Here is a 55,583-nt window from a genome sequence, read left to right as displayed (position 1 = left end):
GGCTCCAGGAGAAGGGCGCGGCCGCCTTCACCGCTACCGGCGCGACCGGCACCGCACCTTCGGGCACGGCGGAGTACGCCGACTACAAGGCGGTCGACGGCAAGCTGCTCGGCTTCGAGAAGTGGGGCAGCAACTGGGAGCCGTCCCTCGGCGAGGTGCTGCAACCGTTCGAGCTGACCGTCTACCCCTCCACCGACCGGCCCGCCACCCTGGACGACGAGTGACGCTCCTCGACGTCCCGTTCGCGGACGTCCGCGGCGACACCCTGCGCTGGACGCTCGCGCCGGTGCGGTGCACTCCCCTGGCCTCTCGAACGGTGAACCTCGGGACCGGGCTCACGGTCACGTTGAGCGTCCTGGGCGCCAGCCACCAGGTGGTCGTACGCCACGGAGAGCATCCGCTCCTGCACGAGACCGTCGCGTGCGGGATCGCCGAGGCCGCTCCCCTTCCCGGGGCGCACTCGGGCGACGGCTACCGGCTCCGGTCGCACGTCTCCCAGGTGGGGCCCGACGAGCTCGCCGAGCGAGCCTCCGCGCTCGTGACGCGGCTGGGCGGGCGTACGGATGCGGTGGTCGCCCACTTCCCGGGTGACCCGCACGCGGTGACCGCGCTGAGCCTCGACAGGGCCGAACCCGCGGAGCTCACCTGGCGCACCTGGCACACCTACCCACAGACCGGCGAGATCGTCGCCACCACCACCAGCTACCGGCCCAAGGAGGTCGTCAGTGCCTGACCCGAACCGCAAGCTGATCGGCTGGGCGGTGGTCGCCGTGTGCGTCGTGATCGTCATCGTCATCGCCAGCGCGATCGGCGGTGGCAACGGAGGCGGCAGCAGCCCCGAGAAGTATCTGCGCAAGCACTTCGACCACGTGCGCGGCAGCGACCCCGACAGCGACTCCGGCATCGTCTTCAAGGACAGCGCCTCGCCGGCCCCGGTCGCCGACAAGATCGCCGGCGGCACCGACGCCGACGAGAACCGCGCGGACGGGTCGAGCCACTACCTGCGCTACGACGACGACTGGCTGGTCGTGGTCGAGCCGGGTAACCCCTCGGGCTCGACGATCACGCTCTACGAGTACGACCGCGGCTACAACCACCACGTCGGCGTGATCGGGCTGTGGGGCTGGAGCAGCTACTACGGCCGCAACAGCGGCGGACGCGACGGCGGCGGATCCTTCCGCGGCGGTGGCAGCGGATTCGGCAAATGACGACCTCAGACCTGGAGATGAACCGATGACCGACCTGTTGAGCGGACTGCTGTCCACCGTCGCCTTCGCCGCCCTCGGGCTGGTCCTGCTGGTGCTCGGCTTCTATGTGATCGACCTGCTCACACCGGGCAAGCTGGGGCAGCTGATCTTCGTGGAGCATCGGCGTGACCCCGCGCTGCTGCTCGGCTCGTCGGTCATCGCGATCGCCACCATCGTGGCCACCTCGATCTACACCGCGGAGACGGACACGCTCGCCGGGTTCGCCGCGACCGCTGCGTACGGGATCGCCGGGATCATCCTGCTCGCGGTCGCGTTCGTGGTGCTCGACCTGATCACCCCGGGGCGGCTCGGTGAGCTGATGACCGACGACAAGGACGACCCGGCGATCTGGGTGACGGTCGCGGTGCAGCTCGCCGTGGGCGTGATCGTGGCGGCCTCGATCACGTGAGTCTCTCGCTGTCGTCGTCGCCGTCGCTGGACTCGATGCCGGCGGGGCGAGCGGCGCGGTTGCTCGTGCTCGCCGCCGTGTTCGTCTGCGCGGCGTGCGGGCTTGTCTACGAGCTCGCCCTGGTGACGCTGGGCAGCTATCTGCTCGGCAACTCCATCGCGCAGACCTCGCTGGTGATCGCGGTGTCTATGTTCGCGATGGGCATCGGCGCGGTGCTCGCCAAGCCGCTCACCGCGCGGCCGTTGCGAGCGTTCGTCGGGGTGGAGGTCGCGCTGGCGGCGGTCGGTGGCGCCTCGGTGCCGGCGCTGTACGCCTCGTTCGCGTGGCTGCACCTCTACACGCCGATGATGCTGCTGGTGACCTTCCTGATCGGCGCCCTGGTCGGCGCCGAGATCCCGCTGCTGATGGAGCTGCTGCAGCGGCTGCGGCGTCAGCAGGCCTCGCTCGCGGTCGCCGACATCAACGCGGTCGACTACGTGGGCGCGCTGGTCGGTGGCCTCGCGTTCCCCTTCGTGCTGCTGCCGACGCTGGGGCTGCTGGTCGGCACCGTGGCGACGGCCGCCCTGAACGTGCTGGCCGCCTGGACGGTCGGCGTCGCGCTGGCCGGGTCGCGGCGCGGACGCCTCGCCGTCTCGGCGGTCTGTGGCGTGCTCGCGATCGCGCTCGGCACGACCGCGGTGATGGCCGACTCCTTCGAGCTCAACGCCCGGCAGGCGCTCTTCCGCGACCCGATCATCCACGCCGAGCGCTCGGACTACCAGGAGATCGTGGTGACCCGGGGCGCCCCGTTCGGACCGGAGTTCGACGACGTACGCCTCTTCCTCGACGGCGACCTGCAGTATTCGTCCCTCGACGAATATCGCTACCACGAGATGCTCGTCCATCCGGCGATGAACGGGCCGCACCAGCGGGTGCTGATCCTCGGCGGCGGCGACGGGCTCGCCGCGCGGGAGGTGCTGCGCTACCAGTCGGCCTCGTCGGTGACGCTGGTCGATCTCGACCCGGCCGTGGTGTCGCTGGCACGCTCCTTCGAGCCGTTGAAGAAGCAGACGCACGGATCGCTGGAGGACCCCCGCCTGACGTACGTCGCCGACGACGCGTTCTCCTGGGTGCGCGACTACTCGGGCGCGCCGTTCGACGTGGTCATCGCCGACTTCCCCGACCCCGACTCGACCGCGCTGGCCAAGCTCTACTCGGTCGAGAACTACACCATGATCGCGCGGCTGCTCGCTCCCGCCGGGCGGATGGTCGTGCAGTCGGGCAGCCCGTTCTTCGCGCCCGACGCGTTCTGGTCGGTGCGCCACACCCTGACCGAAGCCGGCTACCGGACGACCCCCTACCAGGCCGACGTGCCGTCGTTCGGCAACTGGGGCTACGTGCTCGCCTCGCGCGGCCGCACGGCCCCCCGGCTCGGGCTCGCCGACGACGCTCCCGGCGGACTGCGCTACGCCAGCGACGCCGTGCTCGCCTCCGCCGGGACGTTCCCGCCCGACCGCGCCGAGCGCCCCACCTCGATCACCACGCTCCTCGACCCGGCGATCCTCGACTACGCCAGCAAGGGCTGGGTCGGCTACTGAGACGGACAGAACCCCGCCATGGCGGGGTTCTGTCACGAGACGGTCGCGCTGCGGGAACAGCCGCAGCGGCGTACGGGCTAGGCCTTCTTCGCCGCAGCCTTCTTGGTCGTCTTCTTGGCGGTCGACTTCTTCGCCGCGGTCTTCTTCGTCGTCGTCTTCTTGGCGGTCGACTTCTTGGCTGTCTTCTTCGTCGTGCGCTTGGTCGACTTCTTCGCCGGACCCTTGGCGCGCTTGTCGGCGAGCAGCTCGGCGGCGCGCTCGGCGGTCAGGGTCTCGAGGTCGTCGGCGGCGCGGAGGGTGGCGTTGTACTCACCGTCGGTGACGTAGGCGCCGAAGCGTCCGTCCTTGACCACCATCGGCTGGCCGGAGACCGGGTCGGGGCCGAACTCCTTGAGCGGCGGCTTCGCGGCGGCCCGGCCACGCTGCTTCGGCTGGGAGTAGATCTGCTCGGCCTCTTCGAGGGTGATGGTGAGCAGCTGGTCCTCCGAGCTCAGCGTGCGTGAGTCGGTGCCCTTCTTCAGGTAGGGCCCGTAGCGACCGTTCTGGGCGGTGATGTCCTCACCCTCGGCGGTGGTGCCGACGACCCGGGGCAGGGTGAGCAGCTTGACCGCGTCGTCGAGCGCGATCGTCTGCAACGACATGGACTTGAAGAGGCTGGCGGTGCGCGGCTTGGTGCCCTTCTTGGCGTCCTCGGGAAGCTGCTCGGTGACGTACGGACCGAAGCGGCCGCTCTTGGCGACGATGGTCAGACCGGTGTCGGGGTGGACGCCGAGGTTGATCTCCTCGCCGGCCGGGTTGGCGAAGAGCTCCTTCGACTTCTCCAGGGTGAGCTCGTCGGGCGGCAGGTCGTCGGGCACGTTGGCACGCACCGCGAACGGGGTGCCGTCGTCGCCGGGACCCTCGATGTAGGGACCGTAGCGGCCCACCCGCAGGTGGACGCCGGAGTCGGCCTCGCCGACCGGGAAGGTCGCCAGCTCGCGGGCGTCGATGTCGCCGAGACCGTCGACCAGCGGCTTGAGGCCCTTGACCCGCTCGGAGCCGAAGTAGAACTCGCCGAGCTCGGTGGTCATGTCCTTCGAGCCGTTGGCGATCTCGTCGAGGATCTCCTCCATGCTCGCGGTGAACCGGTAGTCGATCTGCCGCGGGAAGTGCTCCTCGAGCAGCCTGACCACGGAGAACGCGACCCAGGCCGGCACCAGCGCGGTGCCCTTCTTGAAGACGTAGCCGCGGTTGATGATCGTCTGGATGATGCTCGCGTAGGTCGACGGGCGGCCGATCTCGCGCTCTTCCAGCTCACGCACCAGGGTCGCCTCGGTGTAGCGCGCCGGTGGCTTCGTCTCGTGGCCGTCGGCGGTGAGGCTGGCGGCGTTGACGGTGTCGCCCTCGGCCAGGTCCGGGAGCCGGGTCTGCTGGTCGTCGGAGGTCTGCTCGGCGGAGTCGGTGCCCTCGACGTACGCCTTCAGGAAGCCGTGGAAGGTGATCACACGTCCGGTCGCGGAGAAGACGACGTCCTCACCGGTGGTGGCGGTGGCGCCCAGACGGATCGCGACCGAGCGGCCGACGGCGTCCTTCATCTGCGAGGCGACGGTGCGCATCCAGATGAGCTCGTAGAGGCGGAACTGCTCGCCGGTCAGGCCGGTCTGCGCAGGGGTGCGGAACGAGTCACCGGCCGGCCGGATCGCCTCGTGAGCCTCCTGGGCGTTCTTGACCTTCGAGGCGTACGTCCGGGGCGAGTCGGGCAGGTATTCGGCACCGTAGAGCTCGCGGACCTGGGCACGGGCGGCGCCGATGGCGTCACCGCTCAGCGTCGTCGAGTCCGTACGCATGTAGGTGATGAAGCCGTTCTCGTAGAGACGCTGCGCGACCGACATGGTCGTCGACGCGCTCATCCCGAGCTTGCGGCTGGCCTCCTGCTGCATCGTGGTGGTGCGGAAGGGGGCGTAGGGGCTGCGCTTGTAGGGCTTCGACTCGACGCTGCGGACCTCGTAGGTCCGCTCCTCGAGACCGGCGACGAGCGCCTCTGCCCGGAGGCGGTCGAGGTGGACGACCTTGTCACTCTTCAGCAGACCGTCGGGGCCGAAGTCGGAGCCGCGGGCCACCCGGTCGCCGTCGATCGAGGTGATCTTGGCCGGGAACATCCGCGGGTCGTGGTCGGAGCCGGCGTCGAAGGTGCCGGCGAGATCCCAGTAGGAGGCGGTGCGGAAGGCGATCCGCTCGCGCTCACGGTCGACGACGAGCCTGGTCGCAACCGACTGGACGCGCCCCGCGCTCAGCCGCGGCATGACCTTCTTCCACAGCACCGGCGAGATCTCGTAGCCGTAGAGCCGGTCGAGGATGCGGCGCGACTCCTGGGCCTCGACGAGGTCCATGTCGAGCTCGCGGGGGTTCTCGGCGGCGGCGAGGATCGCAGGCTTGGTGATCTCGTGGAAGACCATCCGCTTGACCGGGATGCCCTTCTTGGGCTTCAGCTCGTCGAGGAGGTGCCAGGCGATCGCCTCGCCCTCCCGGTCCTCATCGGTGGCGAGGTAGAGCTCGTCGGCGTCCTTGAGGAGCGACTTGAGCTTGGAGATCTGCTTCTTCTTGTCGCTGGGAACGACGTAGTAAGGAGTGAAGCCGTTGTCGACATCGACGCCGAAGCGTCCCCACGGCTTGTCCTTGATCTTCGCGGGGGTGTCTGCCGCGCTCTGCGGAAGGTCGCGGATATGCCCCACGGAGGCTTCGACGACATACCCCGATCCGAGGTAGCCACCGATCTTCTGTGCCTTCGCCGGGGACTCGACGATCACCAACTTGTGTGCCACTGACGTCCTTATCTCACTGCAGCAGAGCCTGGCACCTCTGACAAGCCCTGGCGAGACACGTTAGCGCGTATCTCCAGCCGGCATGGGGTCCAGTCACCGCGGATGATGCGGCACCGGCCGCTCGGCAACATGGCGTGTTGCCTTGGGCGCCGCGAGGACAATACCTAGCACGCTCCGGAGCATGAGCGTGAAATCGGTGTCTCACGAAGAGGTCGCGGAGGTGGCCTCTTCGTGTCGCTCGGGACAACCGTGCGGGCCGCCGACGGTCGCAACCGGAAATGTCGGTGCACGTCCCTAAGGTGTGGTGCGAGGACGGCGAGACCAATCCCCATCGAGAGGTCTTGCTGATGACTGACACCGAATACATCGACTACCTGGAGAGCGTCGCCACCCCGCCGGAGCATCTGGTGTGCTCGGAGTGTGCCCAGCTGCTCACCCGCACCAACACGATCCTGGAGCGGTTGGAGGCCGAGCTGACCCGACCCCGGGCCGACGCGCGGCCGACCCCACCGCCGCGCCCCGACCACGAGGTCGCGCTCGACTGGCTGGCCGCGCTGTGCGGCGGGCACGAGGCGACCGCGACGCTGAGCGTCGCACCGCTGGACGGGGCCGGGCTCGACCTGCCTCCGGTGGCGGACGAGGCGGGGCGTACGCAGCTCGCGGCTGTGGCCGCGCTGCTGCACGAGGTCGCCGCCGACTTCCCGGTCGCGGAGGTCGGGTTCGCCCTACGACGCGCGCTGCTGCGGCTGTGGGAGATCGACCCGCTGCTCGTCGACCGGCCCGCACGGCCGACCCAGGTGGCAGCAGGGATCGTGTGGACGGTCCTGGGGGCCAACGGGCTCGCCGGGCCCGGCGGCCTGGTCACCGCGACCGAGCTCAAGGAGCGGCTGGGCGTGACGAAGATGCCGTCGGCCTACGGCAAGCAGCTCGCGGCCGCGATCCGTGGCTTCTGGCCGTGGCAGACCCAGCGGCCGTGGGCGCTGCGCGACCTTCCCGACCTGGAGCCGCTGGGCTATCCCGACCTGCTCGTCTCGAGCGTGCGCAAGCGCCTGGTCAGGCTCCGGGACCAGGCGTGCCTTTCGCGGGACCAGGACGGAGGAAGCCCTCGCTGACGAGCTCCTGGGCGATCGGCAGATAGCTGCTGCGCACCACATCGGGGTCGCGCTCGAGGATCTGCGCGAGCGCATCGAGGATCTGGCCGACGCTCAGCTCGCCGTCGCACGCGCCCGCGAACGCCGCCTCGATCGTGTCGGCCTGGCGGGCGCGGCGCAGGCCACGTTGCTGACGGAGGATGACGGTGCTGGGGTCCTCGGCGCCGGGCTGGCCGAGGGTCTCCTGCTGCACGTCCTCGGCGAGCACGAGCGTGGAGTCCGCGGTGACCTCGACCCGGGCGGTCTCGCCCCAGGCCTTCAGCGCCGGGGCGATCGGCTGCTCGACGTCGTACGGCCACTCGAGGAGCTCGCGCGTCGGGTTGGCGGTGTCGGTGCGGTGCAGGTTGATCCAGCCGAACCCGACCCCCTCGATCTTCTGCTCCTCGAACCACGAGAGCCAGGTGTCGTAGCGGGTCAGGTAGTTCTCGGCGCCGTGATGGCCGGAGTCCTTGAGCCAGAGCTCGACGTACGCCGCCGGGTCGAGCACTTCGCGCTGCACGACGAACGCGTCGACCTCGTCGCCGAGCCAGCCTTCGAGACGGTCGTCCCAGGGCTGGTCCTCGGAGATGATCCAGTTGCCCAGGATCTGACACCAGCCGCCCTCGGTCAGCATGTCGGGCGCGGCCCTGACGATGTCCTCGACGACGCGGTCGCCGGGCAGGCCGGAGTCGCGGTAGACGAGTCGCTCGCCGGTCGCCGGGCTGATCACGAAGGGCGGGTTGGTCGCGATGAGGTCGAAGCGCTCACCTGCGACGGGCTCGAAGAACGATCCGTCGCGCACCTCGACCCGCTCCTCCACGCCGTTGAGGGCGGCGTTGAACCTGGTGATCCACAGGGCACGCTGGTTGACGTCGGTGGCGACCACCCGTTCGCTGTGGGCGGCGAGGTGGAGCGCCTGCACGCCGCAGCCGGTGCCGAGGTCGAGGGCCGTGCCGACCTGGTCGCGGATGGTCAGCTGCGCCAAGGAGGTGGAGGCCGGGCTGATGCCCAGGACGTGCTCGGGGCCGACGCGCTGCGGACCACCGTCGAGGCCCGGGGTGAGATCGGAGACGACCCAGAGCGAGGTCAGGTCGGTGGCGTAGGGACGTACGTCGAGGCGGGCCGCGACCTCGCCGACCGACTGCTCCAGGATCCCCTCGACGGCGAGCCTGTCGACGAGCCCGGGAAGAGCGGCCTCGGCTTGGTCGAGGGGCACCGTCGACTGCAGCAGGAAGAGCCGGATGAGGGTCTCCAGCGGGGTGATGCCGTGGGTGCGGCGTCGGCCCGGCAGCGTCTCGTTGCGGCTCAGTGCACTGTGCGCCGTCGCGCCGAGCACCTCGGCGACGGAGTCGTAGGAGAAGTCGGCCTGCTGGAGGGCGTCGCGGAGGCGGTGCGGAAGGTCACTCACCCCTCGAGCCTAATGGGGTGCTCGGGTCAGCGCGTCGCTGCGCCCTCGGCGCTGGCGTGGATGTCGAAGACCTTGGCGAGACCGGTGATGCGGAAGATCTTGAGCAGACGCTCCTGAGTGCAGACGAGGCGAAGCATGCCCTGGTTGGCACGCACCTTCTTCAGACCGCCGACCAGCACACCGAGGCCGGTGGAGTCGAGGAACTCGACGGCTTCTAGGTCGACGACGATGTCGTAGCGGCCCTGCGCGACGAGCTCGGTGATCTTGTCTCTCAGCTTCGGCGCGGTGTAGACGTCGATCTCGCCGCCCACGGCCACAACGGTGGCCGAGTCGAGCTCGCGAGTCGCAAGCGTCAGATCCACTTCGAAGTTCTCCTGCCAAGGAACGTGAGACAACCGAATCCGGCATCGGTCATCAGGCGTGTCCGACACTCTGGGTCGATCGTAATGTAACCACGGCTCACCAGGATGCGCGCACGAAACTCGCAACGTGATGCGCAGATGCGGGGCCGCCAGCGTAGCGATCGTCACGATTCTGGGAGAATCATGCGGGTGTTGACGACGACGACCGGTGACCTCGTGCGCCGGCTCGCCGCCGTCCCGGGTCGGGAGGACCGGCTCGCCCATCTCGAGAAGGTGCCCGCGCGGGAGGCCGTCTTCGCCGACTGGCCGGAGTGGGCCGCCCCGGAGGTGGTCGGCGCCTTCACCGCCCGCGGGATCGAGCGGCCCTGGCAGCATCAGGCGGTTGCCGCCGAGGCTGCCCATGACGGCAGCCATGTCATCGTCTCGACCGGCACCGCGTCGGGAAAGTCGCTGGCCTACCAGCTCCCTGCACTGACCGCGATCCGCGACGGCCGGGGGCGGCGTGGCGAGCGTGGGGCGAGCGTGCTCTATCTCGCCCCGACCAAGGCGCTCGCCCAGGACCAGCTGACCGGGCTGCGGGATCTGGGCGTCGACGTACGCGCGGTGACGCACGACGGCGACAGCACCCGCGAGCAGCGCGACTGGGCTCGCGACTTCGGCGAGTACGTCCTGACCAACCCCGACATGCTGCACCGTTCGCTGCTTCCCGGGCATCAGCGGTGGGCGTCCTACTTCAAGTCGCTGCGCTACGTCGTGATCGACGAGTGCCATCACTACCGCGGTGTCTTCGGCGCCCACGTGTCACACGTGCTGCGTCGCCTGCGCCGCATCTGCGCGCTCTACGGCTCCTCCCCTACGTTCGTCCTGGCCTCGGCGACGGTCGCCGAGCCGGCCGTGGCCGGGGAGCGACTCGTCGGGCTCCCGGTGCTCCCGGTGACCGCCGACCGCTCTCCTCGTGGCGAGCTCTCGATCGCACTGTGGCAGCCGCCGCTGACGACGTACGCCGGTGAGAACGGTGCTCCGGTGCGCCGCGCGGCTTCCGCCGAGACTGCCGATCTGCTCGCCGACCTGGTCTCCTCCGACGTACGCACGCTGGCGTTCGTACGCTCCCGGGTCGGTGCCGAGCAGGTCGCGCTGACCGCGGCGGGCGAGCTGGCCGAGGTCGACCCGTCGCTGCCGGGCCGGGTCGCCTCCTACCGCGGCGGCTACTTGCCCGAGGAGCGCCGGGCCATCGAGGCCTCGCTGCGCTCGGGTGACCTGTTGGGGTTGGCGGCGACCAACGCCCTCGAGCTCGGCATCGACATCAGCGGCCTCGACGCGGTCGTGCTGGCCGGCTATCCCGGCAGACGCTCGGCGTTCTGGCAGCAGATCGGTCGCGCGGGACGAGATGCGGGAGACGCGCTGAGCATCATGGTCGCGCGCGACGACCCGCTCGACACCTATCTCGTCACCCATCCGGACGCGCTTCTCGGGCAGCCTGTCGAAGCCACCGTCTTCGACCCGGCGAACCCGTATGTCGTCGGGCCGCATCTGTGCGCCGCCGCGCAGGAGATTCCGCTGACCGAGCCCGACCTTCCGCTGTTCGGGCCCGGCGCCCAGGACATCCTGGACAACCTGGTCGCCTCGGGGCTGCTGCGAAAGCGTCCGCGTGGTTGGTACTGGACCGACCGGCGGCGGGCCGCGGACCTCGCCGACATCCGCTCGTCGGGCGGGTCTCAGGTGCAGCTGGTGGAGTCGGAGACCGGTCGGGTCGTGGGCACCGTCGACGCGGCGAGCTCACACTCGAGCGCACACCCTGGCGCGGTCTACGTGCATCGTGGCGAGACCTATCTCGTGCACGACCTCGACCTGGACGAGCACATCGCGGTCATCTCCCGCGACGACCCCGGCTACTCGACCTCGGCTCGTGAGATCACGGAGATCTCGATCGTCGCCGAGCGCGAGCACGCTGCGTGGGGCGAGTGCCGGCTGGCCTACGGCGACGTCGACGTCACCCACCAGGTCGTCTCGTTCCTGCGCCGACGCCAGCCCAGCGGCGAGGTGATGGGCGAGGAGCTCCTCGATCTTCCAGAACGTACGCTGCGCACCGCCGCCGTGTGGTGGACCGTGCCCGCCTCGGCCCTCGAGGCAGCCGGGTTGTCGAGCGCCGACATCCCGGGTGCCGCCCACGCCGCCGAGCACTGCTCGATCGGGCTCCTCCCGCTGATCGCGACCTGCGACCGGTGGGACATCGGCGGGGTCAGCACCGCATCCCACGCGGACACCGGAATGCTCACCGTCTTCGTCTACGACGGCCACCCGGGCGGGGCCGGATTCTCCGAGCGCGGTTTCCATGCCGCCAAGGAGTGGCTGGGGGCCACCTTGGAGACCATCGAGACCTGCGAGTGCGACGACGGCTGCCCCTCCTGCGTGCAGTCGCCCAAGTGCGGAAACCAGAACAACCCCCTCGATAAGCAGGGCGCGATCGTGTTGTTGCGTCTGCTGCTGGCCGAATAGGCCTACTCTGGGCAAATGCTGATCTTGGGTATTGTCCTGATCGTCGTCGCCGCGGCTCTCATCGTCCTCGGCCTCTTCACCACCGGCAACGGCGACCTCGAGGACCCGATTGCGACCATGCTCGGTCTGCCCGTCGGCGCAACCACGCTCTTCGTCATCGGCCTGGTTGCCGGTGTGCTCCTCCTTCTCGGCCTCTCCCTCACCAAGTGGGGCGGCAAGCGCCAGGCGAAGAGCATGAAGGAGAGGCGCGAGATGAGGAAGATCGTCCAGTCCGTGCACGACGCCGACCCCAAGACGACCGACGAGAACTAGCCACGAGAGCTAGTCCGTCGGGCCCGCTCTCGCCTCGGCGACCGGGTCACCGGGCTGCCCCAACCAGCGCGGACCTTCGACCTGCACGGTGACGGTGACGTCTTCGTCGACGATCTCGCACGACTCGAGCCTCGCACCGTTGCGGTCGGCGATCGCCCGGGCCGTCGCACACGCGTCTTCCGAGACCTGGAGCGCGTTGGCTCCGGCCAGCGCCGCCAGATCAGCGGCCGACTGGGCGGTGCGGTGGGCCACGAAGACCGCGCCCACCACGCCGAGCGCCGCACCCACGAAGATCAGCAGACCGATCACTCCGACGGCGAACGGAGCCGCAGAGCCTCGTTCGTCACGGGCCGACCTGACCGCACTCACTGCTCCCCCTGGGTCGCCTCGGTCGCAGCGACCGCCTCGCCGTGCACCGTCACCCCCGGCATCCAGGTGAAGATCCCACCGGGGCCCTCGACGCGCGCTCGAGCCGACGCCACGACCTCCTCGGACCCAGCGCTGACGCTCACCTGCGTGCCGGCGGGGCCGACCCGACGTCCGCGGGCTGCCGCGGAGCCGCTGTCGTCGCCTCGCGCAACGGCCCGGGCGGTCTCCCGCGCCGCGTCGACCACCTGGATCTGAGCGGCACCGACCGACAGCAACCACACCAGCCCGATCGTGACGGCCACCAGGAGCGGGATGACCATCACCAGCTCCGCCGTGGCGGCGCCACGCTCATCCCGCTCGGCCACGGCTCAGACTCCGAGGAGGCTGAGAACGTGCTGGAACAACCGGTTGAGCAGGTCGTTGCCGAGACCGCCGGTCAGCAGCTTGTAGAGCAGGCCGGCAAGGCCGGCGCCGGCAGCCGTGCCGACGGCATACTCCGCCGTGGTGATCCCCTTCTCGTTCTTCTGAAGATGTGCCTTGGTCATGAGTTGATCCCCTCTGGTCGTTGGCCGTCCTTACGGCCGCTCGGCACGACAATGACCCTCATCGCCGACGTCCGCGACCCCCAGTCGACGCCCTGTGGATAACCCGGTCCCGAACCACGCCTGTGGACGCCGATCGGCCTACTGACCTGGGAGAACACTCACGTCGAGAGGTCACTTCTGCAGGTCGAGTGGGCAATGCATTGCCCACTCGACCTGCAGAAGTGACCTCTCGACCCCGTGGGGGTGACGTCTCGACGTGCGGGGGTGACCTCTCGGCAGCGGGTCCGGTCAGATACCGAGGTTGGAGAGGAGGCCGCCGACGACGGGGACCACACCGAGAAGCAGGAAGGCGGGGAGGAGGCAGAGGCCGAGGGGCACGGCGGCCTTGACGCCGACGGCACGGGCGCGGTCCTCGACCTCCGCGCGCGCGTTTCTGGTGAGGTCGTCGGCGAGGCGCTCGACGGTCGTCGCGACCGGAGCACCGCTCGCCTGCGCCCGGGCCAGCGCGCGCCCCAGCGGGGCCAGCGCGGGGTCGTCGACCAGCCCGCGCCACGTCTTCTCCGGGTCAGCACCCAGACGTAGTCGAGATGCCGCCGGGAGCAGGCGCTCGGCGGCAGGCCCGGGCAGTGCGGCGGCTACTGCCACCAGCGCCTCGGCGGGCGCGGCGCCCGAGGCGAGCGCGGCGGAGAGCAGGCGGACGAGAGCAGGCAGGTCAGCCTTCGCCGCCTCTCGCTCGTGACGGACGTCGGCAGGCTCGACCCGTCCGATGACCAGCCAGCAGGTGATCCCCGCCGGGGCAGCGAGCACTGCGCCGGCGACGCCGCCCACGAAGGAGTAGACGGCCCCGGCAGCAAGAAGACCCAGCAGCAGCCGCCACCGCATCATCCAGCCGCCAGGACGGCTCGGATCCTGGGCAGCAGCGACGGCCGCGCCAGGCAGCTGCATGGTCGGCGCAGGCAGCAACGCCGCGGCCAAGCCGAGCGTGACGGCGGCGACCCATAAGCTCATCGGGCCTCCACCCCGCGCGCGATGCCCTCGATCCACCACAGCCCCATCCACCCGAGCAGCAGCCCCAGACCGAGGCAGGCGAGACCCACAGGCGACCCGAACAGGAACGCCACCGGGTCACCGCCGACTCCGCTGCCCATCGCCAGGGCCGCCACCGGCAACGCCGCGATCAGGCGGGCCGTCGAGCGGGCCGAGCCGAGCTCGCCGTCGACCACGCGCTGGGTGGCGGCCGCCGCGCGCAGGTCCAACGCCACCCGGTCGAGTGCGTCCGCGAGACCGCTGCCGGTCTGATGAGCGATCTGCCAGGCGGCCGCGACCACCCGCAGCGAACCCGCTCCCGGCGCCTGGGCAACCTCCCGCCAGGCAGCCGGGACGTCGGCCCCCATCCGCTGCGCCTCCGCGACCGGCTCGACCACCGGCCACTCCTCGGCGAGCTGCGACAGCGCCGGCCCGGGCGGGTGGCCGGCGGCGAGCTCGGCCGCCATCTGCTCGCAGGCCTCCACGACTCGGGTGGCCGTACGCCCCGCCTCGATCCGCTCGCAACGGCGTCGCCACAGGGCGACCCCGCCGAACGTGGCGATCCCGAGCAAGACAGCCGCGACGACCGTCTTGCCCGGGAAGACGATGGGGATCAGGGCGGCGAGGAGCAGGGACCATCGCGGCAGCCGCCATGCGCGCGCCTGCCGGCCGACCGGGGCCAGCGTACGAAGCATCAGCGCCACCGCCGCACCTGCCAGGCAGGCGACCAGCCCGAGGCTCAGGCCGCTCATCGGCCCGCTCCCAGCAGCGCCTCGAGCCGGTCGGCGGCCGGACCTGCGACGACCCGCCCGTCGACATCGACCGAGCAGGCGGTCTCCATCCGCACGAACCCGTCGGCGTCACGGCGTGGCACGGCGACCTCGGTCAGCACCCGCCGCCCGTCTCGTCTGCGCAGGTGCACCACCACGTCCACCCCGGAGGCGAACTGGCTGTGGGCCGCGTCGCGCCCGAGACCGGCCGCCAGCGCCAGCGCCTCGACCCGCGCCGGGACGTCGGCCGCGGAGTTGGCATGCAGCGTGCCGCAGCCGCCCTCGTGGCCGGTGTTCAACGCCGCCAGGAGATCGACCACCTCGGCGCCACGCACCTCGCCCACGACCAGCCGGTCGGGGCGCATCCGGAGCGCTTGTCGCACCAGCGTGTGAAGCTCGACGGCGCCGGCCGCCTCGATATTTGCCGGGCGCGCCTCGAGGCCGACCACGTGGGGATGGTCCGGACGCAGCTCGGAGGCGTCCTCCACCAGCACCAGCCGCTCCTCGGGCGGCACCAACGAGAGCAGCGACGCCAGCAGCGTCGTCTTGCCGGACCCGGTGCCCCCGGAGACCAGAAACGCCGACCTCGCCCGCACCAGTCGGCGCAGCAGATCGGCCACCTCGGGGACGACCATCTCGGAGGACTCCAGCTCGTCGAGCGTGAACGCACGCGCCGAGGGCACCCGCAGCGAGATCACCGTGCCCGGCCGCGCCAACGGCGCCAGCACCGCGTGGAACCGGCTGCCGTCGCCCAACCGCAGGTCGACGTAGGGCGAGGCATCGTCGAGGCGGCGGCCGGCTCCGGCGGCGAGCCGCTGGGCCAGCCTCCGCACCGCGTCGTCGTCGGGGAACGTGACCGGAACAGGCTCCAGCCCCGAGCCACGGTCGACGAAGACCTGGTCTGGCCCGTTGACGAGCACATCGGTCACGCCGGGCAGCCGCAGCAACGGCTCGAGCGGGCCCGCTCCGACCACATCTCGGCGAAGCATCTCGAAGACCGCGAGCACGGTCGCGTCGCCGACGATCCGGCCCTCGGCCCGCAGCGCCTGCTGCACGCGGTGCGGGGTGAGCTCGCCCGGCGTACGCGCCAGGTGGTCGCGGACCAGGTCGACGACCTGCGGCGCGACATCGACCCGCTCGCTCATGCCGCCATCGCCCCCGCGCGCACCCGGCAGCGGGTGAGCACCTCGGCGGCGGCACGCGCGAGCGGCGCTCGTCGGGAGCGGATCGGGCCCAGGCCCAGGTCGATCGCCTCGGAGAGGCCGCGCTGGTCACCCATCGAGGCAGCGACGGGGAGCCCCAGGGCGCGTCCGACGGCCTCGGGCTCGGCCGCACGACCACGGACGACCACGCTGAGGCGGTCGCGCTCGGGCAGGCGCGCGACCAACCGCGCGGCCGACGCGGTGCCGGTGACGTTGGCGCGGACGACGATGAGCACCAGGTCGCACCCCGTCACGAGCGCCTCGGTGGCGGAGTCCGACTCACGGGGCAGATCGACGACGACGAGGTCGTGACCCCGTCGCGCGGCAGCGAGCACCTCGCGCACGACCTCCGGCTGCGGCGCCGACGCATCGCCGACGGGCCAGCCCAGCAGCCCCAGCGAGCCGACGTGCGGCACCGCCTCGCGCAGCGCCCGGGCCCCCAGCCGCCCGGCCGTCTGCCCGAGATCGCCCCAGGTCACACCGGGCAGATCCTCGAGCCCGAGCACACGACCCGCGCCGGGCCCGAGCCGGTCGGCATCGACCAGCAGGGTCGACCCACGCTCGGCGCCCAGACTGGCCAGCGCCGCGGCGTACGTCGTCGCGCCCGCTCCTCCCGAGCCGGCCAGCACTCCGATGACGAGCCCGTCACCGCCTTCGCCGTCGCTCACGTCGGCGAGCAGCCCGGAGACCACCGACTCCGCGGACGGCAGCTCCAACATCGTCTCGGCACCCACCTCGAGGGCGGCCCGAAGCGCGGGCTCGCCCGCCTGGCCCCAGCCCACGACGTAGACACCGTCTCGTCGTGGAGGTCGCAACGAGGCCAGCTCGACCAGCAGATCGGTGCCGACGAGGATCAGCGGCGATCTCTGCCAGCGCCGCAACGCGTCGACGGCGGCGGGGCATTCCTCGACGGTGACACCGGATGCGGCGGCGAGCCGGGCGGCCTCCGCGGCGAGCAGCGAGTCTGAGGTGATGACGAGCGGTTCTGAGGTCATGCCAGCAGCATCCGCCGCGGCACCGACAATTCCACCCGCAAATCCGGAGGCTGTGGATAACGCTGTCCCGAACCCACCCTGTGGACGGTGAACGGCCTGCCCAGCGGGCGTCTACGATGTCCGCATGACACGCGTCGCTGCGTTCTTCGACCTCGACAAGACGATCATCGCGAAGTCGAGCACGCTTGCGTTCTCCAAGCACTTCCAGGCCGGCGGTCTGATCACCCGCGCGGCCATGATCCGCTCGGCCTACTCCCAGTTCGTCTACACCGTCGGCGGGGCCGACCACGACCAGATGGAGAAGATGCGCAAGGCGCTCTCCGAGATGGTCACCGGCTGGGACGTCGCCACCGTGAAGGCGATCGTCAAGGACACCCTCCACAACGTCGTCGACCCCCTCGTCTACGAGGAGGCCGTGCAGCTCATCGAGGAGCACCACGCCCAGGGCCACGACGTCATCATCGTCTCGGCCTCGGGCACCGAGCTCGTCGAGCCGATCGGTGCGATGCTCGGCGCCGACCGCGTCGTCGCCACCCAGATGGAGATCGCCGACGGTCGCTACACCGGCGAGATCGCGCTCTACGCCTACCGCGAGGAGAAGGCGCGCGCGGTCCAAGAGCTCGCCGAGCGCTTCGGCTACGACCTCGACGAGTCCTACGCCTACTCCGACTCCGTCACCGACACCCCCATGCTGGAGGAGGTCGGTCACGCGTTCGCGGTCAACCCCGACAAGGATCTCCGCAAGGTCGCCAAGGAGCGCGGCTGGGAGATCCTGGTCTTCGACAAGCCGGTCGCGCTGCGCAGCCGGGTGCTCACCCCGTCGACCCCGACGCTGGCCGCGCTGGCCGTCGGCGGTGCCGTCGCGATCGCCGGCGGCGTCATCTGGGCCGGCACGAAGCGCCGTCGCCTCGGCGCCTGAACGACCGCGCCGACCGATCCCGAGCCGTTCTGCAGGGGCGCCATCATCCTCTTCATCCTGCAGAAATTCCAGCCTTGAATCCGGTCGCTAACCGGCGTACAAACAGAGGTGTAACAAGACGTATACGAATGCCAGGCACCCACGCGGCGATCCACCCATCTGATGGGGTGCTGTAGCCGGGGAGACATCCCGACGCAGTGACCAGACCTTGCACGCTTGGTAACCGAAAGGCACCTCGTGTACGCGGTGGCATCCGGTGATCACAACCCACCGGGTGCCACCTTCTTGTGTGCCTACTCGGCGGCGTCCAGCCGCAACGGCGAGGCCTCGGCCCCGGCAGCGTACGCCTCGGCCGCATAGAGCAGCCACGAGTGCGCGCCCGCCTGCCTGCCCTCACGGAAGCCACGCAGGTTCGACTCGTAGGCCGCGCGCAGGGCCAGGTGGCCGGCCTCCGGCACGACCAGCGACTTCTCGTCGACACCGCGCGCGACCAGCACCAGCCGCTCGGCGGCCCGCGCGACCAGCCCGTTGTGGGACGCGAACGGAGCAGCCGTGGCCAGGTCGGCGTGCACGAACGCAGCCACCACCAGCGCCGGCGCCGAGGTCGGGGCCAACAGCAGATCGGCGAGCCGCCGGAGCCGGGCAGAGGCCTCGGCAGACCGCGGCCGACCGAGCTCCTCGGGCGACAACGAGCCACCCGCCGCGAGCGCGTGCATCCGCGCGAACGCCTGCAACGGCGTCTGCTTCACGACCGGCGCGAGCGAGAGCAGCTCGGTCGAGAGCCGCACCGCGTCCTGAGCGATCTCGTCGCCGCCGGACTCGCGCACCTCACCCAGCGACGACCCGGAACCCTCCAGCACTGCGGAGGCGTGCGCGCCACGCAGCAGCGACTCGGCCGTGGTCTCCGGCGACGTACGCCGCAGACCTCGGTCACGCAGCATGACATCGATGCCGTCACGGGCTGCGGCGAAGCCAGAGGCCACACCTTCGAGCGACACCAACCGGGCCAGCGGATCGTCCTTCACGTGTCAACCTTAAGCGCGCGTTACCCTGACCGAGATGACCGACCCAGCCAGCCCCGATCCGGCACGCTCCTTCGGCAGCGTGGCGGACAGCTATGACCGCGGCCGACCGTCCTACCCGAAGGACGCGGTCACGTGGCTGGTCGGCGCGGAGCCGTGCTCCGTGCTGGAGCTCGGCGCGGGCACCGGCAAGCTGACCGAGGTGCTGGTCGAGCTCGGCCACGACGTCTTCGCGACCGACCCCGACGACGCGATGCTCGACATCCTCTCGGGCAAGCTGCCCGACGTGCGCGCCACCAGCGGCACGGCCGAGCAGATCCCGACCGGCGACGGTCTCTACGACGTCGTCATCGTCGGTCAGGCCTTCCACTGGTTCGACCACGCCAAGGCTCTCTCCGAGATCGGGCGGGTGTTGCGTACGGACGGACGGCTCGCCGTGATCCAGAACGAGCGCGACGAGCGCATCCCGTGGGTGCGCAAGCTCGGCAGGCTGATCGGCAAGCAGGAGGGCGACTTCGACCCGACCGGGATCCTCGACGACTCCGGGATGTTCTCGGCCGTCGAGACGCAGACGTTCCGTCACTGGCAGGTCGTCGACCGCCAGTCGATCCAGGATCTGGTGCTCTCGCGCTCCAACATCGCCACGCTCGCGCCGGAGGCCCAGGACCAGAAGCGGCGTGAGGTGCTCGCCTTCTACGACGACTACGGCCGGGGCATGGACGGCATGCAGCTGCCCTACAACTGCCGCGCCTGGCGCAGCCAGGTCCTGCCCCACGCCCAGCTCACGCACCAGCACTCCGCGGAGACCGACGAGACCGCCGGCGCCCACGAGACCACCGGCACCGCCAGCAGCACCACCAGCGCCGACGACCGGGGTCAGGAGCCGAGCCCGGAGGTGCCGCTCGCCAAGCGCACCGACACCGCCGTACGCCTCCCCCGGGTCGTCACCGACCCGGACAACGGCGACGACGACCTGCTCATCGACTTCCGGTGACCGGGTCTCCCGGGCGCGTGGTCATCCGGTCGCGCTCCGGGTCCATCAGGTCGAAGCTCTGCACGACCCAGAAGATCGTGAAGCAGGCCAGCAGCGAGACCTCGGTCGCCAGCAGCCAGTAGTCCCAGCCGACGACGCCGAGCAGCAGTCCGGCGACGAGCAGCACGGCCATCGCGCCGACCAGCGTCCAGTAGGTCTTGTCCAGCCGCGTACGCGCCTTGTCGGCCTCCCGCGCGATCTTGCGGACGCCCCAGTCGGTGTTGAGCACGACGGCGAGCGCGAACGGGGCGAAGGTGAACACGGCCGCGAGCCCGTGCGCCTTCGAGGCGAAGCTGTCCTGGTCGATCAGCAGCCAGGCCACGCCGACGGCCCAGGCTCCGGCGATCGACACCAGGCCGATCACCACCCAGCGCGAGGGCCAGGACCCGCCGCCACCACGCCTGCGCATCCCGAAGACGAGCACGACCGCCCACCCGATCGCCATCACCGCGAGATAGCTCCAGGCGTTGTTGACGATCGCCGCCTTGTCGACCGCCTCACCGACCTCCGGCGTGGGCACGAAGCCCACCATCGGAGCCGAGAGGCCGGCCAGGTTGAGCGCGGTGTCCTCCGCGTCGGTGTAGCCGCGCAGCACCACCAGGCACACGCCCATCGCGCACAGTCCGGCGGTGAAGACCGGGCCCGCGGCGGTGTAGTAGTAGGACGAGATCGACGTCTGCCACTCACCGCTGGTGATCGTCTCGGCCGCCACCGAGATCGCCAGCCCCGCGAGCAGGCAGCACAGGGCGAATCGGACATAACGGTACGTCGTGACCTCGGTCGTCATGGTTGACGAAGGTATCGGGATCCGACGCCCGTCGCTCCAGAATCCGCCAGCGAGTCCGAGACCCGCGCCACCCGATCATCGCCTCCATCGCCGGCTCGGTCGGCCGCGGATACCGCGAAGATGACGATCACGTGAAATCCCCCGCCGGAGCAGGAAGATCCCTTGGGAGAGGCCCGTCACGCGGGTTAGCGTCCAGCAGAGCCGCATATCTCTGCCGTAGCCCCACCACCATCACCGCTCGGGCCGACGCTCCCGCGGAAAAGTGAGGTCGACATGTCGAACGTGGCATACCTCGAGGACGGCCCGTCCGTCCTCTCCCTCTACGAAGGTTTCTTCGCCGGCGGCGCCCGGATCCTGCACACCGCAGTGGTGCGCGCGCTCGACGCCACCACGCCTCAGCACCACACGGTGCTGAGCCTGAGCGACCGCGTGCAGCGCGAGTTCACCGCCCAGCGGATCTCGTCCGACAGCTCCTATCGCCGCCTGACCGCGGCCGGCGTGCCCGTCAGAGCCTTGAGGCGTACGCCGAGCGGGCCCATCACCACCAGCCAGCTCAAGCGGGTGGCGCAGTCGGTGGCGAAGGCCGACGTCGTCCTCTCCCTCAAGGAGCAGCCGCTCACCGTGCTCGGGAGGGTCGGCACCTCGGGCACCCCGCTGATCACCTGCCTGCACCGCTCCGACCCCGAGCACCAGGGCGCCGGCGTACAGGAGCTGATCGACCTCGACCGCGCCGGCCTGCTGACGGCTGCGGTCTGCTGCGCGGAGTCGACGCAGCTGGCCTACCACCAGGCCACCGGGATCCCGCTCGAGCGGCTGCCCGTCTTCCCGAACGGCGTCGACCTCGACAGGTTCCGCACCGACCCCGAGCTGCGTGCGGGCAAGCGGGCCGAGCTCGGCGTGGGCGGCGACGAGCCGGTCGTGATGATCGCCGCGCGCTTCGACGAGATGAAGAACGTGCCGCTCTTCGTGCGCGCCGCACGCCGGTTCGTGCAGGAGCATCCCGACGCCCATCTGGTCATGTGCGGAGCCGGGATGACCCGCGACAACCCCGCGTTCGCCGAGCTGGTCACCGGTGAGCTCGGCAGCTGGTCGGCCTTGGAGACCAACCTGCACGCCCTCGGGATCCAGAGCCAGATGGCGGCGCTCTACAACGCGGCCGACCTGATCACGCTCACCTCGGCGTTCGGCGAGGCCGCTCCGCTGTGCCTGCTCGAGGGCATGGCCTGCGGCGCGGTGCCGGTGACCACGCCGGTCGGCGACGCCCCCGCGATGGTCGGCGACGCCCGCCTGGTCTCGAGCTTCGACCCCGCCGAGACGGCCGAGTCGTGGAAGGCCGCCTTCGCGCAGCGCGAGGAGCACTTCGAACGCATCTTCCGCGAGCGCCGACGCCTCTCCGAGCAGCGGCTCTTCGACGCCTACGCGCAGCTGGTCCAGGTCTGCGCCGGGTCGGCCTCCGTGCCGCTCGCCGTCTGAGGGCCGCGGCGGCTCAGTAGATGTTCACGCCGTAGGCGTCGAGCGCCTCGCGCACGGGCTGGAAGAAGGTGGTGCCGCCGGAGGAGCAGTCGCCGGACCCGCCCGAGGTGATGCCGAGCGCGGTCGAGCCGTCGTAGAGCGGTCCGCCGGAGTCGCCCGACTCGGCGCAGATGTTGGTCTGGATCATGCCGCGCACGGTGCCGGACCCCTTGTACTTGACCGAGACGTTGAGCGCCTTGACGGTGCCGGAGTGGGTGCCGGACGACGAGCCGTCGCGGGTGACGTGCTGACCCACGTGGGCATCGCCCGCGGAGTAGCCGCCGGAGTGGGTCAGCGAGGTGTTGTCGTAGCGCACCAGCGCGTAGTCGTTGCCGGGGAAGCTCGACTTCGCGGTCGGCCCGATCCGCGTGGTCTGGCCGGAGTTGGTGTACCAGTTCTCCGCCCGGTCTCCACAGTGACCGGCGGTCAGGAAGTAGTACGTGCCGCCGCTGCGTACGTTGAAGCCCAGCGAGCACCGGTAGCCGGCGCCGTAGATCGCGTCGCCGGCACCCATCAGCGGCCTGAACTCGCCCTTGACGTGCTTCACGCTGAGCAGCGCCGGGTCGACGCCGACGGCCCGGGTGACCTTGCCGAGCAGAGACTCGGTGACGGTGGAGTCGGCGGTCACGACGACCTTGCCGGTGGCCTGGTCGGTATACCAGGCGATGCCGGAGACGGCCGACCCGTTGATCGCGGAGTCGACGGCCGAGTGCACCGCGGCGAGCGCCCTGGGGCTGACCTTCGACCGATCCGGCTCGTCGGCGGCGGGCGCGGGCGCGGCGATCGCCGGCGTGGCACCGGCGACGATCAGACCGAGCCCGAAGGCTGCCGCGGCGATGCGGGCGCGAAATCGGGTGGACCTCATGTGCTCCTCCTGGAACGAAACCAGGCGCGCGCCCCGGTAGCGCACGCCAAGAGTGCACGACCACCGTGATGTGCCCGAACACAACCTCCCGTGGAGTATGTCGTTGCCGACACCTCCACGGCCAGTCGTATGAAGGAAATATTCGCAACCCGACGAAATTACGTACGCCGCGAGGCAAAGTGGTCCAGACCACCTCGCCCCACGGCGTACGCGCTGTCGATCAGTCTGTGGGGGTCAGATCAGCAGCTGGTGATCAGTAGATCGTGGCGCCGTAGGCGCTGAGCGCCTCGGTGACCGGCTGGAAGAAGGTCTGGCCACCGGAGGTGCAGTCGCCGCTGCCGCCCGAGGTCAGGCCCAGCGCGGTGGAGCCGGAGTAGAGGGCGCCGCCGGAGTCACCGGGCTCGGCGCACACGTCGGTCTGGATCAGGCCGCTGACGGTGCCCTCGGCGTAACGGACGGTCGCGTCGAGAGCGGTCACGGTGCCGGTGTGGACGCCGGTGGTGGAGCCGTCGCGGGTGACGCTCTGGCCGACGGAGGCCTCGCCGGCGGTGAAGCCGCCCTCCTTGGAGACGCTGGAGTCGTAGCGGACGAGTGCGTAGTCGTCACCCGGGAAGCTCGAGCCGTCGGTGGAGCCGAGGAACTCGCTGTTACCGGAGTCGGCGTACCAGTCCGAGACGGCGTTGCCGCAGTGGCCGGCGGTCAGGAAGGCGTCGGCGCCGCCGACCTTGACGTTGAAGCCGAGCGAGCAGCGCGAGCCGCCGCCGTAGATCGCGTCGCCGGCACCGATGAGCGGGGTGAACTCGCCCTTGACGTGCTTGACGGTCACGGCCTGGTCGCCCTGGCTGGTCTTCTCGGCGGCAGCACCCTTGACCCGGGAGATCTCCGAGTCGGAGACGGTCTCGTCGACGGTCATGACCACCTTGTTGGTGGCCGGGTCGGTGTACCAGGACGAGCCGACGGGTGCGGACTCGGCCACGGCCGACTTGACCGAAGCGACCTCCGACTTGCTGAACTCGGCGTCGGCGGCGGCAGCAGGCAGGGCGATGGCTGCGGATGCGGCCAGACCGAGACCGGCCGCGGCGGCAGCAACGGCGCGGGGACGGAGGATGGAGCTGTTGAACTTCATGGCGTCTCCTCTTTCGTGGGGAACACCCGCTGGGTTGCGGGCCTGGCGCCGAAGCCACGGGTCTCGTGGCGTTACCGGTGCCGGGTAACTGAGTTTCGTGTTCTTTCCTCGCGACCGCACCTCATTCCCCACCCCAAGAATCTGCATTGCAGAGACACGTTCTTCGGGTCTGTGCAATGCAGCAACACGCGAGACAGGCGTCGGAACAGGACCGGAACAAGCTGCGTCGCCCGCTGCGGCACACCGAACGCATTCCATCGAGATTGGGCAAGTTGTGGAGCACGAGCTCGGGGGCCGCGTACCCTAGGTATGAGCGTTCGTCCGTCTCGGACGGGCCGCCAGAACTGCTGACACGCGCCGCTCGATCAGGGGGATTCGAGCGCGAACTCCTCCGTCTTCCACGCCTTCGGCGTGGCGACCTCCGATAGGTGGTAGACAAACCCCATGCCGTATCCGCCGCCCTCAGGCGCCCCCGGTCCGGGCGCGCCTGACGAGGAGCCGCAGAAGCAGCCTGCGCCGTTCGACTACAACGAGCGCTTGATCGGGCTGTCCGCGGAGAGCGGCAACCGGCCGGAGTTCAACGCACGCAAGGAGCGCGGGCGGATCGGCCCGCTGCGCCAAGCACTCACCATCGCGATCTCGCTCGGTCTCGTCGCCGCGTGCGGCGTGATCGTCTTCGCCCTCTTCAAGGACAACCTCTCCGACAGGGACGCCACCAACACCGCCGGCGTGCCGACCACCAGCGACTCCTCGTCGCCGAGCCAGGCCCCGTCCTCCGACGCCGCCTCCCCGGGCAGCGGGAGCTCCGACGTACGCAGCGAGTCCAGCGGCATGCCCGGCTGGCCCGGCACGGCCGCCCCCGACGGCAGCGAGGGCCCCAGCAGCCCGCCCGCCCAGTCGACGGTCGGCCCCGAGCGCGTCTCCGAGGCCGACGCTCCCCGCCCCTGGGAGTTCACCTACGGCGAGGTGACCCTGAAGGCGCGCTATCTCGACGGCAAGGACTACGCCGGCTGCAAGGCGACCCTGAAGGCACCGATCCGGAAGATGGGCTGCCACTACGCGGTCCGGGTCTCCTACAAGGCTCAGCACGCCAACCTGCGGATGACCCACTTCGTCTACGACTTCGGCAGCGTCGAGAAGGCCGGGAAGGCCGCCAAGAAGATGGAGCCGGCCGACGTGACTCCGCCCCCGGAGGCCTCGCTGCCGGGTTACACCCAGGGCTGGTTCAAGGTGAAGGACTACGGCAAGTACGTCGTCTACACGATGGTCACCGCCAACGACCAGATCGCCGTCGACACCGGCAAGGAGTACACCTCCTACGGCAACACCGACCTCGGCGCGGAGATCCTCTTCCGGATGTGAGCCCGGCCTGGTGGTGCCGGCCTAGTGGTGCCCGGCCAGGTCGCGCTCCATGGCCGAGGCGGCAGAGGTCAGGCTGGCGACCAGGGCCGGCAGCGACTCCTTGTCGAAACGCACGCTGGGCATGGAGACCGACATCCCGGCGACGACGTCTCCCCCGGCGCCGTGGACGGGCACACCGATGGCGAAGACACCGCGCTCGGAGCGGCCGTCGTTGAAGGCGAAGCCGTTGCGGCGTACTCGATCCAGCTCGGTGCGCAGCGTGTCGAGGTCCGGGCGGTCGCCGGGGTGGTCGGCGTACCGCTCCTTGCTGTAGATCGAGGCGATCTCGGGCTCGGAGATCTGGGCGAGGAGCAGGAGACCGGCGGTGGTGCGGTGGGCCGGGAAGACCATGCCCTCCCGGGAGCCGACCTTGAGCGACTGCGGCGACTCGATGGAGGCGATGAACCGGCAGGTGTCGCCCGTGCGCACGGCGACGTTGGCCGACTCACCGAGCAGGTCGACCAGTCGTTGCAGGTGGGGCAGCGCGACCTGGCGCAGCCGGGCGGCGGTCGAACGCGAGTGGGCGGCGAGCTCCAGCACCGGCCCGGCTCGATAGCCCTTGTCGTCGTCCTGCACCGCGAAGTCGCGGTAGACGAGCATCGCGAGCAGGCGATGGGCGGTCGAGCGGGCGACATCGAGCCGCACAGCCGCCTCCGAGACCGTGAGCCGGCCTTCGAGCTGAAGGATCGCCGCCAGCTGGAGCGCGTGGTCGACGCTGGTGATCGCGTACGGGGGCCGGGTCTTGAGCGGCTTGTCCATCCCACCTCTTTCTGATCACCCCATAACAAAGCACCTATCGCTCGGCGCCGCAGCAGATTGGCCCAGCCGCCTGCGGCGTTCATCGAAATGAATGGTTGTCCTGCGCCGCCCGGCAGGGGAACCTGTGCCCATGACCACGAACAACCCGATGCGTACGTTCGACGACAGCCGCCGCTGGGCCACCGACGGCACCGCGATGCTGACCACGGCCATCGAGCAGCTCGACGCCTCCGGCATCGCAGCCGGCTCGCAGCTGCCCGGCTGGACGCGCAAGCACGTCGTCGGCCACGTCGCCGCCAACGCCGATGCCCTCGGCAACCTGATCTCCTGGGCCGAGACCGGGATCGAGAAGCGGATGTACGCCTCCACCGAGCAGCGCAACGCCGACATCGAGCGGGCCGCGACGCTCCCGGCCGACGAGCTGCTGACCTGGTACGCCCGCGGCGCCACCGCGCTCGAGGGCGCCTTCGACCGGCTCACCCCGCAGCAGTGGCAGCACGAGGTGATCACCGCGCAGGGCGTCACCCGGCAGGCGAGCGACGTGCCGTGGATGCGCGCACGTGAGGTGTTCGTGCACGCCGTCGACCTCGGCACCGGTCTCGGCTTCGCCGACCTGCCCGACGACTTCCTGACCGCCCTCGCCGACGAGATCCGCGTGAAGCGTGGCCTCTCCGAGGACGACCTGCGCGCCGTGTCCGGGTCGCTCCCCGACGTCACCGCCTGGCTCGCCGGGCGTCCGCACGGCATCGCGGACGCACCCGAGCTCGGGCCTTGGTTGTGAGGCCGGGTTCGTGAGGCCGGGCCGGCCGGCGGTCGGCGGCTAGCGCCAGCCGCCGAGCTTGTCCGGGTTGAGGACGATCCAGACGTCGGTGACGCGGCCGTCGACGACCCGGAGGTTGGCGACGCCGTGGTGAGTGGCGTCCTCGACCAACGTGAACCCGAGGCCGTCGGCGGTGGGCTCGGTGCGGATCGCCCACGTCGGCCGCTTCCTGAGCACGCCGACCAGGAACCGCGCCACCTTCTGCGGCCCTTCGATCGGGTTGAGGGCCGCGCTGACCCGCCCACCGCCGTCGGAGCGCAGCGTGACCGAAGGGTCCAGCAGCGTCACCAGCCGGCCGAGGTCACCGCCGGCGGTCGCCGAGACGAAGGCACGCACGACATCGTCGTGCTCCGGCAGCGCCGCGATGCCGAGACGCTGGTCGGCCACCCGCCGCCTGGCCGAGGTCGCGAGCTGGCGGACCGCGGCCGGGCTGCGGCCCACGACCGTGGCGACGTCGCCGAACGGCACGGCGAAGACGTCATGGAGCACGAACGCGACCCGCTCGGCAGGCGTCATCGCATCCAGCACGACGAGGAGAGCCGTGCTGACCGTGTCGTCCAGGGTCACGCGGTCGGCGGGGTCGGTCGGCTCCGTCGCCCCCGCGGGGCTGCCGGGAGCCGCCAGGAAGCCGGGTCGGGTCGGCTCGGGCAGCCACGGACCGACGTACTGCTCCCTCCGCACGCGTGCGGACTTGAGCGCGTCGAGACAGATCCGGCTCGTGACGCGGCTGAGCCAGCCGGCGGGATTATCGATCGCGGACCGCTCGGCATCGGTGAGGCGATACCACCGGACGTACGTCTCCTGGACCGCGTCCTCGGCCTCCTCGACCGTGCCGAGGAGACGGTAGGCCAGCGCGATCAGGCGGCGCCGCTCGACGATCACCTCATCCAGGTCGTCCATGTCAGGCATCCTGGCACCTCGCTGCGCGGTTCACACGAGTGTGACGAGCCAGACGTCAGGAATGTGAGGCGGCGACCTCACATTCATCGGCGACATCTCGTCAATCAGGTGAGTGCCCGCGACATGGCGGGCCCGTCACCGAAGGATCCCGATGCTCGCCAACGTCAACGTCACCAAGCTCTTCCCCGCCGCCTACAAGGCCCAGATGGCGGTCGAGGAGGCTGTCGAGGAGGCCATCACCGCTGCGGGTCTCGACCGGCTCGCCGTCGACCTCGTGAAGCTGCGCGCCTCTCAGCTCAACGGCTGCGCCTTCTGCCTGCGCATGCACACCCAGGACGCCATCAAGAACGGTGAGACGGCCGAGCGGCTCGCCGTCGTCGCCGCCTGGTGGGAGTCGCAGTACTTCACGCCCGAGGAGCAGGCCGCGCTCACCATCGCCGAGCAGATCACCCGCATCGGCGACCTGCACACCGCCGCCTCCCCCGGCGTCGATGTCGAGAGCATCCTCGACGACAAGCAGATCGCCGCCCTCACCTGGGTCGCGATCTCGATCAACGCCTGGAACCGGATCGCGATCGCCAGCCACTACCCCGTCGCGCCGTGACGATCTGACGACCTCCCCCGAACGGCTGTTCCGGCCGGGCGGCGGCGGCCGGTGTGGCAATCTGTGAGGGCACGATCTCTACTCGGCAGGGGACCGATGACGACACCTCCGCAGCACCCGCCACCTCCGCCGCCGGAGGGGTACGGGGCGTTGCCACCCGCACCGGACCCCCAGGGCGGTGGCTCGGCGAACGAAAGTTCGTACGCACGCCCCGGCGGGCCGTGGGCGCTCGTCATCGGCCTCGGCGCGCTGGCGGTCGTGCTGGTCCTCGCCGCGATCGTCACCGCCGGGATCGTCCTCCTCCGCGGCTCGGACGACCCGAGCGCCGGCCCGGCCCCGGCGACCGCGTCGTCCCCGCCCACCTCGCCGTCACCGTCGGCCGGCAGCTCCACCCCCGACCCCGGAGGCTTGGCCGACGACCTCTTCGCGGGCGAGTGGAACTTCAAGCTCGGCGACGTGCAGATGGACGCGACGTACGTTGCCGCGAAGGACTACCCGGACTGCGGGCCGATCGCCTCGGCCGCCCTGGAGAAGAAGGGCTGCCGCTACGCCGCGATGGGGATCCACGACGCCGAGGGCGGCAAGCTGCGGCTGCTCCGGATCATCTACGTCTTCGACAGCGACGCGGCCGCCAGCGCAGCCGCCACGTCGGCGAAGGAGACCGACTTCGACCTGCCGACCGGCAGCCTCATCGCGGACGACGTGATCGGCAAGTGGGTGGCCAAAGACTCGTCCAAGGCTGTCGTGGTCGGGTTCGTGACCGCGCAGAAGGGCGTCACCGAGAAGACCGCCGACGAGTTCCTCCACTACGGCACCGCCGACATCGCGGCCGCGCTGGGGTTCATGGACCTCTAGATGATCTAGGCGTTCACCCGAGGTTTCTGAGTATTAGAGAGCGTTTGGCTCAGCGCACACGGCACGCCCATACCGTCGGTAGGCGTGTCCCCCAACGCACTCTTCTCGGGTCCCGCGTCGGCGAAGCTGCTGCGCGCGGTCGTGCCCGCGGTCGCACTGTGCGGCATCGTCGCCGTCGCCTCGAGCCTCCTCGCCCCGACGACCGCCACCGCCGGCCCGACGATCAAGGTCGCCCAGGCCGACCCCGTCCGTCCCGGCTTCCAGCGGTTCGCCTGGCTCAACGCCTGGGCCGACCACCACACGGCGCCCGGCGGCTCTGCCGCCGGCAGGCTCGACGGGGTGCCGCGGATGCGGATCGTGGTCGGTCATCTGCGGCGTACGCTCGTCGACTTCGGTGTGCTCGCCGAGGTGGAGGCACCGCAACGGGCCACCTTCGAGCGATACGGCCGCGAGTACGCGTTGATCTCCACGCCCGACGCCACCGACGACGCGGTCTTCTACCGCCGCTCGGTGTTTCGGCTGGTCAGCAGGGACCCCGTGACCATGTACTACCGGCACGGCGCCCGGGTCACGGCCCCGGTCGTGGTGCTGGAGGAGCGTGCCACCGGGCGACGGGTCGGGGTGCTCCCCGTGCACTTCCCGGCGTCGATCCCCTCGGCTCCCAACCAGAAGAAGTGGCGGCAGATCGACGCGCAGATCGTCAAGAGCATCGTCGCGCGATCCGAGGTGCCGATGATCGTCGCGGGCGACTTCAACCAGCGCAACGACATCCTGTGCGACCTCACCTCGCCCGAGACCGGGCTGATCAGCCCGCTCGCCACGCACGAGACGTGCAACACCTTCGGGCGGGCACCGATCGACCAGACCTTCCTCGACCCCTCGCTGCGCCCGGACCGCTACCGCGCCTACTCCGGCCCGTCGGCGCGGCGAGCCACCGACCACGGCGCGTTCTACCAGGTCAGGATGCAGATTCCCGCCGGCGGCCAACCGCTTCCGAGGACTGCTCAGAAGTAGGTGCGCACCAGGTCGGTCACCACATAGTCGCCGTCGACGACGGGGATCAGCCGCCACTTGTCGAACGCCGTGCACGGGTGCGAGATGCCGAAGGCGACCAGGTCGCCGGGGCGCAGGCCGGCGTCGGTGTGCAGATAGGCGTGCTGGTCGTCCATCTTCTCGACCGCTCCCTCGAGCGGCTCGGCGCGGTCGTGGCCGTTACGGCGCACCGCCAACGGGATCGGCTGGCCGCTGTCGTAGGGCGCGTCACGCTTGCCCATCCCGACGATCACCAGCCCGGGCTCGGGCGCCGAGACCACCTGGGCCCAGATCTCGAGAGCTGGCTCGAGGCTGCCCTCGATGCGGTTGTAGGGCGTCTTGTCGGTGTAGGTGCCGTGGTCGTGGGAGACGTACGCCCCGCTGCGCAGCACCTTGCGAGGGGTCATCTCGGCCGGCCAGCCCGTCGACCAACGCTCGGCCAGTACGTCGAAGAAGGCGCTGCCGCCCGCGGAGACGATCGCGTCGGCGGCGACCAGGCCCTCGGTGAACAGCGTCGAGGCGAGCCGTCTGAGGTCGTCGAAATAGCCACCGGCGGCCTCGACCGTCTTCAGCCCGCCCTCGTATCCGGCCACACCCGCCAGGAACACCCCGGACGTGGAGGCCACGACCCGACCGAGCTCGAGCGCCTCCTCGACCGACCGGCATCCCGTGCGTCCGCCCACGAAGCCCAGGTCGATCAGCACCGACAGCGGCCGGTCCTCGACGCCCACCAGGGCGGAGGCCTCGGCGGCAGCCTCGACCCCCTCGACCGAGTCGACCAGGTGCAGGTGGAGGAACTCCGGGTCGGCGGCCCGCTCGGAGGCAACCCAGCTCAGCGCGCTGTGGTCGAGGATCTCGTTGGCGACCAGGACACGGCGTACGCCGGCCCGGCGAGCGACCAGCGCCTGGCTCGGCGAGGCCACCGTGATCGCCCAGGCGCCGGCGTCGAGCTGCTGCTGATAGAGCGACGGCGCCATCGTGGTCTTGCCGTGCGGAGCGAGCAGCAGACCGTGCTCGTCGGCGAACCCGGCGAGGGTCACGACGTTGTGGTCCAGCGCGCCGCTCTTGAGCACCATCACCGGCCAGGTGAACGAGCCGTCGAAGAGGTGGCGGCCGGAGGCTGCGTACGTGGTGGAGTCGATGGGCTCTCCGGGCTCCCAGAAGCCCTTGTCGGCCCAGCACACTTGCTCATCCATCGGCCGTAAAACTACCGATGCCGAGCATCCGGGGTGACGGAAACCGGTGAACTTTGCCGGTTCGCCGGTGAACTCGCCGAGCAGCGGCACGGACATGGGCATGGGCGCCCGGAAGCTCACATGAAGGTCTTGCCCTCGCCCCGGTAGGTCGGCGCCACGGTGATGATGGCGTCGTTCTCGACGAGGTGGAGCGAGTCGAGGCGTTCGCAGACCTCGCCCGCCTTCGCGTGCCGGAACCACACCTTGTCACCGATCGCGAGCGTGTCGGCCGCCGCCCCGCGCAGCGGGGTCTGCACCTCGCCGGCACCCTCGGTGCCGACGTAGTCGAGCCCGAAGGGGTAGGTCGGGCTCGGCGCGCGGTCGGGCCCGACCGGTCCCGACGCGATCCAGCCGCCGCCGGCGACGGTGACGATGCCGGGGGCGGGCCGGCGCACGACGCTCAGCCCGAAGTAGGCCGCCGGGTGCGGTGTGAAGCCGTCGTAACGGTCGAAGAGGGTCGGGCCGTAGAGCCCGGACCCGGCCGCGATCTCGGTCACCGACGGGTCGGCGCGGGTGGACTCGATCGAGCCGGTGCCGCCGCCGTTGACGAACTCGAGGTCGGCCAGCGAGCGAACGGCCGCGACCACCTTCCCGCGACGCTCGGTGATCTCGGCGACCGAGGCCCGCTTCATCCGGCGGATGACGGGCGCGGGCGGGTTGCCGCCGAGCGGGCGGTCGACCAGACCGGCGACCTGACCCTCGTAGGCCATCAGACCGACCAGCTCGAAGTCCGGATCCTCGGTGACCAGCCGGGCCAGGGCGACGGCATCCTCGGGCGTGCGCACCGGGGAGCGGCGCGGGCCGAGCCAGATGCGCCGGGCGATGACCAGCGCCGCGTCGAGGTCGAGGGCGACACGTACGGGGGCGGCCGGGGTGCCGATCGCCGACTTGAGCAGCGACAGCCCCTCGGCGCTGTCGACCATCAGCGTGATCCGGGCGAGCTTCTCCTCGTCGCCGGCGAGCGCCGCGAGCGCCGCCCGCTCGGCGGTCGGGTAGCCGATCACGATGTCGTAGTGGGTCTCGGCCAGCCACAGCGCCTCGGACAGCGTGAACGCCAGGATCCCCTCGTATCCCTCGCGGGCGAGCACCCGGTCGAGCAGCGCACGGCAGCGTACGGACTTGCTCGCCACCCGGATCGGAGTGCCCGCGGCCCGGCGTACGAGGTCGTCGGCGTTGGCGTCGAACGCCGCCAGGTCGACCGCCCCGACAGGGCCGTCGAGTCCGGCGGTCGCCCGGTCGAGACGATCGTGCTGCTGAGCGGAGAGATGGTGGGATGTCGTAACCACGAGGCCAGTGTCTATGCCCCTCATGGCACTCGCGTCAACGGTGGGTGGGCAACTGTTCCGTCGCGCGGTCCGACGGATCTGGACGCAGGCGTTGACCGGACGCGTCCGAGCCGACACCCTTGCCGCGTGAACGAGCCGCAGAACGAGCAGGGCTGGCAGAACTGGGCGGGCAACCAGCAGGTCGGTGAGATCGAGGTCGTCGTGCCTCGCGACGAGGCGGAGCTGGCGGCCGTCGTCGTGGCGGCAGCCGAGGCCGGGCGGAAGGTGAAGCCGGTCGGCGCGGGCCACTCGTTCACCGCGATCGCCTCGCCGGTCGACGTGCAGGTCAGCCTCGACCGGATCTCCGGGATCGTCCGCGCCGACTCGACGACCGGGTTGGTGACCGTGCGCGGCGGCACCCGGCTCAAGCGGCTCAACCGGGCGCTGGAGGCGCTCGGGCTGTCGATGACCAACCTCGGCGACATCGAGGAGCAGTCGATCGCCGGGGCGATCTCGACCGGCACCCACGGCACCGGCGCGCGCTTCGGTGGCCTGGCGACCCAGGTACGCGGCCTGCGGCTGCTGCTCGCCGACGGCTCCGTGGTCGCGTGCTCCGCGTCGGAGAACCCCGAGATCTTCGACCTGGCCCGCGTGGGGCTGGGCGCGCTCGGGATCGTCGTCGAGGTGACGCTGCAGACCGAGCCGCTGTTCGCCCTGCGCGCCCGCGAGGGCAACGGCGAGCTCGCCGAGGTGATGGCCTCGTTCGAGTCGCATGCGAGCGAGACCGACCACTTCGAGTTCTACTGGTTCCCGCACACCACCCGGGTGCTGACCAAGCACAACACCCGGCTGCCGCTGCCGGAGACGCCGCTGGCGCCGGTGCCGCGGGTGCGCGGCTGGGTCGACGACGAGCTGCTCTCCAACACCGTCTTCGGGGCGACGGTCGGCCTCGGGCTGCGGGCGCCGGGCCTGGTGAAGCCGTTGGCCCGCGTCGCCGCCTCCGCGCTCTCGCCGCGCGAGTTCACCGACATCTCCCACCGCGTCTTCACCTCGCAGCGGAAGGTGAGGTTCGTGGAGAGCGAGTACGCCGTGCCGCGGGCCGCGGGCATGGAGGTGCTGGCCTCGCTCCAGCGTGCCGTCGAGGCGTCGTCGTGGAACATCTCCTTCCCGGTCGAGGTGCGCGTCGCTGGCGCCGACGACATCCCGCTCTCCACCGGGTTCGAGCGCGAGAACGTCTACATCGCCATCCACACCGCGCCGTCGTCGCCGTGGCGGGAGGAGTACTTCGCCGCCTTCGAACGGATCGCGGACGAGGTCGGTGGCCGACCGCACTGGGGCAAGATGCACACGCTCTCCGCCGCCGACCTGGCCGAGCGCTATCCGAGGTTCGGCGACTTCGTCGCCCTGCGCGACAAGCTCGACCCCGCGCGCACCTTCGGCAACCCCTATCTCGAGCAGGTGCTCGGCTCCTGACCATCGAGTCGGCGCATCCTGACCGAAACCCCCGCCGAGTCGGCTCGTTCTAACGAGCCGACTCGGCTTCATCTGGGCGTCTCCCGGGAGTCACCAGGCCGACCTAGCCTGACCCGATGCCGCAGCCGCCCCCGACTCAGCGCATCGCCGAGATCCACGGACTGCGGGGGCTGGCGCTGGCGCTCGTGGTGGTCTTCCACCTCTTCGGGCACGGTCGGGTCTCGGGCGGGGTCGACGTCTTCCTCGCGCTGACCGGGTTCTTGGTCACCCGGTCGCTCGTACGCCGCGTCGCGGCCGGAGAGCTGCACCTGGCCGACCACTACGGACGCACCTTCCTGCGCCTCTCGGCGCCCACCCTGGTCGTGCTGGCCGGCACGGCAGCGCTGATGGTGGCGGTCATGCCGCGGTCGGTGTGGGGCTCGACGCTGCGGGAGATCGCTGCGTCGGCGGCGTACGTCCTCAACTGGGAGATGATCCGCACGCAGCTGACCTACGGGGCGGCCGGGCCGAGCGCGAGCCCGCTGCAGCACTTCTGGTCGCTGGCCGTGCAGGGACAGTTCCTGCTGGTGTGGCCGCTGGTCGTGCTGGCGATCTGGTGGCTGGCGCGGCGACGGCTCCCCCAGATGCTGGCGGTCGTCGTGGCGGTGGCGACGGTCGCGTCGTTCGTGCTCGCCTGGCGGCTCGGCGCCGCCGACCAGCAGGTGGCCTACTTCCACACCTTGGCGCGCTTCTGGGAGCTCGGGGTCGGAGCGCTGCTCGCGCTCGGGCTCGACCGTCTGCGTCCGCCCGACGCGGTGCGCCCGGCGCTCGCCTGGGCCGGGCTGGCGATGGTCGCGAGCTCAGGGTTCTGGCTCGACGGCGCCGCGCTGTTCCCCGGGCCGTGGGCGTGGTGGCCGGTCGGCGGCGCGCTGCTCGTCGTGCTCGGCTCGGGATCGCAGGCGCGCTGGGGTCCGCAGCGTCCGCTGGCGATGGGGCCGCTGCGGTTCGTCGCCGACATCTCCTTCCCGCTCTACCTGTGGCACTGGCCCCTGCTGATCGCCTGGCTGAGCTGGACCCACACCACGAGCATCGGACTCCTCGCGGCGCTGGTCGTGCTCCCCAGCTCGACGGTGCTGGCGTGGCTCACGCATCGCTACGTCGAGAAGCCCGCCGCGCGCCTCGACCCGTCCTTCGCCGGACTGCCGCGGCTGGCGGCCGCCGCCGTCGCGATGGCCGTCGTCGCCGGCGCGACCCTCGCCGGCGCCGTCGAGGTGGAGCATCGCGACGCCGTAGCCAAGGCCGCCGCGATGCGCACCGCGGAGAAGTACGCCGGTTGCATCGGCGCCGCCGCGATGGACCCCGCCACCGAGGGCTGCCAGGCACCGGACAGCCTGCTGGACGCCCAGCTCGCCTACGAGGCACCCGACGGGTCGGGCTGCTGGTCCAACAAGGAGCGGCCGGTGCAGTTCAAGGTGTGCACGCTCGGACCGACCCGCGGCTACTCACGCCACCTCCTCGCGATCGGCGACTCCCACAACAACCAGCTCGTGCCCGCCTACCGGGAGATCGCCGAGCAGCGCGGCTGGCGCATCGACGTGGCCGGACGAGCCGGCTGCCACTGGAACGCGCGCGACCGCGTCGGCCCACCCCGGTCGAGCCTGGAGCTGTGCGGGCAGTGGAAGGAGAAGCTCGCGGCGTATATCTCCACGAAGTCGGAGATCGACGCCTACGTCGTCATCCACTCCAGCCAGGTCGCGGTCGAGACCTCCGGTGACGAGAGCGGCGGCGAGGCGCTCAGCCGTGGCCTCGCGGAGGCCTGGGCGACCCGCCCCGACCCGGCGGTGCCGGTGATCGCGATCCAGGACAGCCCCATCTTCGAAGGCGACACGACGCGGTTCGCGCGGGTCGTGCAGCCGTGCATCGACCAGGCGGGGCTCGCGGCGGAGTCGACGTGCGACCGCTCCAGGCGACGGGTCGTGCTCGACGACGGCAGCGCCGGCGCCACCCGGCTGACACCGAACGCCCATCACATCGACCTGACCGACTACTTCTGCGGCGACAAGACGTGCTCGCCGGTCGTCGGCAACCTGCAGGTCTACCAGGACGGGTTCCACATCTCGCCGCTCTTCGCCGCCACCCTCGCGCCCTATCTCGGCGACCGGATCGCAGCGATCCTGCGCTAGTGGCGCGCTAGACCGCAGCCGGGTCCGGCTCCTCTTCCCGCGGGAAGTGGGTCTGCTTGAAACGTACGGCCATCTTCGTCGAGGGGCCCATCGCGGCCGCGGCAGCGACGATGATGGCGGCGATCACGATCCAGCCGGCGCCGCGGTAGAAGTCGGGGTGCCAGCCCATGGCGAGGAAGGTGAACAGCGCCGGCGCCCACGCACCGCCGAGCTGGCGGCCGATGCCGGCGACGCCTTCGTACTCCCCTCGCCGGTCGGGGTCCATGAGCTCGGCCTGCAGGGCCCAGGAGGCCGAGCTGATCGCGAGCTCCGCGCCCGTCACGGCCACATGGCCGAACCAGACCAGGAAGATGGTGAGGAACCCGCGGGTGTCGTGGGTGAACAGGGTGATCGCGCACGCGGCCACGAAGAACCCGCTGCTCCACCACACCCGCCGCAACGCGTCACGGACGTGATGGACCCCCTGGGAGGTGTAGGCCGGGAGCACGATGCAGAGCACGGTGTTGGTCGCGAAGAGCCAGGCCAGCAGCCAGCGCGGGGAGTCGGTGTATTCGACCAGCCACAGCGGAATCACGGTGTGCAGCAGCACCTGGTTGGTCCACATCGTGCCGGTGAACGTGGTGACCAGCAGCCAGCCGACGTTGCGCAGCGCGCCCGGCCCGACCTTCACGATCGCGGCCTCGCCCGACACGCGACGTTCGTCGTGCGGTGCCTTCGGCAGCCGGGTGATCCAGAAGGCGTTGGCCACGCCGACCGCGGTGGCCAGGAACGGCACGCCCCACTTGAGCACGGTGTCGGTGTCCAGCGCGAGCGCGACGCCGGCGATCAGGGCGCCGACGGTGAACCCGAGGTTGAGGCTCGAGTACATGAACGCCTGGGTCTGGACCCGCTCCTTCTCCGGGAGGACGTCGAGGACGTACGCGTTGCGGCCCGCGCCGCCCGCGTTGTTGACGACCTCGAAGACCACGACGACCGCCAGATAGGCCCAGAAGCCGTGGATGAACGGCATCAGCGAGAACGAGGCCGCGCTCCCGGCGGCGCTGATCGCCCAGATGCGCCGCGGGCCGACCCTGTCGGCCAGCCGCCCCATCGGATAGGCGGTGAGGAACGAGGCGATCCCGGCCACCGTCAGCCCGATGCCGATCTGCGCCGGGGTCAGCCCCACGAACACGACCAGGTAGAACGCCGACGCGGTCGTGAACGTGCCGTCACCCGCCGCGAACAGCAACGACTGCGTCGCCAGACGACGCGACAACGGCGTCGGCGGGATCAGACCGCGGAGGAAGCCGAACGGAGATCGCACGGTTCATTCCACCACCGCCACCGAATCGACAGCACCTGGTTTTATCGCCGAGAAGTCACGTACGCAGGTCGAGGCGTCACCTCTGCAGGCCGAGAAGTCACAAGCGTGCCCACTCGACCTGCAGGAGTGACTTCTCGGCTGGGCGGGGTCAGCGGCGGGCGGCGAGAGCTTCGACGGCCTCGCGGGCGGTGGCGGCGACGGCGAGGTCGACGTCGTTCTGGATCCGGGCGGTGCGGTCGGAGTCGGTAAGCACGGCGATGGCGACGCGGCCACCGGGGTGGGTGACGACCGCGATCTCGTGGCGCAGGGTGAGGAAGCCGCCGGTCTTGCCGGCGAGCTGGATGTCGTCGGCGAGCAGGTCGGCGGCGATGCGATGGGTGAAGACCTGCTTGCTCATCAGCCGTCGCACCAGCTCGGTGGCCTCGGGCTTGGCGATCTCGTCGAGCCAGATACGTTGCAGCAGGTCGACACAGGAGCGCGGCGAGCCGACGGTGGCGCGCTCGACGTCGAGCGAGTCGATGACGTGACGCCCGCCGGGCCGCCGGCCCTCGACCGCGAGCTGGGTGGCGAGGGCGAAGTCGTCGCCGGCGATCCGGGTCGCGTAGTCGTACATCGGCTGCATCCGGTGCCGCACCCGCAGACCGGCCAGCCCCCACTCGGCGAGCTGCTCGTCGACCTCGCGGGGTGCCACGAGCTCGAAGAGCGCGTCGGCGGCGGCGTTGTCGCTGAGGCCTAGCATCATCAGCATCAGGTCGGCCACGGAGCAGGTCGCGTCGTGGGTGAAGGCCGAGATGCCGTACGGCCCATAGCTCCGCGCGTCAGCGGCCAGCCTCACCATCGCGCCCCCGTCGATCTCGCCACGGGCGATCCGGTCGGCCACGACCAGCGCCAGCGGCACCTTAGCCACCGACGCCAGCGGCATCGGTCGCCCCACGTCGACACCGACCTCGACGCCGGTGTCGATGTCGCGGGCGAGGAAGGCGGCGCTGACCCGAAGGGTGCGGAACCGCTCCGACGCCACCTCGGCGAGGTCGATCAGCCCCCGGTCGCTGCCGATCAGCGGCGAGCTCATCCGACCCCGCCCTCGGTGGCACCGAGACAGGCACCGAGCAGCGCGAGCGCCTGCTCTCGGACGGCTCCGGCGACGAGCGGCCCGGGCAACGGCGGCTGCTCGACCAGACGGTGGCCACGCAGCACCGGATCGAGGAGAGGCGACCACACCAGGCCGTACGTCTCCGCCTCGTGCCGCGCGCAGAGCAGTGTCGCGCGGCCCGCGATGACCTCGGCCGCGGCGATCTGGTGCGACGTCCGGCGCAGTGTGCCCGGCCCGATGCCGGCGCGGTCAGCCGCGCGCGGAAGCCGGCCGCCGGGATCGTCGAGATCGCGTGGCAGGGCCAGCACCGGCGTGGCCTCGGTGCTCCGCCTGGGGCGCAGCGACCCCAACGACGCCCGGGTCGGCGTGGTCCCGGGAGCGGTCGCCGCACCCAACGCGGTCACCCAGGTGGCCGCGTCGGGATCGCACGGCTCCACCGTCCACGCGGCCGAATCGGGCATCTCCTCCCCCGCTCCCGCGAGCCGTACGCCGACCCCGGCCTCCTCCACGAGCGCCACGAGCCGCGCGAGCAGAGCCGGATCACATCCGGCCGGCACCGCCACGACGAACCTCTCCCGGTCGAAGCGGCGTACGCTCCGCAGCAGGTGGTCGGCCTGGTCGATCAGGTGCCTGGCGCGCGGCAGGAGCGCCACGCCCGCCTGGGTGAGCGCGATCTGGCGGCGGCTGCGGTCGAGCAGCTCCACGCCCAGCTCGCGCTCGAGGGCACGCAGTCGACGGCTGAGCAGCGGCTGGTCGACGCCGAGCTCCACGGCAGCCTCGGAGACGCTCATCTCGTCGGCGACCGCGGCGAAGCCGCGCAGGTGAAGCAGTAGGTCCACACGTACAGGATGTCTGATCGCCCGCAGCGCGTCCCATGTCGCAGGCACATACGTCCATGCCGGATCGTCCTTGGACGCCATCGCCACCGCGGCGTCACGATCGGCTCTCGAGACCGACCCAGACGTTCAGCGAAGGACCTCGCCATGACCCACCCGATCCTCAGCCGCCGCGCCGTCCTTGGCGGAGCCGCCGCCGCGGCCACCCTCGCCGCGACCGCGGCCGCCAGCCCAGCGGCATTCGCCGCCGACAGCCCCTCGATCGCCGCGCTCGAGAAGCGACACCAGCGTCGCCTCGGCGTCTGGGCGACGAACATGCGAACCGGGCGCACGCTCGCGCACCGCGCCGACGAACGCTTCCCGATGTGCTCGACGTTCAAGACCCTGCTCGCGGCCCAGATCCTGCGGGACCTGCCTGCGCGTACGCTCCAGCAACGCCTGACCTGGGACGAGTCCGATGTCGTCGCCAACTCTCCGGTCACCTCGCTCACGACACGCAACGGTCTGACGGTGGCACAGCTCGCCGAGGCGACGCTCACGCGGTCCGACAACACCGCGGCCAACGTGCTGCTCCACCTCGTCGGCGGCCCGTCGGCGATCACCGGGTTCGCCCGGTCGCTCGGCGACACCGTGACCCGCCTGGACCGCTGGGAACCCGAGCTCAACAGCGCGATCCCGGGCGACCCGCGCGACACGACGTCGCCGCGAGCGATCGCGCAGACCTACACCAGGCTCCTGCTCGGCGACGCGCTCGCGCGTGCAGATCGCGATCAGCTGACCACCTGGATGCTGGCCAACCAGTCGACCGTCACCCGGTTCGGCGCCGGAGTGCCCGCCGGCTGGCGGCTCGCCGACAAGACCGGCGGCGGCGACTATGCGACCCGCAACGACGTCGGCGTCACCTGGACCCCCGACGGCGCCCCGATCGTCATCGCCGCCCTCACCCGCTCCGACGACCCTGCCGCCCAGCCTCTCGACGCCCCGCTCGCCGACATCGCCGCCACCGTCTGCGCCGAGCTCGCCTGACCCACCCCCTGCCGAGAAGTCACCCCTGCAGGTCGAGAGGTCACCAGCGTGCCCACTCGACCTGCAGAAGTGACTCTTCGGCCTGCGTACGTGACCTCTCGACTGGCTCTTGTTATTCACCCATGGTAATTTTTATCTGAGCGAATAAATCTAGGAGGCGGCGTGGAACGGACACTCACGACGGAGGCGCGACGGGCACAGATCGTGCGCGCGGCGATCGAGACGATCGCCGAGGTCGGCTATCCCAAGGCGAGCTTCGCCCGCATCACGGCGCGCGCCGGGCTGAGCAGCCCGCGGATGATCTCCTACCACTTCGCGGACAAGCACGACCTGCTCCGCCAGATCGTGCTCGACATCTTCACCGAGGCCGCCGCGTTCATGACGCCGCGGATCGAGGCCGATGAGACCGCCACCGGCAGACTCCGGACGTACGTCGAAGCCAATCTCGACTTCCTGCGCGAGCATCCGGTGGAGATCGCCGCGCTGACCGAGCTGGGCCCCCACCTGCGCACGACGGTAGGCGAGGGTTACTCCGGCACCGACGCCCAGGACTTCAGCGTCAGCCATCTCGCGACGATGCTCGCCGCCGGCCAGGAGGCAGGCGAGTTCCGCGACTTCGACACGCGCAGCATGGCCGTGATCATCCGGGCGAGCATCGACGCCGCCGCCCAACGCGTACGCGACGGCTCCGACGTCGATCTCGACACCTACACCCGCGAGGCCGTCATGGTCGTAGACCTCGCCGTACGCAAGGAGGCGTGATGAGCAGGCGTGACCACAAGGAGCTCCTACGCAGGCTGGGCCCGGATCTGCTGGGTCCGGTCGGCGTCTACTACATCGCCCGGATCGCCGGGGTCGACCAGACTCCCGCCCTGCTGCTGGCCGCCGCCGTGCCGGTGCTGAGAGCGGTGCGGTCCTACCGCTCCGAGGGCCGGGTCAGCGGCCTGACCCTGTTCATGCTCGCCGCGGTCGGGATGAGCGCCGTGATGTCTGTGGTGACCGGGGATCCACGGATGCTGCTGATCAGATCCGCGTGGGGAACGGCAGCGCTCGGCCTGCTCCTGCTCGCCACGCTGCTGATGCGTCGACCACTGCTCTACAGCGCCGCGACCCAGATCTTCGACGAGCAGCAGCGACGCGACTGGGCATCGAGCTGGGAGCACCACCCAGCCTTCCGCAGGGTGCTGTGGGCATGCACCGCGGCCTGGGGCGTACTCCTCGTGCTCGACGCCACCGGCCGGGTCGTCATGGCGCTCACTTTGCCGGTCGATGTGGTGCCGCTGCTCGACGACCTCCTCCTCGTCGTCGTGATCGCTGCCATGTTCGTCTTCCAGCGGGTCGTCGGCCGCCGGATGCTCCGCAGGGCCGGCCTGCGGCTCGACGGCACCCGGGTCACGCCCGTGTCTTCGTGACGACCACCCTCATCACCGGGGGCGCCGGAGGCATCGGGTCCGCCATCGCCCGACGGCTCGCCGCCCGAGGAGACTCGGTGGTCCTCGCCGACATGAACGCCGACCGCGGAGAGTCGCTGGCGGCCGAGCTGGGCGGACTGTTCGTACGCACCGACGTGGCCGCGCCCGCGGACAACGAGCGGGCCGTGGCCGCCGCCATCGAGGCCTACGGCGGCCTGGACCTGGCCGTCTTCACCGCCGCCACTCCCGGCGGCACCGGGCTCTCCGGATTCGATGCCGACGCATATCGAGCGAGCAGCCGGGTCAACCTCGACGGCGTCGTCTACGGCCTGGCGGCCTGCTGGGAGCCGCTGCGCGCGAGCGACGGCTCCGCGCTGGTCGTCTCCAGCATCGCCGGCCTCCTCGGGTCGCCCGACGTCTTCTACTCCGTCGCCAAGCACGCCCTCGTCGGTCTCGTCCGTGGTGCCGCCATGTCGGGAGCGACCATGTCGCCGTCCGGCAGCGTCCGGGTCAACGCGCTCTGCCCCGGCTTCGTCGACACCCCGATGCTCGCGCCGATGTGTGACGCCCTCGAGGCCGCCGGGCTACCGATTGCCGACCCGGCGGAGGTGGCCATCGCAGCGGAGACCGTGCTCAGCAGCCGCGACACCGGCGAGGCCTGGACCGTCAGCGCCGGTCGCGAACCCGAGCTCGTACGCCCTCCCGACATTCACCTCTGAGCCTGTCGAACCCGGCCGCGGTCAGGTGCCGTAGACGTTCTCGGGGGTCGGCGCCTCACCAAGGAGCTTGCGGAGGGCGGGGCCGACGTCGGCGGCGTCCCAGCGGGCGCCGGCGTCGGCGGAGGGGCCGTGGGCCCAGCCGTTCTCGACGGTGACGACGGTGCCGTCGATCTCGATGACCCGGCCGGTGACGTCGCCGGCGTCCTCGGAGGCGAGCCAGGCGACGATCGGGCTGTTGTCCTCGGGCAGCGCCATGGCCGAGGTGTCGAAGGCGCCCTCGGTCATCCGGGTCTTGGCGACCGGCGCGATCGCGTTGACGGTGACTCCGTAGCGGCCCATCTCGGCGGCCGCAACGAGGGTCAGCCCGGCGATCCCGGCCTTCGCGGCGGTGTAGGTGCCCTGCCCGATCGACCCCTGCAGGCCCGCACCGGAGGAGGTGTTGATGACCCGCGCCGCCCGCGGCCGCCCCTGCTTCGACTCGGCGCGCCAGTAGGCGCCGGCATGCCGCATGGTCGCGAAGTGACCCTTGAGATGCACCCGGATGACGGCGTCCCACTCCTCCTCGGAGGTGTTGACGAGCATCCGGTCGCGCACGAACCCGGCGTTGTTGACCAGGATGTCGAGCCCCCCGTACGTCTCGACCGCCTGTCGCACCATCGCCTCGGCATCCGCGAAGTCGGCCACGTCGGCAGCGTTGGCAACCGCCTCCCCACCTGCGGAGACGATCTCGGAGACGACCTGCTCGGCGGGCGACTCACCGGTGCCCTCGCCGGCCAGGGAGACCCCGAAGTCGTTGACGACGACCTTCGCTCCGTGGCGGGCGAGCTCGAGCGCGTGCGCCCGGCCGATCCCCCGCCCTGCTCCGGTGACGATCGCGATCCTGCCGTCCAGCAGTCCCATTGAGTGCTCCCTGCGTCGATACGTACGTCGGTCTTGCCAGCTTGAACCAAGCAACTGCTAGGCTACCAAGCAATCGTTTGGTTAGTCATCACCCACCATAGGACGCTCATGAGCATCTCCACCGAGGTCACCGACGAGCAGATCGCCGTCGTCACGATGAGCCACCCACCGGTGAACGCGTTGCCGGTGAAGGGCTGGTTCGAGGTCGCCGACGCGGTCACGACCGCCGCCGAGAACGGCGCCCGGGTCGTGATCCTGCGCGCCGAGGGCAAGGGCTTCAACGCCGGCGTCGACATCAAGGAGATGCAGCAGATCGAGGGGTTCGAGGGCATCCTCGGCGCCAACCGCGGCTGCTACGCGGCCTTCAAGGCGATCTACGAGTGCCCGGTGCCGGTCATCGCCGCGGTCAACGGCTTCTGCCTCGGCGGCGGCGTCGGGCTGGTCGGCAACGCCGACACGATCGTGGCCAGCGACGACGCGTTCTTCGGCGTACCCGAGGTCGACCGCGGTGCCCTCGGTGCCGCCACCCACCTGAGCCGGCTGGTGCCGCAGCACATGCTGCGCACGCTCTACTTCACCGCCCAGACCATCACCGCCCAGCGCCTCCACGAGCTGGGCTCGGTCCACCAGGTGGTGCCACGCGACAAGCTCGACGAGGCCGCGCTCGAGGTCGCCCGGCAGGTCGCCACCAAGGACCCGCGGGTCATCCGCGCCGCCAAGGCCGCGCTCAACGGCATCGACCCGATCGACGTGAACGCCTCCTACCGCTTCGAGCAGGGCTTCACCTACGAGCTCAACCTCGCCGGCGTCGCCGACGAGCGCCGCGACGCCTTCGTGAAGGACGGCAAGTGATGCCGAGTCGGCTCGTCATGACGAGCCGACTCGACGCTGATCTTGGTCAGAACGAGCCGACTCGCCCCAATTTCATGTCAGTTTGCGCCGACTCGGCGCGATGAGGAGACCTGATGAGCACCACACCCACATTTCGTACGCCGCTGACCGAGCTGACCGGGGTCGAGCATCCGATCGTGCAGACCGGCATGGGCTGGGTGGCCGGGCCGCGGCTGGTCTCCGCGACCGCCAATGCCGGCGCGCTCGGCATCCTGGCCTCGGCGACGATGACGCTCGACGAGCTGGAGAAAGCGATCGTCGAGGTCAAGAGCCGCACCGACAAACCGTTCGGCGTCAACCTGCGCGCCGACGCCTCCGACGCCCCCGACCGCTGCCGGCTGCTGATCGACCACGGGGTGAAGGTCGCGAGCTTCGCCCTTGCGCCCAAGCCCGAGCTGATCAGCAAGCTCAAGGAGCACGGCATCGTCGTGATGCCGTCGATCGGCGCGGCCAAGCACGCGAAGAAGGTGGCGAGCTGGGGCGCCGACATGGTGATGATCCAGGGCGGCGAGGGCGGCGGCCACACCGGAGCCGTCCCGACGACCCTGCTCCTCCCGTCGGTCCTCGACGCCGTCGACATCCCCGTCGTCGCCGCGGGCGGCTTCTTCGACGGCCGCGGTCTCGCGGCGGCGATGTCCTACGGCGCCGCGGGCATCGGCATGGGCACACGCTTCCTGCTCACCGCCGACTCCGCCGTCCCCGAGGAGGTGCGGCAGCGCTATCTGAGCTTCGGCCTCGACGGCACCGTCGTGACCACGAAGGCCGACGGCATGCCACACCGCCTGCTCCGCACCGAGTTCATCGACACGCTGGAGAAGGAGGGCATCACCGCGAAGCTGGCCCGCACGATCAAGCGCACCAGGCAGTTCAAGGAGATGTCCGGCCTGCCCTGGAAGACCCTGGTCAAGGACGGCCGCACCATGGTCCATGGCGGCGACCGCACCTGGGCCGAGGTGGTGCTCGCCGCCAACACTCCGATGCTCCTGCGCGCCGGCCTCGTCGAGGGCGACACCGACGCCGGCATGCTCTCCAGCGGCCAGGTCGTCGGCCTCCTCGACGACCTCCCGACCTGCGAGGAGCTCGTCGACCGCATCGTCAGCCAGGCCGCCGAGCGCCTCAAACACCTGGACGCGGCCCGCGTCTGAGCCTCACAGTGACCCCATGACCATCGAGGTTCGGCCCGCGACGGTGTTCGAGGACGTACGCACCCTCGTCGGGCCCAAGCGGCCCGAGTCCAACGTGTGCTGGTGCCTCAGCTACCGGATCCCGTCGAAGCTCAACAACGAGCTGCGCGGCCCGGCGCGAGGCGACAAGGTGCGCGAGCTGCTCGGGTCGGGGCCGCTGGGCGTGCTGGCCTACGACGGCGACGAACCGGTCGGCTGGGCGGCGATCGCGCCGCGCACCGACACCTCCTTCGCCCGCAACCGCAAGATCCCGCACGTCGACGACCTGCCCGTCTGGTCGCTGTGGTGCATCCGGGTGCGCCCCGGCCACCGTCGGCAGGGCATCTCGCACGCGCTCATCGACGGTGCGGTCGACTTCGCCCGCGATCGCGGTGCGCCCGCCGTCGAGGCCTATCCGCTCGACAACCAGGGCGCGAAGGTCGACCAGACGATGGCCTACGCCGGCATCCGGAAGAACTTCGAGGCCGCGGGGTTCACCCACGCCGCCGACACCACGTCCGTGCTCGCCGGCCACCCGCGCGTGCTGATGCGTCGCGATCTGCGATGACGCCCGGGTTGACCACGATCGCTACAGTGAGAGGGTGAACACCGAGACGAAGCGCGTACGCATCGCGCTCGTCGCGCTTTTCACCCTGATGCTCCCGGCGCTGATGAGCGTCGACCCGGAGCAGGCGCTGCTCACCATCGCGGTCTCGACCGCGCTCGCCGCCGTCGCGATCGGCGCGATCCACAACGTCGGATCGTTCGCCCTGGTCAGGGCACGGTCGACAGCTGCACGCGACGCCTACGACGGACCTCATCATCTCACCGCCCGGGTCACCGACCCGGTCTGCTCCCCGCGCCGCCCGCGCGCTCCTGAGCAGGACTGACCCCTTCGCTCGCCCGCCGGCGAGCCCGTCAGTTCTACCCACTCACCTCAGGAGCACACCCATGTCCGTCCTCGCCCCCGTCTCGCACGCCCTCGCTGCCGCCCTCGCCGGAGCCCACCACGTCCTCGCCTTCGCCGGCGACAATGCCAGCTGGCTGCTGGCCATCGCGGCCGTCGTGGTGCTGGTGCGGCTCGTACTGCTGCCGCTCACGATCCGCGGCGTACGCACCGCCCACGCCTCCGCCCGCGCCCGCCCGCAGCTCCAGGCACTGACGAAGAAGTACACCAAGAAGAGCAAGTCCGGCACCCAGAGCCAGGCCGACATGATGGCGATGATGGAGGAGCGCCGGAAGATCAACGAGGAGCACGGCGTGCCCCGGTTCGCGATGCTCGCCGCGTTCGCTCAGCTGCCGATCTTCCTGGCGCTCTACCACCTGCTCTCCGACGTCAGCCGGAACACCGCGGTCGGGGCGATGAGCGACGGCCTGGTCGCCTCCCTCGGCAGAGCGACCTTCCTCGGCACCCCGCTCACCGGGCACGGCTACCTCTCCGGCGACACCACCCACCTGGTGATCACCCTCGGCCTCGCCGCCACCGCGGCCGCGGTCAGCTTCCTGAGCCAGCGGCTATGGGTGCTGCCCAACATGGTGCGCGCCGACATGCCCGAGTCGATGATCCGCATCCAGGAGCTGATGCCTGTCATCTCCGCGGGCGGGATGCTGCTCGCCGGCAGCACCGTGCCGCTCGCCCTGCTCGTCTACTGGGTGATCAGCGGCCTGTGGACCGCGGGGCAGGCGGCGGTGATCCACCACTGGTTCCCCACGCCCGGCTCCCCTGCCGCCGAGCGCCGGACGGTCAGGTTGCAGCCGGCCTGATCTGGCCGCCGGACGTTGTGAAGCTGAGCGTGGCCTCTAGACCACTCTCAGCTTCACAACCCCGACCTCAGAGCCGTTCGATGATCGTCACGTTGGCCTGGCCGCCGCCCTCGCACATGGTCTGCAGGCCGTAGCGGCCGCCGGTGCGCTCGAGCTCGTTGAGGAGAGTTGTCATCAGCCGGGCACCGGTGGCGCCGATGGGGTGGCCGAGGGCGATGCCGCCGCCGTTCACGTTCACCTTCGAGCGCGGGATGTCGAGCTCCTTCATCCACGCCAGCACGACGCTCGCGAAGGCCTCGTTGCACTCGAACAGGTCGATGTCGTCGACCGACAGGCCCGTCTTCGCCAGGGCGTGGCGAGTCGCCTCGATCGGCCCGGTGAGCATCCACACCGGGTCGTCGCCGCGCACCGAGAGGTGATGGATCCGGGCTCGCGGGGTCAGATCGTGGCTGCGTACGCCCTGCTCGGACGCCACCAGCAGCGCCGAGGAGGCATCGCAGATCTGAGATGCGACGGCAGCGGTGATCCGTCCGCCGGGCGCCAGCGGGTCGAGCGAGGCCATCTTCTCCAGCGAGGTCTCGCGCGGGCACTGGTCGGTGTCGAAGTCGCCGACCGCGACGATCTCGCGGTCGAACCGCCCTGCTGCGATCGCGGCCTTGGCACGCTGGTGCGATTCGAGGGCATAGGCCTCCATGTCCTCGCGCGAGACGTCCCACTTCTCGGCGATCATCTCGGCGGAGCGGAACTGGGAGACCTCCTGGTCGCCGTAACGCTTCATCCAGCCGGGCGACTCGGCGAACGGAGTCGTGAACCCGTACTGCTGGCCCACCAGCATCGCCGCGGAGATCGGGATCGCCGACATGTTCTGCAGCCCGCCGGCGACCACCAGGTCCTGGGTGCCGGACATGACGCCCTGCGCGGCGAAGTGCACCGCCTGCTGCGAGGAGCCGCACTGCCGGTCGATGGTCACACCCGGCACGTGGTCGGGCAGACCGGCCACCAACCACGCCGTCCGCGCGACGTCGCCGGCCTGTCCGCCGATGGTGTCGCAGCAGCCCATGATCACGTCGTCGACGGCGCCCGGGTCGACCCCGGTCCGGTCGACGAGCGCGGCCAGCGAGTGGGCGCCGAGATCAGCGGGATGTACGCCGGCGAGCGCGCCACCGCGCTTGCCGACCGGCGTACGGACGGCGTCGATGATGTATGCCTCAGACATTGTTCTGACTCCTTGACCCACGCCGGTCGAGCCGACGTCGTGAGGTACGAGCGACGTCGTGTCGAGACCAACACGGTCCCGTCGACGCTCGATAGGACTGCGTTGGTCTCGACACGCTCGGCCGCAGGCGGCCTCCCGGCTCGACCAGCGGGGTGCTGCTACGCATGCTGACTCGAGACCGAGACGACCTCGCCGGTCATGTAGGACGAGTAGTCGCTGGCCAGGAAGACCATCACGTTGGCGACCTCCCAGGGCTCGGCGGCGCGGCCGAACGCCTCGCCGCCCTTGAGCTCGACGAGCAGCTCGGGGCTGGTGACCTTCTCCAGGAACGGGTGCATCGCCAGCGACGGCGAGACGGCGTTGACGCGGATCCCGTGCGGCGCGAGGTCGGCGGCGGCCGAGCGGGTCAGCGCCATCACGCCGGCCTTGGCGGCGGCGTAGTGCGCCTGTCCCTCCTGCGCCCGCCAGCCGATGACGGAGGCGTTGTTGACGATCACCCCGCGCTTGCCGGCAGCGACAAACCGCTTTCCGACGGCCCGGACGCACCGGAAGGTGCCGGTCAAGGTGATGTCGAGGACCTTCGACCACTGCTCGTCGGTCATCTCCAGCACCGAAGCGGTGCCGCCGAGTCCGGCGTTGTTGATCAGCACGTCGACACCGCCGTACGCATCGGCTGCATCGAGCAGCGCATCGACCTGCTCCTGCTGGGTGACGTCGCAGGTCACAGCTGTGATCCGGTCTGCCCCGAACTCCTCCCCGAGGGCGTCGGCGGCCTCCTTGAGCCTCCGCTCGTGGGTGTCGGAGACGACGACCGCCTTGGCCCCCTCCTCGAGCACCTTGCGCACCACCGCCGCCCCGATCCCGGCACCGGCGGCCGCAGTCACGACGACGACTCGGCCCTCGAGGAGCGAGTGGCCGGGGACGTACGCGGGGGCTGGCTGCTCTGGTTTCTGGGTGCTCATGCACGGGCCTCTCTGCGTGGTTCCTGGGGGCGTGGTTCTCTGGGCAGGCCGAGCACACGCTCGGCGATGATGTTTCGCTGGATCTCGTCGGAGCCGCCGTAGATCGTGTCGGCCCGGGAGAAGAGGAAGAGCGACTGCAGCCGGTCGAGGGCGTAGTCGTCGCCGGTGGTCAGACCGGCGAGCCCGACGACGTCCATCGCCAGCTCGCCGAGGTCGCGATGCCACCTGGCCCACAACAGCTTCGAGACGCTCGCCTCGGGCCCCTCGGAGCCGGAGTCGTACGCCGAGAGGGTGCGCAGCGCGTGCAGCCGGAGCACCTCCAGCCCGACATGGGCCTGGCTGAGCCGGACGGCTATCCCGGGGTCGTCGATGGTCCCGTTGGCCCGGGCTGCCTCCTCGACGGTCTCCAGCTCGCGCGCGAAGCCGACCTGCTGGCCGATCGTCGACACCCCGCGCTCGAACCCGAGGGTCGCCATCGCGACCTTCCAGCCGTCGCCGGGCTCGCCGACCACCATGTCGGCACCGGTCACGGCGCCGTCGAAGAAGACCTCGTTGAACTCCGAGGTGCCGGTGAGCTGCTGGATCGGCCGCACCTCGACGCCGGGCTGGTCCATCGGCACCAGCAGGTAGGAGAGTCCGTGATGGCGAGACGAGCCGGCGTCGGTGCGGCACACGACGAAGCACCAGTCGGAGAGGTGGGCGTTCGACGTCCAGACCTTCTGGCCGTCGACGACCCACTGGTCACCCTTGAGACGCGCGCGAGTGCGCACACCGGCCAGGTCGGAGCCGGCGCCCGGCTCGGAGTAGCCCTGACACCACAGCTCGTCGGCCGCGACGATCCTGGGCAGGAAGCGCTCCTGCTGGGCCGTGGTGCCGTGGGCGATGAGGGTCGGCCCGAGCAGCTCCTCGCCGAGGTGGTTCACCCGCACCGGAGCGTCCGCCCGGGCGTACTCCTCGTGGAAGATCACCTGCTGGAACAGCGGCAGGCCGCGGCCACCGTGCTCCTCGGGCCATCCCAGGCAGGTCCACCCGTGCTCGGCCAGGTAGCGGTTCCACGCCAGCCGGCCCTCGTACGACTCATGGTCACGGCCGTTCCCGCCGGTGCCACGCAGGGCCGCCCACTCCCCCACGAGATGGTCGGCCAGCCATGCGCGCACCTCGGCCCGGAAGGCCTCGTCCTCGGCTGAATAGGTCAGATCCACGTCGATCACCGTACCAAACCAAGCATTTGTTTGGTAGCGTCTGCGGCATGAGCGCCACCCCAACCGAGACCAGTGTCGTGACCTACGAGACCCACGGACCCGTCGCGGTGGTGCGGCTCAACCGCCCCGACTACCGCAACGCTCAGAACTCGAAGGTGACCTACGCGTTGGACGAGGCGTTCACCCGCGCCACCAACGACGACGACATCAAGGTGATCGTGCTCGGCGGCAACGGCAAGCACTTCTGCGCCGGCCACGACATCGGCACCCCGGGCCGCGACGTCGACGAGAGCTTCGAGCGCAAGGCCGTGATGTGGTGGGACCACGTCGGCAAGGAGGGCGTCGACTCCCGCTTCGCGCGCGAGTCCGAGGTCTACCTGGGCATGTGCCGCCGCTGGCGAGAGCTGCCGAAGCCGACGATCGCGATGGTGCAGGGCGCCTGCATCGCCGGCGGCCTGATGCTGGCCTGGTCCTGCGACTTCATCGTCGCCTCCGACGACGCCTTCTTCTCCGACCCGGTGGTCAAGATGGGCATCCCCGGCGTCGAATACTTCGCCCACCCGTGGGTCACCAACCCGCGCGCCGCCAAGGAGATGCTCTTCACCGGCGGTCGCTTCTCGGCCGCGCAGGCGGAGACCTGGGGCATGGTCAACCATGTCGTGCCCCGCGACGACCTCGAGACCGAGACGCTGGAGCTCGCCGGAAGGATCGCCGAGATGCCGCGCCTGGGGCTGGCCCTGGCCAAGAAGGCGGTCAACCAGGCCGAAGACCTGATGGGCATGCGCACCGGCATGGACTCGGTCTTCGGCCTCCACCACGCCGCCCACGCCCACAACGCGGAGGTCGGCAAGGACTCGCTCTCCGGCATGGACGCGAGGTCGATGAAGCGGTGACTTTCCAACAGGGGACCCTGGAGTTCACCGAGGCCGAGGAGGCCTTCCGCCTCGAGGCCCGCGAGTGGCTCGCCGCCAACAACCCCGGCCGGCTGCCGTCGATGGACACCGCCGAGGGCGCCGCGGCGCACCGCGAGTGGGAGCGCACCCTGGCCTCGGGCCGCTGGTCGGTGGTCACCTGGCCGGAGGCGTACGGCGGCCGGGACGCGTCGCTGACCGAGTGGGTCATCTTCGAGGAGGAGTACTACCTCAGCGGGGCGCCGACGAGGATCAGCCAGAACGGCATCTCGCTGCTCGCGCCGATCATCTTCGGGCACGGCACCGAGGCGCAGAAGGAGCGCTATCTCCGCGACATGACCGACGGCACGCTCGTCTGGGCGCAGGCGTGGTCGGAGCCGGAGGCGGGGTCGGACCTGGCCTCGTTGCGGGCGACCGCGACGCGGGTCGACGGCGGTTGGCGGCTCAACGGGCAGAAGACCTGGAGCAGCCGGGCGCCCTTCGCCGACCGCGGCTTCGGGCTCTTCCGGTCGGATCCGTCCGCCGAGCGGCACCGGGGTCTGACGTACTTCCTCTTCGACCTTCACGCCGACGGCGTCACGGTGCGGCCGATCGACCAGCTCGACGGCACCCCCGGGTTCGCGGAGATCTTCTTCGATGACGTCTTCGTGCCCGACGAGGACGTGCTCGGCGGGGTCGGTGACGGCTGGAAGGTCGCGATGTCGACCGCCGGCAACGAGCGCGGTCTGTCGCTGCGCTCGCCCGGACGGTTCTGCGCCGCCGCCGGCCGGCTGCTCGATCTGTGGGCGACCGACCCGCAGCCGCACCTGCGCGACCAGGTCGTCGACGCCTGGATCGGCGCCGAGGCCTACCGTCTCTACACCTGGGGCACCGTCACCCACGTCGAGGCCGGCGGATCGGTCGGCGCCGAGGGGTCGATCAACAAGCTGTGGTGGTCCGACCTCGATCTCGCGCTGCACGAGACGGCGCTCGACCTCCTCGGCCCCGACGCGGAGCTCGAGGGCCCATGGCTCGACGACTATCTCTTCTCCCTCTCCGGCCCGATCTACGCCGGCACCAACCAGATCCAGCGCAACATCGTCGCCGAGCGCGTGCTCGGCCTGCCGAGGGGCGGCCAGAAGGGTGGAGCACAGTGAGATTCGGACGTACGTCGGAGCAGCACGCCTTCGCCGAGGCGCTCGACGACCTGCTCGAGGCCGCCGACGTCACCGCTGTCGCCCGCGGCTGGGCGGCCGGTGACCACTCGGCAGGGCTCAAGCTGTGGCAGCGGCTCGCCGAGACCGGCGTCACCGGGCTGCTGGCGCCCGAGGAGCACGGCGGCGTCGGCGCGACACCTGCCGACCTCGCCGTCGCCTTCGAGCGCCTCGGGTATCACGGTGTCCCGGGCCCGTGGATCGAGTCCGTCGCGGTCGCGCCCGCGCTGCTCGCAGACACCCCTGAGGTCGAGACGCTCGGACGCATCGCGTCGGGTGAGACGCTGGTGTCGGTGGCGTCCTCGGGCCGGGCGCTCGATGCCGACGTCGCCGAGCAGACGTACGCCTTCGGCGACGCGCTCCACCACGCGGTGGTCGGAGCCGAGCGGACGTCGGCCGACCCGAGCCGCCGGCTCTTCGAGGTGACCCTCGGGGAGCAGGTCGCCGCCACGATCGATCCGACCGCCCTGGACCTGGGCACCCTCGCCTGCTCCGCGATGCTGCACGGCGCCGGGCTGAGGCTGCTCGACGACACCGTCTCCTACGTGAAGCAGCGGACCCAGTTCGGACGCCCGATCGGCGAGTTCCAGGCGGTCAAGCACCTGCTGGCCGACGTACGCGTCGCCCTGGACTTCGCGGCTCCGCTGGTGCACAACGCGGCGGTCGAGCTCGAAGCCGGGACCACGACGGCACCCCGCTCGGTCTCGGCCGCGAAGGTCGCGGCCGGTGACGCGGCGTACCTCGCCTCGCGCACCGCGCTCCAGGTGCACGGCGCGATCGGCTACACGCGGGAGTTCGACCTGAGTCTGTGGATCCTGAAGGTGCGCGCACTGGTCGGCGCCTGGGGCACCCCAGCCGAGCACCGCGCCCGGATCCTCGCTGTGCTGACGAGCGACGGGCTGGTGGAGGCCCGATGAGGTTCGCGCTGAGCGAGGAACAGTCCGACCTGGTCGCGACGGTGCGCACGCTGATCGCCAAGCGGGCCGCGTCGATGGATCTGCGTGCGGCGCTGGCCACACCGGAGGGCTACGACACCTCGCTCTGGCAGACGCTCACCGAGCAGATCGGTGTCTCGGCGCTCGCCGTCCCGGAGGCCCACGGCGGTGTCGGCTGCACCTATCTCGAGGCACATCTCGTCCTGGAGGAGCTGGGCGCCGGCCTGGCGCCTTCGCCGTTCGTCGGCACCCTGCTGGCGACCCAGATCCTGGCCTCCGCGGACACCCCCGCGGCCCATGAGCTGCTCGAACGGATCGCCGGCGGTGCCGCGGCCGCGCTGGCGGCCAACGCCGCTGGTTCTGATCTGACTGACCGGTCAGTCAGATCAGAGACAGACCCCTCCGCCACGAGCCCGACCGCGAGCACGCAGACGTGGCCGATGGTCATCGACGGCCCGGGCGCCGAGATCCTCCTGCTCGTCGAGAACGACCGTCTCTACGCCGTCGACCCGGCCGCCGCGGAGATCACCCCCGCGCCCGCCCTGGATCCGACGATGCGGCTCGCGACGCTCGCCCTCGCCCAGGCACCCGACACCGCCGGAGATCCGATCGGCACGGTCGACCCGGCGTACGTCACCACGGTCGGCGCGACCATGATGACCGCCCTTCAGGCCGGCGCTGCGCGGGAGGCGCTGGAGCGTACGGTCGCCTACCTCAAGGAGCGCCACCAGTTCGGCCGCCCACTCGGCTCGTTCCAGGCCCTCAAGCACCGCTGCGCCGACCTGCTGGTGCAGGTCGAGACAGCTCGCACGATGAGCTGGGCGGCGGCCTGGGAGCTGACCCAGGAGACCCCCGACGTACGCCTCATCCAGGCCGCCAAGACCTGGTGCTCCGACGCGTTCTCGCAGGTCGCAGCCGAGATGGTCCAGCTCCACGGTGGCGTGGCGATCACCTGGGAGCACGACGCCCACCTCTACTTCAAGCGCGCCCACGCGACCGCCCAGCTCTGGAAGGACGTCCATGCTCGATAAAACCCTCCCCCTCACCGAGGTGACCAGCAAGCTCGAGTCCGGGATGACCATCGGGATCGGCGGCTGGGGCTCCCGCCGCAAGCCGATGGCCCTGGTGAAGGAGATCCTCCGCAGCGACATCACCGACCTGACGGTGGTCGCCTTCGGTGGCCCTGACGTCGGTCTGCTGGCACGCGCCGGGAAGATCCGCAAGCTGGTCTACGGCTTCGTCAGTCTCGACTCGGTCCCGCTCGACCCCAACTTCACCCGCGCCCGCGAGCGGGGCGAGATCCCGGAGACGAGCGAGTACGACGAGGGCATGTTCGTCGCCGGCCTCAAGGCGGGCGCCAACCGGCTCTCGTTCCAGCCGATCCGGGCCGGCCTCGGTAGCGACGTGATGGCGATGAACCCCGACCTCAAGACGGTGAGGTCGCCCTACGACGACGAGGAGTACGTCGCCGTGCCCGGCCTCCGCCTCGACGTCTCGCTGATCCACCTCAACCGCGCCGACGCGGCCGGCAACGGCCAGTACCTCGGCCCCGACCCCTACTTCGACGACCTCTTCGCGATGGCCGCCGACACCACGATCATGTCGGTCGAGCAGATCGTCTCCACCGACGACCTGACC

At 70.7% G+C, this 55,583-nt stretch carries 57 protein-coding genes (2 of these 57 cut by a window edge); 32 read left to right on the top strand and 25 right to left on the bottom strand.

Annotated elements, in window-relative coordinates:
* The 5 genes in view from FB381_RS01950 to FB381_RS01930 are tightly spaced (at most 25 nt apart) and all read left to right on the top strand, a layout consistent with a single transcriptional unit that may run on beyond the window.
* Positions 1-224, top strand: partial view of a DUF4178 domain-containing protein gene (locus tag FB381_RS01950; RefSeq protein ID WP_141778731.1) — the 3' portion only. The gene continues 394 nt to the left of window position 1, outside the view; the window shows 224 of its 618 coding nt (coding positions 395-618); its start codon lies off the left edge, out of view; it ends in the stop codon at positions 222-224.
* Positions 221-733, top strand: coding sequence for a DUF2617 family protein (locus tag FB381_RS01945; RefSeq protein ID WP_141778730.1), 513 nt, complete (start codon positions 221-223; stop codon positions 731-733). Before FB381_RS01950 ends, FB381_RS01945 begins: the two co-directional genes overlap by 4 nt.
* Positions 726-1,208, top strand: a complete 483-nt coding sequence (locus FB381_RS01940; protein WP_141778729.1) for a DUF4247 domain-containing protein — start codon at positions 726-728, stop codon at positions 1,206-1,208. Before FB381_RS01945 ends, FB381_RS01940 begins: the two co-directional genes overlap by 8 nt.
* A 25-nt stretch (positions 1,209-1,233) precedes the next feature.
* On the top strand, positions 1,234-1,656 hold the full coding sequence (locus FB381_RS01935) for a DUF350 domain-containing protein (protein ID WP_141778728.1): 423 nt from the start codon (positions 1,234-1,236) through the stop codon (positions 1,654-1,656).
* Positions 1,653-3,233: a polyamine aminopropyltransferase gene (locus FB381_RS01930; protein WP_211352302.1), complete on the top strand. Its 1,581-nt coding sequence runs from the start codon at positions 1,653-1,655 to the stop codon at positions 3,231-3,233. Before FB381_RS01935 ends, FB381_RS01930 begins: the two co-directional genes overlap by 4 nt.
* Positions 3,234-3,310: 77 nt before the next feature.
* Here FB381_RS01930 and topA read toward each other — a convergent pair whose 3' ends face one another.
* On the bottom strand, positions 3,311-6,034 hold the full coding sequence (gene topA / locus FB381_RS01925; protein WP_141778727.1) for a type I DNA topoisomerase: 2,724 nt from the start codon (positions 6,032-6,034) through the stop codon (positions 3,311-3,313).
* A 347-nt stretch (positions 6,035-6,381) separates the two neighbouring features.
* On the opposite strand from topA, the gene FB381_RS01920 reads away from it, so the two are divergent.
* Positions 6,382-7,146: a hypothetical protein gene (locus tag FB381_RS01920; RefSeq protein ID WP_141778726.1), complete on the top strand. Its 765-nt coding sequence runs from the start codon at positions 6,382-6,384 to the stop codon at positions 7,144-7,146.
* On the opposite strand, the gene FB381_RS01915 is transcribed toward FB381_RS01920, so the two are convergent.
* Entirely contained in the window at positions 7,088-8,572 is a 1,485-nt protein-coding gene (locus FB381_RS01915; protein ID WP_141778725.1) for a DUF7059 domain-containing protein, read from the bottom strand. The two genes, FB381_RS01920 and FB381_RS01915, sit on opposite strands and share 59 nt — an antisense overlap.
* Positions 8,573-8,598: 26 nt before the next feature.
* Positions 8,599-8,934, bottom strand: coding sequence for an anti-sigma factor antagonist (locus FB381_RS01910; protein ID WP_141778724.1), 336 nt, complete (start codon positions 8,932-8,934; stop codon positions 8,599-8,601).
* A gap of 183 nt (positions 8,935-9,117) precedes the next feature.
* On the opposite strand from FB381_RS01910, the gene FB381_RS01905 reads away from it, so the two are divergent.
* Together FB381_RS01905 and FB381_RS01900 are read left to right on the top strand one after the other, a co-directional pair.
* A complete protein-coding gene (locus FB381_RS01905; protein WP_141778723.1) occupies positions 9,118-11,430 on the top strand; it encodes a DEAD/DEAH box helicase in 2,313 nt (770 codons plus the stop codon).
* A 15-nt stretch (positions 11,431-11,445) separates the two neighbouring features.
* Entirely contained in the window at positions 11,446-11,742 is a 297-nt protein-coding gene (locus FB381_RS01900) for a hypothetical protein (RefSeq protein ID WP_141778722.1), read from the top strand.
* A 9-nt stretch (positions 11,743-11,751) separates the two neighbouring features.
* On the opposite strand, the gene FB381_RS01895 is transcribed toward FB381_RS01900, so the two are convergent.
* From FB381_RS01895 to ssd, 7 genes are all read right to left on the bottom strand, one after another.
* Positions 11,752-12,111, bottom strand: coding sequence for an Rv3654c family TadE-like protein (locus FB381_RS01895; RefSeq protein ID WP_141778721.1), 360 nt, complete (start codon positions 12,109-12,111; stop codon positions 11,752-11,754).
* A complete protein-coding gene (locus FB381_RS01890) occupies positions 12,108-12,476 on the bottom strand; it encodes a TadE family protein (RefSeq protein ID WP_141778720.1) in 369 nt (122 codons plus the stop codon). Before FB381_RS01890 ends, FB381_RS01895 begins: the two co-directional genes overlap by 4 nt.
* A gap of 3 nt (positions 12,477-12,479) precedes the next feature.
* Positions 12,480-12,656, bottom strand: coding sequence for a DUF4244 domain-containing protein (locus FB381_RS01885; protein ID WP_141778719.1), 177 nt, complete (start codon positions 12,654-12,656; stop codon positions 12,480-12,482).
* A 288-nt stretch (positions 12,657-12,944) separates the two neighbouring features.
* Positions 12,945-13,664, bottom strand: coding sequence for a type II secretion system F family protein (locus FB381_RS01880; protein WP_141778718.1), 720 nt, complete (start codon positions 13,662-13,664; stop codon positions 12,945-12,947).
* Positions 13,661-14,434, bottom strand: a complete 774-nt coding sequence (locus FB381_RS01875) for a type II secretion system F family protein (protein WP_141778717.1) — start codon at positions 14,432-14,434, stop codon at positions 13,661-13,663. The genes FB381_RS01880 and FB381_RS01875 overlap by 4 nt, the downstream gene beginning before the upstream one ends.
* The gene (locus FB381_RS01870; protein WP_141778716.1) at positions 14,431-15,597 is read right to left on the bottom strand and encodes a TadA family conjugal transfer-associated ATPase; all 1,167 of its coding nucleotides are present in this window, start codon (positions 15,595-15,597) and stop codon (positions 14,431-14,433) included. Before FB381_RS01870 ends, FB381_RS01875 begins: the two co-directional genes overlap by 4 nt.
* Complete coding sequence (gene ssd, locus FB381_RS01865; RefSeq protein WP_141778715.1) at positions 15,594-16,649, bottom strand: septum site-determining protein Ssd; 1,056 nt, start codon at positions 16,647-16,649, stop codon at positions 15,594-15,596. The genes FB381_RS01870 and ssd overlap by 4 nt, the downstream gene beginning before the upstream one ends.
* Before the next feature lie 124 nt (positions 16,650-16,773).
* Here ssd and FB381_RS01860 point away from each other — a divergent pair, with 124 nt between their 5' ends.
* Entirely contained in the window at positions 16,774-17,568 is a 795-nt protein-coding gene (locus FB381_RS01860) for an HAD family hydrolase (protein WP_141778714.1), read from the top strand.
* 293 nt (positions 17,569-17,861) lie between these two features.
* Here the strand turns inward: FB381_RS01860 and FB381_RS01855 are convergent, their stop codons facing one another.
* Positions 17,862-18,593 (bottom strand): Fic family protein, encoded by a 732-nt coding sequence (locus FB381_RS01855; RefSeq protein WP_141778713.1) that lies wholly within the window; start codon positions 18,591-18,593, stop codon positions 17,862-17,864.
* Positions 18,594-18,627: 34 nt separating this feature from the next.
* Between FB381_RS01855 and FB381_RS01850 the strand changes: the two genes are divergently transcribed.
* Positions 18,628-19,584, top strand: a complete 957-nt coding sequence (locus FB381_RS01850; RefSeq protein ID WP_170225028.1) for a class I SAM-dependent methyltransferase — start codon at positions 18,628-18,630, stop codon at positions 19,582-19,584.
* On the opposite strand, the gene FB381_RS01845 is transcribed toward FB381_RS01850, so the two are convergent.
* Positions 19,568-20,410 (bottom strand): hypothetical protein, encoded by an 843-nt coding sequence (locus FB381_RS01845; protein ID WP_141778712.1) that lies wholly within the window; start codon positions 20,408-20,410, stop codon positions 19,568-19,570. The two genes, FB381_RS01850 and FB381_RS01845, sit on opposite strands and share 17 nt — an antisense overlap.
* Positions 20,411-20,683: 273 nt before the next feature.
* Here FB381_RS01845 and FB381_RS01840 point away from each other — a divergent pair, with 273 nt between their 5' ends.
* Entirely contained in the window at positions 20,684-21,883 is a 1,200-nt protein-coding gene (locus FB381_RS01840; protein ID WP_141778711.1) for a glycosyltransferase, read from the top strand.
* Between the two features lie 13 nt (positions 21,884-21,896).
* On the opposite strand, the gene FB381_RS01835 is transcribed toward FB381_RS01840, so the two are convergent.
* Both FB381_RS01835 and FB381_RS01830 read right to left on the bottom strand, forming a co-directional pair.
* Positions 21,897-22,787, bottom strand: coding sequence for a S1 family peptidase (locus FB381_RS01835; RefSeq protein WP_141778710.1), 891 nt, complete (start codon positions 22,785-22,787; stop codon positions 21,897-21,899).
* Positions 22,788-23,040: 253 nt separating this feature from the next.
* Complete coding sequence (locus tag FB381_RS01830) at positions 23,041-23,913, bottom strand: S1 family peptidase (RefSeq protein WP_141778709.1); 873 nt, start codon at positions 23,911-23,913, stop codon at positions 23,041-23,043.
* A gap of 444 nt (positions 23,914-24,357) precedes the next feature.
* Between FB381_RS01830 and FB381_RS01825 the strand changes: the two genes are divergently transcribed.
* Entirely contained in the window at positions 24,358-25,275 is a 918-nt protein-coding gene (locus FB381_RS01825) for a hypothetical protein (protein ID WP_141778708.1), read from the top strand.
* Positions 25,276-25,296: 21 nt separating this feature from the next.
* On the opposite strand, the gene FB381_RS01820 is transcribed toward FB381_RS01825, so the two are convergent.
* A complete protein-coding gene (locus FB381_RS01820; protein WP_141778707.1) occupies positions 25,297-26,073 on the bottom strand; it encodes an IclR family transcriptional regulator in 777 nt (258 codons plus the stop codon).
* A 130-nt stretch (positions 26,074-26,203) separates the two neighbouring features.
* On the opposite strand from FB381_RS01820, the gene FB381_RS01815 reads away from it, so the two are divergent.
* Entirely contained in the window at positions 26,204-26,854 is a 651-nt protein-coding gene (locus FB381_RS01815) for a maleylpyruvate isomerase family mycothiol-dependent enzyme (protein ID WP_211352301.1), read from the top strand.
* Positions 26,855-26,893: 39 nt separating this feature from the next.
* Here the strand turns inward: FB381_RS01815 and sigJ are convergent, their stop codons facing one another.
* Positions 26,894-27,793 carry an RNA polymerase sigma factor SigJ gene (gene sigJ / locus FB381_RS01810; protein ID WP_246087915.1) on the bottom strand — a complete coding sequence of 300 codons (900 nt, stop codon included), beginning with the start codon at positions 27,791-27,793 and terminating at the stop codon, positions 26,894-26,896.
* A gap of 151 nt (positions 27,794-27,944) precedes the next feature.
* Here sigJ and FB381_RS01805 point away from each other — a divergent pair, with 151 nt between their 5' ends.
* The 3 genes from FB381_RS01805 (at position 27,945) to FB381_RS01795 (ending at position 30,266) form a co-directional block, all read left to right on the top strand.
* A complete protein-coding gene (locus FB381_RS01805) occupies positions 27,945-28,397 on the top strand; it encodes a carboxymuconolactone decarboxylase family protein (RefSeq protein ID WP_141778705.1) in 453 nt (150 codons plus the stop codon).
* A gap of 96 nt (positions 28,398-28,493) precedes the next feature.
* Positions 28,494-29,252, top strand: coding sequence for a hypothetical protein (locus FB381_RS01800; RefSeq protein ID WP_141778704.1), 759 nt, complete (start codon positions 28,494-28,496; stop codon positions 29,250-29,252).
* An 84-nt stretch (positions 29,253-29,336) separates the two neighbouring features.
* Positions 29,337-30,266, top strand: coding sequence for an endonuclease/exonuclease/phosphatase family protein (locus FB381_RS01795; RefSeq protein ID WP_141778703.1), 930 nt, complete (start codon positions 29,337-29,339; stop codon positions 30,264-30,266).
* Here FB381_RS01795 and FB381_RS01790 read toward each other — a convergent pair.
* A complete protein-coding gene (locus FB381_RS01790; RefSeq protein ID WP_141778702.1) occupies positions 30,257-31,480 on the bottom strand; it encodes an alanine racemase in 1,224 nt (407 codons plus the stop codon). The genes FB381_RS01795 and FB381_RS01790 overlap by 10 nt on opposite strands.
* Before the next feature lie 116 nt (positions 31,481-31,596).
* A complete protein-coding gene (locus FB381_RS01785; RefSeq protein ID WP_141778701.1) occupies positions 31,597-32,805 on the bottom strand; it encodes an amino acid deaminase/aldolase in 1,209 nt (402 codons plus the stop codon).
* 126 nt (positions 32,806-32,931) lie between these two features.
* Here FB381_RS01785 and FB381_RS01780 point away from each other — a divergent pair, with 126 nt between their 5' ends.
* Positions 32,932-34,257, top strand: a complete 1,326-nt coding sequence (locus FB381_RS01780; protein ID WP_141778700.1) for a D-arabinono-1,4-lactone oxidase — start codon at positions 32,932-32,934, stop codon at positions 34,255-34,257.
* A gap of 116 nt (positions 34,258-34,373) precedes the next feature.
* The gene (locus tag FB381_RS01775) at positions 34,374-36,419 is read left to right on the top strand and encodes an acyltransferase family protein (protein WP_141778699.1); all 2,046 of its coding nucleotides are present in this window, start codon (positions 34,374-34,376) and stop codon (positions 36,417-36,419) included.
* 7 nt (positions 36,420-36,426) lie between these two features.
* Here the strand turns inward: FB381_RS01775 and FB381_RS01770 are convergent, their stop codons facing one another.
* The 3 genes from FB381_RS01770 to FB381_RS01760 all read right to left on the bottom strand — a co-directional run bounded on the left by FB381_RS01770 (position 36,427) and on the right by FB381_RS01760 (position 39,654).
* Positions 36,427-37,722 (bottom strand): MFS transporter, encoded by a 1,296-nt coding sequence (locus FB381_RS01770; RefSeq protein ID WP_141778698.1) that lies wholly within the window; start codon positions 37,720-37,722, stop codon positions 36,427-36,429.
* A gap of 148 nt (positions 37,723-37,870) precedes the next feature.
* Positions 37,871-38,794, bottom strand: coding sequence for a serine hydrolase (locus FB381_RS01765; protein WP_141778697.1), 924 nt, complete (start codon positions 38,792-38,794; stop codon positions 37,871-37,873).
* Positions 38,791-39,654 (bottom strand): LysR family transcriptional regulator, encoded by an 864-nt coding sequence (locus FB381_RS01760; protein ID WP_170225027.1) that lies wholly within the window; start codon positions 39,652-39,654, stop codon positions 38,791-38,793. Before FB381_RS01760 ends, FB381_RS01765 begins: the two co-directional genes overlap by 4 nt.
* 144 nt (positions 39,655-39,798) lie before the next feature.
* On the opposite strand from FB381_RS01760, the gene bla reads away from it, so the two are divergent.
* From bla to FB381_RS01745, 4 genes are all read left to right on the top strand, one after another.
* The gene (gene bla, locus FB381_RS01755; RefSeq protein ID WP_141778695.1) at positions 39,799-40,677 is read left to right on the top strand and encodes a class A beta-lactamase; all 879 of its coding nucleotides are present in this window, start codon (positions 39,799-39,801) and stop codon (positions 40,675-40,677) included.
* Positions 40,678-40,839: 162 nt separating this feature from the next.
* Complete coding sequence (locus FB381_RS01750; protein ID WP_141778694.1) at positions 40,840-41,439, top strand: TetR/AcrR family transcriptional regulator; 600 nt, start codon at positions 40,840-40,842, stop codon at positions 41,437-41,439.
* On the top strand, positions 41,439-42,089 hold the full coding sequence (locus FB381_RS24030) for a VC0807 family protein (RefSeq protein ID WP_211352300.1): 651 nt from the start codon (positions 41,439-41,441) through the stop codon (positions 42,087-42,089). The genes FB381_RS01750 and FB381_RS24030 overlap by 1 nt, the downstream gene beginning before the upstream one ends.
* Positions 42,086-42,808 carry an SDR family NAD(P)-dependent oxidoreductase gene (locus FB381_RS01745; protein WP_211352299.1) on the top strand — a complete coding sequence of 241 codons (723 nt, stop codon included), beginning with the start codon at positions 42,086-42,088 and terminating at the stop codon, positions 42,806-42,808. The genes FB381_RS24030 and FB381_RS01745 overlap by 4 nt, the downstream gene beginning before the upstream one ends.
* 21 nt (positions 42,809-42,829) lie before the next feature.
* On the opposite strand, the gene FB381_RS01740 is transcribed toward FB381_RS01745, so the two are convergent.
* Entirely contained in the window at positions 42,830-43,708 is an 879-nt protein-coding gene (locus tag FB381_RS01740) for an SDR family oxidoreductase (protein WP_141778692.1), read from the bottom strand.
* 108 nt (positions 43,709-43,816) lie between these two features.
* Between FB381_RS01740 and FB381_RS01735 the strand changes: the two genes are divergently transcribed.
* From FB381_RS01735 to yidC, 5 genes are all read left to right on the top strand, one after another.
* The gene (locus FB381_RS01735) at positions 43,817-44,560 is read left to right on the top strand and encodes an enoyl-CoA hydratase family protein (RefSeq protein WP_141778691.1); all 744 of its coding nucleotides are present in this window, start codon (positions 43,817-43,819) and stop codon (positions 44,558-44,560) included.
* A 113-nt stretch (positions 44,561-44,673) separates the two neighbouring features.
* Positions 44,674-45,744: an NAD(P)H-dependent flavin oxidoreductase gene (locus FB381_RS01730; RefSeq protein WP_141778690.1), complete on the top strand. Its 1,071-nt coding sequence runs from the start codon at positions 44,674-44,676 to the stop codon at positions 45,742-45,744.
* A gap of 16 nt (positions 45,745-45,760) precedes the next feature.
* Entirely contained in the window at positions 45,761-46,330 is a 570-nt protein-coding gene (locus FB381_RS01725; RefSeq protein ID WP_141778689.1) for a GNAT family N-acetyltransferase, read from the top strand.
* Positions 46,331-46,364: 34 nt separating this feature from the next.
* The gene (locus FB381_RS01720) at positions 46,365-46,652 is read left to right on the top strand and encodes a hypothetical protein (RefSeq protein ID WP_141778688.1); all 288 of its coding nucleotides are present in this window, start codon (positions 46,365-46,367) and stop codon (positions 46,650-46,652) included.
* A gap of 61 nt (positions 46,653-46,713) precedes the next feature.
* The gene (gene yidC / locus FB381_RS01715; protein ID WP_141778687.1) at positions 46,714-47,526 is read left to right on the top strand and encodes a membrane protein insertase YidC; all 813 of its coding nucleotides are present in this window, start codon (positions 46,714-46,716) and stop codon (positions 47,524-47,526) included.
* Between the two features lie 67 nt (positions 47,527-47,593).
* Here the strand turns inward: yidC and FB381_RS01710 are convergent, their stop codons facing one another.
* The 3 genes from FB381_RS01710 to FB381_RS01700 all read right to left on the bottom strand — a co-directional run bounded on the left by FB381_RS01710 (position 47,594) and on the right by FB381_RS01700 (position 50,906).
* Positions 47,594-48,742: an acetyl-CoA C-acetyltransferase gene (locus FB381_RS01710; protein ID WP_141778686.1), complete on the bottom strand. Its 1,149-nt coding sequence runs from the start codon at positions 48,740-48,742 to the stop codon at positions 47,594-47,596.
* 158 nt (positions 48,743-48,900) lie between these two features.
* Positions 48,901-49,704, bottom strand: coding sequence for an SDR family oxidoreductase (locus tag FB381_RS01705; RefSeq protein ID WP_141778685.1), 804 nt, complete (start codon positions 49,702-49,704; stop codon positions 48,901-48,903).
* Entirely contained in the window at positions 49,701-50,906 is a 1,206-nt protein-coding gene (locus tag FB381_RS01700; RefSeq protein WP_141778684.1) for an acyl-CoA dehydrogenase family protein, read from the bottom strand. The genes FB381_RS01705 and FB381_RS01700 overlap by 4 nt, the downstream gene beginning before the upstream one ends.
* 47 nt (positions 50,907-50,953) lie before the next feature.
* On the opposite strand from FB381_RS01700, the gene FB381_RS01695 reads away from it, so the two are divergent.
* The 5 genes in view from FB381_RS01695 to FB381_RS01675 are tightly spaced (each overlapping or abutting the next) and all read left to right on the top strand, a layout consistent with a single transcriptional unit that may run on beyond the window.
* Positions 50,954-51,799, top strand: a complete 846-nt coding sequence (locus tag FB381_RS01695) for an enoyl-CoA hydratase (RefSeq protein ID WP_141778683.1) — start codon at positions 50,954-50,956, stop codon at positions 51,797-51,799.
* On the top strand, positions 51,796-52,953 hold the full coding sequence (locus FB381_RS01690; protein ID WP_141778682.1) for an acyl-CoA dehydrogenase family protein: 1,158 nt from the start codon (positions 51,796-51,798) through the stop codon (positions 52,951-52,953). The genes FB381_RS01695 and FB381_RS01690 overlap by 4 nt, the downstream gene beginning before the upstream one ends.
* Positions 52,950-53,927, top strand: coding sequence for an acyl-CoA dehydrogenase family protein (locus FB381_RS01685; protein ID WP_141778681.1), 978 nt, complete (start codon positions 52,950-52,952; stop codon positions 53,925-53,927). Before FB381_RS01690 ends, FB381_RS01685 begins: the two co-directional genes overlap by 4 nt.
* The gene (locus FB381_RS01680; RefSeq protein WP_141778680.1) at positions 53,924-54,976 is read left to right on the top strand and encodes an acyl-CoA dehydrogenase family protein; all 1,053 of its coding nucleotides are present in this window, start codon (positions 53,924-53,926) and stop codon (positions 54,974-54,976) included. Before FB381_RS01685 ends, FB381_RS01680 begins: the two co-directional genes overlap by 4 nt.
* Positions 54,966-55,583 carry the 5' portion of a CoA transferase subunit A gene (locus tag FB381_RS01675; RefSeq protein ID WP_141778679.1) on the top strand. It continues 213 nt past the right edge of the window, so 618 of the gene's 831 nt are visible here — the first part of the coding sequence; its start codon is at positions 54,966-54,968; its stop codon lies beyond the right edge, outside the window. The genes FB381_RS01680 and FB381_RS01675 overlap by 11 nt, the downstream gene beginning before the upstream one ends.

Source organism: Nocardioides albertanoniae (assembly GCF_006716315.1).
GTDB classification, from domain to species: Bacteria; Actinomycetota; Actinomycetes; order Propionibacteriales; family Nocardioidaceae; genus Nocardioides; species Nocardioides albertanoniae.
This window is presented reverse-complemented; position numbering and strand designations above follow the sequence as displayed.

What these genes read in the sequence shown, in the direction of transcription:
- FB381_RS01740 (WP_141778692.1), bottom strand. Translation starts at nt 43,708, where the DNA reads ATGGGACTGCTGGACGGCAGGATCGCGATCGTCACCGGAGCAGGGCGG.
- FB381_RS01790 (WP_141778702.1), bottom strand. Translation starts at nt 31,480, where the DNA reads ATGGATGAGCAAGTGTGCTGGGCCGACAAGGGCTTCTGGGAGCCCGGA.
- FB381_RS01860 (WP_141778714.1), top strand. Translation starts at nt 16,774, where the DNA reads ATGACACGCGTCGCTGCGTTCTTCGACCTCGACAAGACGATCATCGCG.
- FB381_RS01920 (WP_141778726.1), top strand. Translation starts at nt 6,382, where the DNA reads ATGACTGACACCGAATACATCGACTACCTGGAGAGCGTCGCCACCCCG.
- FB381_RS01765 (WP_141778697.1), bottom strand. Translation starts at nt 38,794, where the DNA reads ATGAGCTCGCCGCTGATCGGCAGCGACCGGGGGCTGATCGACCTCGCC.
- FB381_RS01835 (WP_141778710.1), bottom strand. Translation starts at nt 22,787, where the DNA reads ATGAGGTCCACCCGATTTCGCGCCCGCATCGCCGCGGCAGCCTTCGGG.
- FB381_RS01875 (WP_141778717.1), bottom strand. Translation starts at nt 14,434, where the DNA reads ATGAGCGGCCTGAGCCTCGGGCTGGTCGCCTGCCTGGCAGGTGCGGCG.
- bla (WP_141778695.1), top strand. Translation starts at nt 39,799, where the DNA reads ATGACCCACCCGATCCTCAGCCGCCGCGCCGTCCTTGGCGGAGCCGCC.
- FB381_RS01725 (WP_141778689.1), top strand. Translation starts at nt 45,761, where the DNA reads ATGACCATCGAGGTTCGGCCCGCGACGGTGTTCGAGGACGTACGCACC.
- FB381_RS01905 (WP_141778723.1), top strand. Translation starts at nt 9,118, where the DNA reads ATGCGGGTGTTGACGACGACGACCGGTGACCTCGTGCGCCGGCTCGCC.
- FB381_RS01775 (WP_141778699.1), top strand. Translation starts at nt 34,374, where the DNA reads ATGCCGCAGCCGCCCCCGACTCAGCGCATCGCCGAGATCCACGGACTG.
- FB381_RS01825 (WP_141778708.1), top strand. Translation starts at nt 24,358, where the DNA reads ATGCCGTATCCGCCGCCCTCAGGCGCCCCCGGTCCGGGCGCGCCTGAC.
- FB381_RS01680 (WP_141778680.1), top strand. Translation starts at nt 53,924, where the DNA reads ATGAGGTTCGCGCTGAGCGAGGAACAGTCCGACCTGGTCGCGACGGTG.
- FB381_RS01870 (WP_141778716.1), bottom strand. Translation starts at nt 15,597, where the DNA reads ATGAGCGAGCGGGTCGATGTCGCGCCGCAGGTCGTCGACCTGGTCCGC.
- FB381_RS01850 (WP_170225028.1), top strand. Translation starts at nt 18,628, where the DNA reads ATGACCGACCCAGCCAGCCCCGATCCGGCACGCTCCTTCGGCAGCGTG.
- FB381_RS01820 (WP_141778707.1), bottom strand. Translation starts at nt 26,073, where the DNA reads ATGGACAAGCCGCTCAAGACCCGGCCCCCGTACGCGATCACCAGCGTC.
- FB381_RS01695 (WP_141778683.1), top strand. Translation starts at nt 50,954, where the DNA reads ATGAGCGCCACCCCAACCGAGACCAGTGTCGTGACCTACGAGACCCAC.
- ssd (WP_141778715.1), bottom strand. Translation starts at nt 16,649, where the DNA reads ATGACCTCAGAACCGCTCGTCATCACCTCAGACTCGCTGCTCGCCGCG.
- FB381_RS01840 (WP_141778711.1), top strand. Translation starts at nt 20,684, where the DNA reads ATGTCGAACGTGGCATACCTCGAGGACGGCCCGTCCGTCCTCTCCCTC.
- FB381_RS01830 (WP_141778709.1), bottom strand. Translation starts at nt 23,913, where the DNA reads ATGAAGTTCAACAGCTCCATCCTCCGTCCCCGCGCCGTTGCTGCCGCC.
- FB381_RS01845 (WP_141778712.1), bottom strand. Translation starts at nt 20,410, where the DNA reads ATGACGACCGAGGTCACGACGTACCGTTATGTCCGATTCGCCCTGTGC.
- FB381_RS01805 (WP_141778705.1), top strand. Translation starts at nt 27,945, where the DNA reads ATGCTCGCCAACGTCAACGTCACCAAGCTCTTCCCCGCCGCCTACAAG.
- FB381_RS01815 (WP_211352301.1), top strand. Translation starts at nt 26,204, where the DNA reads ATGACCACGAACAACCCGATGCGTACGTTCGACGACAGCCGCCGCTGG.
- yidC (WP_141778687.1), top strand. Translation starts at nt 46,714, where the DNA reads ATGTCCGTCCTCGCCCCCGTCTCGCACGCCCTCGCTGCCGCCCTCGCC.
- FB381_RS01730 (WP_141778690.1), top strand. Translation starts at nt 44,674, where the DNA reads ATGAGCACCACACCCACATTTCGTACGCCGCTGACCGAGCTGACCGGG.
- FB381_RS01900 (WP_141778722.1), top strand. Translation starts at nt 11,446, where the DNA reads ATGCTGATCTTGGGTATTGTCCTGATCGTCGTCGCCGCGGCTCTCATC.
- FB381_RS01885 (WP_141778719.1), bottom strand. Translation starts at nt 12,656, where the DNA reads ATGACCAAGGCACATCTTCAGAAGAACGAGAAGGGGATCACCACGGCG.
- FB381_RS01800 (WP_141778704.1), top strand. Translation starts at nt 28,494, where the DNA reads ATGACGACACCTCCGCAGCACCCGCCACCTCCGCCGCCGGAGGGGTAC.
- FB381_RS01935 (WP_141778728.1), top strand. Translation starts at nt 1,234, where the DNA reads ATGACCGACCTGTTGAGCGGACTGCTGTCCACCGTCGCCTTCGCCGCC.
- FB381_RS01710 (WP_141778686.1), bottom strand. Translation starts at nt 48,742, where the DNA reads ATGTCTGAGGCATACATCATCGACGCCGTCCGTACGCCGGTCGGCAAG.
- FB381_RS24030 (WP_211352300.1), top strand. Translation starts at nt 41,439, where the DNA reads ATGAGCAGGCGTGACCACAAGGAGCTCCTACGCAGGCTGGGCCCGGAT.
- FB381_RS01705 (WP_141778685.1), bottom strand. Translation starts at nt 49,704, where the DNA reads ATGAGCACCCAGAAACCAGAGCAGCCAGCCCCCGCGTACGTCCCCGGC.
- FB381_RS01735 (WP_141778691.1), top strand. Translation starts at nt 43,817, where the DNA reads ATGAGCATCTCCACCGAGGTCACCGACGAGCAGATCGCCGTCGTCACG.
- FB381_RS01880 (WP_141778718.1), bottom strand. Translation starts at nt 13,664, where the DNA reads ATGAGCTTATGGGTCGCCGCCGTCACGCTCGGCTTGGCCGCGGCGTTG.
- sigJ (WP_246087915.1), bottom strand. Translation starts at nt 27,793, where the DNA reads ATGGACGACCTGGATGAGGTGATCGTCGAGCGGCGCCGCCTGATCGCG.